Source organism: Flavobacterium sp. (genome assembly GCF_965277525.1).
Lineage (GTDB): Bacteria > Bacteroidota > Bacteroidia > Flavobacteriales > Flavobacteriaceae > Flavobacterium.
This window is the reverse complement of the sequence record NZ_CBDIDC010000009.1, coordinates 634,388-692,058: the sequence shown is the minus strand read 5'-3', so window position 1 is coordinate 692,058 and position 57,671 is coordinate 634,388. Positions and strand designations below refer to the sequence as shown.

Below are 57,671 nucleotides of genomic sequence, written 5' to 3'. Positions count from 1 at the left end.
TTGATTTTCTGTCTTATAAAAGTCTTTTCTGTTTAGTTTTTCTGTATAAATAATCGTTGAGGTTTAATTATTTTACAAATAAAAAAACTAAACAATTGTTAATGAAATACAGTAGTGCTTATCACTATAATCCCTTCTCTCAAATTTAATAAAAAAAGAATCCCGTTTTACAAATGATCTATTTTTTCTTGTTAAATTTTATGTTTATTAGAATGTAACTGTTTAAAAGTCTTATTTACAAGTTTTAAAATGTTATTTATTTCCTTTTAAGACGATATAACTAATTTTATCATGGGCATTGATTTGCAGTATTTAAAGCTTTGTAAATTAATTCTGGAGAGGCGAGATTTCTTTAGTTTTGTTTTTTTGTTTAATAAAAAAAGCGGTAATGTTTAAGTTTGCCGCCTTTGAAATTTATTGTTTTTTACATAGAAAATTTTGAGTTATAAATGAATGTATTATTCTAGTTCATGCCAGAAATGTCCACAACCATTTTTACATTCTGTATTTCGTCTTTCGGTGTCTGTTACTTTAAAAATCCAGAGTAATGAAGTTAAGATTTTTTTATTTTCGTTTTCAGGAAGTTCTGCTAGTTTATAAAAAGCAATTCTTGTAGGGAATCTTTTTAGAAGTACAATTGGAGTATAGGTAGGCCTTAAAGGAATTGTATTTATGGCGTTTTGATACGTTTGAGTATTGTAATGTGTTTTCTCGGGAATAGCGTTGAATATGTAATTTATTAAAGCTGTAAAAATACTTTTAAAATTATATTCAGGATTTTCTAATAAAAGTTGTATGCCAGGATCAAAGTCTATTTTGTCCTGTGCAATCTTGTTGATTATTGCTTCTTGTTGTGACATTATGCACATAAAAAAACTTTGATTTTGCGTAAATTGATGTCTTACACTACTGACCTTTTATTATTGCTAAAATATAAAATATATCTTTGGGTTGTTTGAAAATTACGATTCTTATTGCCCCTTTTTATACTCTTGAATATCCTTTGAGCCTTCACTAAAAGTTTGAATTATAAAAACTTTATTGTTTTTTTCGATAAAACTAATTTTTTCATCATATTGAGAATCTCTCCATCTTCCATCTATATTTGACCAAAGAATTTTAGTGCTATCAAATTTTATTTTATAATCGAATCTCTTTTTATCTGATTTTCTAATATAGGACACATAGTATAAATTTCCTTTTTTGATTGCTGTAATTATTTTAGGTTGTTGCCCCATAATAGATGCCATAGTATACCTGGCAATATCTTCATAAGTAAAAGTCTTTAAGGTAGTTTCTTCGATTTTATTTACTTTTTGAACTTGATCTCCAATAATGATTTCTTTTTCTTCATTTTGTTTGCAACTAAGAATAAGAATTAAAAGTGGAATAATTAATTTCATGTTTTTTGATTTAGTTAATTAAATAGTAGTGTTTTTTAGTTTATCTTCTTCTTGGAGCACTTCGCGCGTGTGGAGCAACATAAGTCCCGTTTTTTCTTGTATAACCTTTTACCTGAACTGTTCCTCCTGAAGAAGTTTTTGTTGAGGATTTGGTATAACTATCTTTAGAAGAATTGTTGCTGTTTGAATGACTGGAAAAGATTGCATTACTATATTTAGGATTTATGACCCAACCTTTGAAATTTCTCCATTTTACTTTTCTTTCTTTTTTATCACTTCTATTAATGTATGCACCAAATCCTTTAGGAATTGTAGTAACTGATTCTTTTCCATTTTTAGAATTAAAAATTGTAGTGTCTTCATCGATATTTACAAAGTAATAATTCGTAGAACAAGAATTAAGAATAAGTAATAAAAGGATAAATAAGAATCTTTTCATGGTTATATGATTTAAAATGAAGATAAGTTAAGCAATAAATGTAAACACATCAAAAAGTATTATTTTATGGAAATCCGTAAACAGAGATTATTATCTAAAATTTCTAATGAAAAACAAGACTTGCGTGAGGGATAGAGGCGGTATCCTTTTGCGAGCGAAGCAATGTAAAAGATATAGCCGAAAGCCCGACCCGAAGGGACACGCCCTTATTATTTCCAGATTTTAAAAATGGAATTTTAGTTTATAAAATTGGCTTTGACTTAGCTCATCCTGAACACTATAAATAAGAATTGGAATTTGAAGTTTCACGATTGGAATTTGAGAAAAAAGTATATCTTTAACCAACCCAAAAACAAAAAACCATGCAGGAAAACGACCAGGAACATTTTAAAAGAGAACTAGGATTATTAGACGGAACCATGCTTGTGGTAGGGTCTATGATAGGATCCGGGATATTTATCGTGAGTGCCGATATCGCCAGACAAGTGGGTTCAGCCGGATGGCTAACCTTAATTTGGCTTATCTCCGGATTGATTACAATAATTGCCGCTGTGAGTTATGGTGAGCTGAGTGCGATGTTCCCAAAAGCAGGGGGGCAATATGTTTACCTTAAAGAAGCTTACAACAAACTGATTGCCTTTTTGTATGGCTGGAGCTTTTTTGCTGTAATCCAGACCGGAACAATTGCTGCCGTTGGTGTAGCTTTCTCTAAGTTTGCAGCTTATTTGTATGAGCCTTTAAGTGACGAAAATATATTATATGAGTTAGGCTCTTTTAAACTCAATGCAGCGCAGATTGTTTCGATTTTTACGATTGTTTTGCTGACATTCATTAACAGCCGTGGTGTCAAAAACGGAAAAATTTTACAAACGGTTCTTACGATCATTAAAATCTTATCCTTACTGGGGTTAATCATTTTCGGATTAACACTGGCTGCAAAAGCGTCTGTTTGGGATGCTAACTGGGCAGATGCCTGGACGACACGTTCTTTTAATAAAGATACGGGATCGTGGTTGCCTATCAGCGGAACGGCTTTGATTTCCGGAATCTCAGCTGCAATGGTGGGATCTTTATTCTCTAGTGATGCGTGGAACGGTGTGACGTTTATTGCAGGAGAAATTAAAAACCCAAAACGTAATGTGGGTTTTAGTTTGTTTCTGGGAACTTTTATAGTAACTATTATTTATGTACTGACCAATTTGATGTATTTGGCAGTAATTCCGCTAGACGAAATTGCTACGGCAAAATCTGATAGAGTAGCAGTGGTAGCTTCTCAATATATTTTTGGTAATATAGGAACGTTGATTATCGCTATCATGATTATGATCTCTACTTTTGCCTGCAACAACGGATTAATCATGGCAGGCGCAAGAGTGTATTATACAATGGCAAAAGATGGTTTATTCTTTAAAAAAGCAGCTGTTTTAAATGAGTTTAGTGTTCCGTCATGGGCTTTATGGGCGCAATGTATTTGGGCTTCGGCTTTGTGTCTGACAGGAAAATATGGTGATTTATTAGATTTCGTAATCATCATTGTTTTGATTTTTTACATCTTAACGATCTACGGAATTTTTATTTTACGCAAAAAAATGCCGGATGTAGAAAGACCTTATAAAGCTTTTGGATATCCTTTTTTGCCTTTGTTATATATCGTAATTGCAAGTGCAATTTGTATTTCGTTGTTAATTACAAAATTTTCGACCTGCGGTTGGGGAGTTTTGATCATGTTAACGGGAATTCCGGTATATTACTTAACAAAACCAAAAGAGTAATGGAAAGTTACAAAGGTTCAGAGGAACAAAGGTTCAAAGTTATATTGCCCACGGGTTTTACGGATGAAACGGGTTTACACTGATTTTTTATTACTCAAATAGAATACAAAAAATGCCTTGCTAAAACAAGGCATTTTTTTATATCTAAAAAGAAGTTACAAAGTTTAAAAAAAAGGAAACCCGTTTCATCCGCCAAATCCGTGGGCTAAAAAAAACACTACAATTTGCAAAAGCAAAAAATGTAGTGTCTTTAAATGTAAATGATCTAATGGAGGATTAATGGGATCTACACCATTTCAGTCTCAAGAGAAGATTTTATAGATGAATTAATAATAGACAAAGTAAGCGGATCTAATTCTCCGGAGAAAAAAGCTTCTAATACTTCCTGAAAGATTGGATTAGTATTTTCTACTAAAGAAAATAATGTCATAGAAGAACGTAATTTTCGTGCATCCAGATCTCCTAAAATTCCATCTGCTGATTTTCTTTTAAATGTCAAAAATAGCTCTGAAATTTCGACAAGATGTTTTCCTAAAATGGGATGTTCCAGGAATTCGGTTGCTTCTTTTAGATCGTTAATGGCATAATAATTTGCAGTATCACTCTTACCCAATCCTTTAATCTGAGGAAAAATGAACCACATCCAGTGAGTCTCTTTTTTTCCTTTTTTGATTTCAGAAAGAGCAGTAAGATAAAGTTTGTTTTGCGCATCTAAAAAACGCAATAAATCATTGTTTGAGTAAGCCATTGTGGTAATATATAGGTAAAAAAAGGTTGCAAAAGTAGTAAAAAAGATAGGTTCTGCCTAATAAAAGGTTCATGTACTGAGTATTTTAACTTTTAGAGGAGGAATTTTCCTCGTCGTTTTGTCATGAAAAAAAACTCATTTTGAGTGGTTTATAATCATTCACTTCGATTGGTCCTTCTAAAGGTTAAATTGATTCTTGGCAATACATTTTTGGCTGTTTTAGGTACATGGTGTTGCCAAAAACTATTAGTTGTTCCTGCCATTAATAAAAAGGATCCGTGATGCAAAGGAATCTCTATTTGCGGAATTTCTTTTCTAAATTTATGACGGAGTTTAAACATTCTGGTTTCGCCAAAAGTCACCGAAGCAATGATCGGGTTCGGTCCTGTATTGTGTTCTTTGTCGCTGTGCCAGCCAACACCATCATTTCCGTCTCGGTATAAATTTAGGAGAAGACTATTAAAATCAAGCTGTGTTTCTTTTTCGACTCTGCCTCTGATAGTCAATAATTCATAAGTCCAGTCAGGTCCGTTCTGATCTGCGCCGGGATTATCCTTGTCTTCATACCAGGAAATCATTCGGGGAACAGTATAGGTTTTATCATAAATTTCCATTTCATATTCTCTCCATTTGGTCTTGTGGAGTATTCTTTCGTAAAAGCGATCAGATTCTTCTTTGGTGAAGAAATTATCGATCAAAATAAGTTCTGCATCAGGCAGGTCAAATACTTTTTTTCCTGCTAAACCTGTGGCAAATAATTCGGTATCGCTAAATAGTGTCATGGTTCGATTATTTTGTATCAATTTGAATCCATACCGGAGCATGGTCGCTTGTTTTTTCCCATCCCCGCACATGGCGGTCGACTCCTCCGGAAATTAGTTTTTTTGCCAGTTGCGGACTTAGTAAAAAATGATCAATTCTAAGGCCGGCATCCCGCTCATAAGCCTTTCTGAAATAATCCCAAAAGGTGTAAATTTTCTCATTAGGATATAAAGCTCGAATTGCATCTGTCCATCCTTGTGCTACAATAGCTGCAAAAGCTTTTCTGACTTCTGGTAAAAAAAGAGCGTCGTTTACCCATTTTTCCGGTTTATAAACATCCAGTTCTGTTGGCATTACATTATAATCGCCAACTAATAGTACAGGAACTTTTAAACTCAGCAGCGTTTGTGCACGATCAGCCAAACGATCAAACCATTTTAGTTTATATTCTAATTTTGGTCCCGGAGCAGGATTTCCGTTTGGTAGATAAAGACAAGCAATTACGATTCCGTTAATCAAAGCTTCGATATAACGGCTTTGAATATCCTCATCGTCTCCCGGAAGAACGCGTGTTACTTCTTCAATCTCCATATTACGCGCCAGAATTGCCACGCCATTCCATTGCTTTTGTCCGTGCCAAATCGCATTGTAACCCGCATCATTAATCGCTTTAAGCGGAAAATTATCTTGTGGCGCTTTCAATTCCTGAAGACACACAATATCCGGAGTGGTTTCTTCAAGCCATTTTAGTAATACATTTAAATGTCCGTTGACTCCGTTTACGTTATAAGTAGCTATTTTCATAGTAGATTTAATTAGTTGTACCATTAAATGTACAGCTTTTTGCGTCTTTATATTTACACAAATTCATGTTCTTATTTCAGAAACTGTTTGTTAAAGAATACTTTACGTGGATTTTTTTCTGCGTAAGCAAAAATCAGCTGCACAATGTATTGATTGCTTTTATACGGTGTAGCATAATTTTTTACTTCTGACGGATCCGTAATCGCAACATCTAAAGGAATATATCCCATACCATAAAAATGACCGTTTTCGATCCAGATACAGCTTCGTTCTTGTGATGTTCTTCCTTTTTCTATAATCGCAAAAGTGGGTCTGTTGCTTAATAAAAAATCAATCGCATTGTCGACTTGGTCATTGTGGAGCGAAACATCCGGCAAATCTGTTATGTCTTTATTTTGAAATATTTCTCCGTCTTCAGGTCTTAGATATTTACAAAATCGATAATCAATTTCAAATTGTTCTGCCAAACCCCGCAATATATTGGTGCCTTCGTGAATACTACTGAAATGCTCAATGCAGGACTGAAATTTATTGAGTTTCCCAATTGCGAGATATTTGTATCCGTTGCGGGCTTCGTATTGATACAATCCAAATTTGGGTTCAAAACGTTTTAAAGCTCTATTGTAAGTTGGCCAAAGGTGCTTGATTTCTGTACATTCTAACAGGAGTGCCATTAACTCGTTGCCACAGACTTCAAAAGAAATAGAATGTATATCCCGTAAGAAATGCTGTCTTTGCGGATTAATCTTATGGCCGCTAAAATGAGAAGCGACACGTTTTTTTAAATTGATTGCTTTTCCCACATAGATTACCTTGTTTACCTCATTATAAAAATAATATACACCCGGTTTTTCCGGTAAGTTATTAAAATCTTCAGGCGGAAGATTAGGTGGTAAACGCTGATCTTGAGACGTATTTTTGATCATTTTTTCGATATGGCCTTCATCATCCCATTCGAGTAATTTCGAAAATAATATAGCGGTAGCATCTGCATCACCACCGGCGCGATGTCTGTTTTCTAAAGATATATCCAATGAATTGCAAAGATTTCCTAAGCTATACGATCCCAAACCCGGTCTGATTTTTCTTGCTGCGCGAACCGTACATAATTTTCTGGCTGTCCATTTAAAACCGGCTTGTTCCAATTGATGACGAACGAATGAATAATCAAAGTTGACATTGTGTGCCACGAAAACACGATCAGTAAGCATTTCTAAAACTTTATCTGAAATATCATCGAAGATTGGTGCATTAGCGACCATTTCATTATTAATTCCTGTTAAGGCAAAAATCGAAATGGGTATTTCTTTTTCCGGATTAACAAGTGTTTCATAACGGTCAATCACGTTTTCTCCGTCATGAATGATAATGGCAATTTCGGTAATACGGCTGCCACTGGCATTACCACCGGTGGTTTCGATATCTACTATGGCATATTCTTGCTTTTTCATCTCTTTAATATAACGTAATTTCTTCTTGTGTTATTTAAATGTCTAACAAATAGAAACATAGGTTTTAATTTTTTAATATAAAATCCTTTTATAAAATCATGATTTTCTCACATAGCTATGTGTATTTAGACAAGTGATACGCCTTTTTTATTTTCTTTCAAGCTATGTTTCTATGCGTTTAAAAAATTATGTTCAACGATTTTTAGTTTTGAAATTTCATTCGGTGTCTGGGTAAATTAATTTCATGTGCCTGCGGATAAGGTTTCCGATGCGTAGGACTCACATCTTCCTTGATCAAACGCTGTGTTTTATATTGATCTTTTGCATCCATATAACGCGGATCAGGGATAAAAGGCATCTTGGCCATTTTGGTTATCGTGACCGTTGGAAAATGATAATCGACTTCGACAGTTCCTAACAGCAAATAACAACCTCCTCCCTGAAAAGGGAATTGTGCCAGACAATCCGGAAAATGTGCTGTATCAAAATAAGTACCTTCATGATCGATCCAGGTCCCGAAATACATATTGCCTTTTTTAGTAGGCACTTGTTTTCTTGATATTAAATACGCCAGCATTCGAACCTGTTTTTTATGATGAGCCACTAAATCTTTAGCCATAACATCACCGCGATGTGTGGTTTGAAGCAAATCAAAAACAGTACACGAAACAGGGAAACTCAGTAATTCAATTTCATCAAAAGCATCTTCATATAAAGAACGTTCCAATGTAGGAAGTTTGTATTCTTTAACGGGCTCCTGTAATAACATCAAACTTCTGTTTTCGGGTTTGAAATTATTTAGAAGTAAACTGGCAACAACCAAAAGCTGATTTTTAGTTTTTCCTGTAAAACGAAAAGCATCTATAAAAATCAAAACTTTCATGCTTTCAATCCCAATCGGAATCCGATTAATAAAATCCTCCAAAGAAAGAAAATCACCATTTTTCTCCCGATCCGATTCGATCAAATGAGCCGTTTTAGATTCTAAACTCTGCAAATGCATAAAGCCTAAATAAATATCAGTGCCATAAACCGTAGTCTGATATTCGCTTTTATTGACACATGGATTAAGAACCGTTCCGCCGGACATTCGGGCTTCGTGTACATAAACCTCAGTTCTGTAAAATCCGCCCTGATTATTGATTACCGCTGTCATAAATTCTACAGGATAATTGATCTTGAGATACAAACTCTGGTAACTTTCTACAGCGTAAGAAGCGGAGTGCGCTTTGCAAAACGAGAATCCGGCAAAGGATTCAATCTGGCGATAAATTTCCTGGCTGAGTCCTTCAGGATGTCCTTTCTCGGCACAACAGGCAAAGAAATTATCTTTTACTTTTTGTAAAGCCTCCATAGATCGCCCTTTTCCGGACATGGCGCGACGCAGGATATCACCATCAGGAGCGGGAAGGCCTCCATAATGCTGAGCAATTTTGATCACATCTTCCTGATACACCATAATCCCGTAAGTTTCCCCTAGATGTTCCTTAAACACCTCATGAAAATATTGAAACTGATCCGGATTATTATGACGAAAAATATACTCCTTCATCATTCCGGATTGTGCTACGCCGGGACGAATAATAGAAGAGGCTGCTACGAGAATTTTATAATTATCACAATTCAATCGGCGTAATAATCCGCGCATGGCTGGACTTTCGATATAAAAACAGCCAATGGTTTTGCCTTGCGCCAGGTGAATATTACATACAGCTTCATCTTTAGATATCGAAGTGTCTCGAATATCAACTTTAATTCCTCTGTTTTTCTCTATTAGTTTTACACTATCATCAATATGACCAATACCACGCTGACTTAAAATATCGAATTTTTCAAAACCAATCTCTTCGGCAATGTGCATATCAAAAAGTACGATTGGAAATCCTTTTGGAGGCATTTCTAAAGGTGTATAATTGGTAATCGGTTCTTCAGAAATAATAATACCACAAGCATGCATACTACGCTGATTCGGGTATTTTTTGTTGATCATCATCTTGCTATATTCCTGAACCAGTTTTACGATAGAATTGGTTTCGTGTAATTCTTCAGGATTTTTGGCGAGCATGTCTAATTCTTCTTTCGGAAGACCAAACACTTTTCCAACTTCCCTAAAAATAGAACGGTGTTTGAATTCTACATTGGTTCCGCAAAAAGCCACATGATCACGGCCATATTTATCGAAGATATATTCTAAAATTGTATTGCGTTCTTTCCAGCTCCAATCGATATCAAAATCGGGTGGACTTTTTCTGTTTAAATTCAAAAAGCGTTCGAAATACAAGTCCAGTTCTATCGGGCAGATATCGGTAATTCCCAAGCAATAGGCAATAATACTATTGGCGCCGCTGCCCCGGCCAATGTGCATGAAACCCAAACTATTGCTATGCCGAACAATATCCCAGCTAATTAAGAAATAACCGCTGAATTCTAATTCATCAATTACTTTGAGTTCTTTTTCAACACGTGCTTGTGCCAATTCATGGTTTTCACCATAACGCCAAAGGAAACCTTTGTAAGCGAGTTTGCGTAATAGTGCTATATCACCTTCTCGATTTTCAGTAAAAAACTTCTTGTTTTTAGGCGTTGTAAAATCATATTCAAAATTACAGGAATCGATTATTTGCTCCGTGTTAGCTATAATTTCAGGATAACTTTCATAATAAGGCAGCAGCGATTCTAAAGGCAGCATTTTTTCAGAAGTGCTGCAATAATCGGCTTCTGTCAATTTTGATAAAATAATATTGGTATCAATCGCCCGTAGAATTTTATGGAGATTAAATTCTCTTTTATTGCTAAAAGTTACTGATTGAAGGACAACCATTTTTGCTATTTTATTTTTGTGTTCCGAAGTAAGAAGCCTTAAAACTTCATCCGGACGAATTCCGATAAATTCATTCTCACGAAGAAATTTCGGAGCATTTTCTAAAGTATAAATCACAAAAACCGAATCAAATTCCGGAGCAATTAAAGGTAAAGGTTCTCCGCTAAAATTATGTTCCGTTAAAAAGCGATTCATTTCAGCCAATCCGCTGGTATTTTTAGCTAAACCAATATATCGGAATTGATGATTGCAGCGAAATTCCATTCCCACAAGAGGTTTAATCCCCACTTTGTCACAAGCTCGTATAAAATCATAAATTCCTGTCACAGTATTAATATCCGTAAGTGCCATAGCTTTTACACCAAAAGAAACGGCCTCCTTGATAAGATTATCAAGAGAAATCGTGCCGTAGCGAAGCGAATGAAAAGAATGACAGTTGAGATACATTTATTTGATACGTTTTAAAATTTCATCTTTATTATTAGGTTTAAAATGGGCTCCGGCACAGCGCATTACGGCATCAAAACCATAACGGCTTTTCATTTTATCCATCGCTGCATACAGTGATAACATTTCCTCGGTGTCTTCAAAGAGATCAATTTGATAAGTGCCGCGAACCAATCCGCTAAAGCGAATACCAATCAAACGCAATCGCATACGACGCTGATACACTTTATCAAACAGCTCCATTACATTTTTGGTCAGAATATGATCTGCTGAAGTATAGGCGATTTTACATTGCTTGGTTTCGGTATCAAAATTGGCATAACGTATTTTAACTGTAATAGTTGACGTTAACCATTGCTCAGAGCGTAATTGAAAAGCCAGTTTTTCGACCATGCCAATCAATATCGATTTTAGCATAATAATATCGATTGTGTCCTGAGAAAAAGTATGTTCAGTAGAAATAGATTTTCTTTCTGTATAAGGTTCTACAGGAGTGTGATCAATTCCGTTGGCTTTTTTCCAGATGTCCAGACCGTTTTTACCAATCATTTGCTGTAAAACTTCCGGAGGCATTTCAGATAAAGTCTGAATTTTACGAACGCCAATTCGGGATAAAAGCTGAAAAGTCACATTACCCACCATCGGTATTTTCTGGATCGATAACGGATTTAAAAAAGCCTGTACATTACCTTCCGGAATTTCTAAATTTCCTGTTGGCTTGCCTTCTCCGGTCGCAATTTTAGAAACGGTTTTGTTGACAGATAATGAAAAACTAATAGGTAATCCGGTTTCTTTAATAACCGATTGTGCGAGTTCATCTGTCCATTTATAACTGCCGTGAAATTTATCCATTCCGGTAATATCAAGATAAAATTCATCGATGCTGGCTTTCTCCATTATCGGTGCTTTTTCCTGAATCACCTGCGTAACATCATGTGACAATCGAGAATACAATTCCATATCACCTTTGATGACCTTCGCGTCAGGACAAAGTTTCATTGCCATCTGAATAGGCATGGCTGAGCGTACTCCAAATTTTCGGGCTTCATACGAACAAGAGGCTACAACACCACGATCACCGCCGCCAATAATCAAAGGAATTCCCTTTAATTCTGAGTTGGTCAGCCTCTCGCAGGATACAAAAAAGGTATCCAAATCCATGTGTACAATTGCCCTTGCCATTTCCTTGTTTTTGTATGAAACAAAATTAGTACAGATGATAACATTTTTTTGTATATTTGTTGTTCCAAATTATAACAAATTAATTATGTCCTTATTTTCAGATAACATCAGAGCATTGAGGGTTAAGCATAAAATATCTCAGGAGAAATTAGCTGAAAACCTAAAGATTACCAGAGGAAGATACGTTAAATACGAAGATGGAACGTCCGAGGCACCATACGATATCTTAAAGCAGATTGCCTTATATTTTCATATGAGTATTGATTTAATATTGTCTGTCGACATCCGTAAAATCAATATAGAAAACCTGATAAAATTAGAGGGCAACCGACTTATTTTGCCCATACAAGTAGATAGTTTTGGGGAGAATTATATCGAAATTGTATCTCAAAAAGCAAAAGCGGGTTACCTAAACGGATATGCAGATCCGGAATATATCGAGAGTCTGCAACAAGTTTCCCTTCCGTTTTTAGGCCCGGGAAAACACCGCGGATTTCCTGTAGAAGGTGATTCGATGCCACCACACGAAGACGGATCGATTATTATTGGCCGTTATGTAGAAAGGCTGGGAGAGGTGATGGATGGCAGGACGTATATCCTGATTACCAAAAATGAAGGAATGGTCTACAAACGTCTCAACAAAAATAAAAAGAATGCTTTGGTTCTGGAATCTGATAATCGTTTTTATCCGAATTACGAAGTAAAAGCTTCAGACATTTTAGAAATCTGGGAGTACGAATGCAGCATTGGACGCAGCGATAAACGCCACGAAATGACAGAATCTCAAAGTATGAAAGATTTACTTCTTGAAGTAAAAAGAGAAGTTATGGAGATTAAGAATAATACTTCGAATACTTAAAAAGTTTTTTGCCACTCCCTATAGCTATTGGGATTAACAGATTTGAAAGATTATTTTTCTGCCACGAATTCACGAATTTTAATTTAAATAATTCGTGAATTCGTGGCAGAAAAACTAGACAAAGCCATTCAAAAAAATCCTTTTAATCTTCTTAATCTGTGGCAGATAAAAAAACTAAAAAACCTTCATAAAACCCAACCCGTATTGTTGGCCATTATAAAAAGGTATTATCATAGAAGTTGATTTACTTTCAGTAGATGTTCCGAATAATTTTTTAGTAATATACGGATTCATCCAATAGGCTAGTTTCGTACTCAAAATCCCAATTCCGGCTCCGGCAGCAACATCTGTTAACCAATGACGGTTGTTGTAAATTCTAAATAATCCCGTTCCGGTGGCTACGGCATAACCGGCGATTCCGTACCAAATCGATTTGTCCTTGTATTCCTGCCATAAAAACTCCGCTCCGGCAAAAGCAGTTGCAGTATGTCCTGAAGGAAAAGAGTTATTTGAGCTTCCGTCCGGGCGCTCTTCTTTTACAAGTGATTTTAAACCTAAAACGGTTGTTGCCATAATAGCGTATGAAGTCACAAATATTACCGAACGATCCCGCATATTGTTTTTGCCTTTTACGCCAAAAGCATTCAAAGCATAAACAGATGCCGCAGGCGCATATTGTGAGAAATCATCTATAGTAATTCTCCTGTCAATATCCTCGGTAACTTCATTTTTGATTTGATGATTGAAACTTAAGAGCTGATCACTTTCAATACCAATAACACCATATCCAATCAATACACCTGGAATAATTAATTGTTTGTAATTGAATTTTAAATGAGTTTTTGAAGTACTGTCAATTTTTGTTATGGAATCATTTTGCTGTGCATTTGCACTTAACAAACCGAATAAAAACACCAGAGAAATCGCTTTGTAAAACATCTTTCGTTATTGTTATAAGTTGCAATAATAACGAATGTCCAATCCAAGTATTTTGGACTTAATCTAACCTTAAGTCAATATTAATTTGTTGGTTTTAAAAGAGATAGTTTGATTAAGATTGGCTAAATATTATTTAGTTTTACCACGTTTCAAAATTTCACAGGAAATAAATCTATGCTGCAGGTTTTTATTTTAAATCAATTTTTAACTGCATCTCATTTTTCATGTGTAGCAATACTTCAGCATTTCCTATGGCGTCATCAACAGGATTATGAGTATGTATAGTTTTCCGAAGATGTTTCCATTGAGCATGAGTATCATTTACTAAGCCGCAGTATAAATCACTTATTCTTCTTGATGAATATCCAAAAGGGTTTCTCTTTAGGAAGTGATGAAAATACCAGCAGATAAACATCCAGTCAAACCCATTATTATCGCTAATAAATATTGGTCTTCCTGTTGAATTCTCTTCTATCCATTTTTCGAAATCAAGCATTACATCTTTTGGATTGTCAAACTCTAACGTAGTTTCTCTGTCAAATCCTGAAATTGCTAAAGCTTCCGGAACAAATTTATCAGAAATAGGTCTTAATTTTCCAGAGAAAGTTTTATCTAATTTTTCATTTACAAGCACTGCACCAAAGCATATCATGGAATAATCTCCAGGAATTGGCCCATCTGATTCTATGTCTACAACTATATAGCTCATTTTAATTTATGTAAAATTTTTCTTAAACAAATATAAGTTATTAAATAGAAAATCAAATTCATGCAGGCATAAAAATGTAAAAACTTTAGGTTTAGATTTACAATAATTTTAGGCCTAAGGCTCTTTTTTTAAACCTTCAATGCAAACCAAAAAGTACTCCCCAATCCTAAATTACTTTCAACACCAATAGTCCCATTCTGCGCTTCTATAAATTCTTTGCTAATTGCCAATCCCAATCCCGTTCCTGATTTTTGACTTCCCGGAATCTGAAAATATTTATCGAAAACCTTGTCTTTATATCTCGCGTCAATTCCTTTTCCGGTATCAATCACCTGAAATACAACCTGATTATTTTCATTTTTTAATTTGATGACAATCGTACTTTTTTCAGATGAATAGGTGATGGCATTTGAGAGATAATTAATCAAAACCCAGCCTGTTTTTTCGCTGTCGGCTTTTACATCTTGTAGATTTTCATCGGCATCAATAATAAGCTTGATTTGTTTTTGATCTGCCTGAACTTTTACGGCTTCGGTAGCATAATTTACAATAGCATACGGATTACTTTTTTCGATATTCAACTGAATATTTCCGGTTTCCAATTGTGATAAATTCAGTAATTCACCTGTAATTTTCAACAAACGCTGACTGTCATCTTTAATACTTTCAACCAATTGCTTCTGGTCATCGTTCATGTCGCCGGTTTTAGTATTTTGAAGTAATTGCAGACTCAGTTTTATAGAAGCAATTGGCGTTTTTAATTCGTGCGAAACGGTGGCAATAAAATTGGTTTTGGCAAAATCAAGTTCTTTAAATAAGGTGATATTTCTCAGAATTATTACATCGCCAATATTGATTTCTTTTTCTTCTCCCGTTGGTGTTATCGTAATATTGATCGTTTCTTTATCAAAATAACTTTCTTTTCCGTGAGCGAAAATTTTCATCGGTTGCTTTTTCTGAGAATCAGTTGCTACTTCTTTCAAAATCAAAGACCGAATCAAATCATTCGATAAAGCTAATGTCGAAGCCGATTTCCCGATAACATCCTCAGATTTCATTCCGATTATTTTCAGCGCTTCATCATTCACAAATAAAATAACACCTTCATTATCCAATCCAATAATAGGATCATGCATATTATTGATCAGGGTTTCCAGTCGTTTTTTCTCAAAGAATAATTTGTATAAATTACTATTATTGTATTCCTGAAGTTTTTGCGCCATCGTATTAAAGGATTTTGCCAGATCACCATATTCGTTGTGATTGGTAAAATGCACGCGTTCCGAATAATTTTTATTTGCAATTTCTTTAATACTTTGCGTTAGTTCTTTAATAGGGTTCGCAATATTATTGGGCAGATTAACCAGTAGATTAAAAGCAATCAAAAAACACAAAGTGCCCACAATGGCAATCCATAAATTGGCAGTTTCGGCAGTATGTTTAGCAATATCACTTTTCTGCTTTATGGCATCCAGATTGAGTTTCATAATCGCAAAAATATCTTGTCTGATTTGTGTTTTCAGAACTTCGTCAGAACTGTTTTTTTCTAAAAGAGCAAAGGTTTTTTCCAGACTTGCCGTTGCTTCTTTTTCTCCGGGTTCAGTAACATTCTGAGTCTGTTTTGCAAGATATTCTTTAAAAGTATGCAGCTTGTTATCATTACTCATTTTAGTTTCATCCAAAGACAAAATCATATTTCTGGAATATTCAAGCGTATTATAATTGGCTTTCAGAATATTCTCCGTGTCTGCTTTTATCAAAAAAACAGAATAACCACTCACTAAGGAAAGTATGATAATCATTAAAAATAATAATCCAACTCCCAGATTCAATTTAGTTTTAATTCTCATGATGTTTGTTTTTTTAGTAAAATGTTGTTTGTGAAATGTAAAAATGCTTTTCAAAAAACATTTCACACTTAAGATAAAATAACAAGATCTACATTCGATAAAGACAGACTATTTAGTAAACGTCTGAAAATCGTTGTAGACAAAATTACTTTAAATAAATTCAAATGTGGTTTCCCGATGCATACAGTTGTAATATGTTTTTCTTCTACTGCAATCAAAATTGCATCTGTAATATTTTTATTCTCTATTTTAATGACTTCTGCACCTAATTGCACCGCCAGTTTAAAATTATTAATCAAATGACGTTGCTTGTCCAGTGCGATTTTGGTACTGCTTTCCTTAGGCGTTTCTACATACAATACATACCAGGATCCGTTGTAATAGCTCGCCAAACGTGCTGCTTTCCTGATCACAATTTTAGCTGTTTTATCATTACTGCTAATACAGGCTAAAAGTTTTTCATGTCTCCAGGCATTCAGTTGAGGCACTTCGTTTTCCACCTTTCGAACCACCTGACTGGCTACTTCTTTCAAAGCCAATTCACGCAATTGTAATATTTGATCCGATTTAAAAAAATTTGTCAAAGCCGTCTGAATTTTATCAGCCGTATAAATTTTTCCTTCCTTCAAACGCGCAATCAAATCTTCAGAAGTCAAATCGATATTCACGACTTCATCTGCCAATCGTAGGACATTATCCGGAATGCGTTCCTGAACATCAATACCCGTAATGCGTTTTACATCTTCATTTAAACTCTCAATATGCTGAATATTCACTGCCGAAATTACATTAATTCCTGCTTCCAGAATTTCAAGGACATCCTGCCAGCGTTTTTCGTTTTTGCTTCCTTCAACATTGGTATGCGCCAATTCATCAACAATTACGACTTCAGGTCTAAGATTGATAATCGTCTGCACGTCGAGTTCTTCGAGCTCTTTCCCTTTATAGAAAATGGTTCGCCGTGGAATCACAGGCAAACCAGATAAAAGCTCATGCGTTTCTTTTCGCATATGCGTTTCGATGTAACCAATTTTCACATCAATTCCGTTCTTCAACAACGAATGTGCTTCTTGCAGCATCCGATACGTTTTTCCCACACCGGCGCTCATCCCAATGTAGACCTTAAACTTTCCTTTTCGTGATTTCTGAATTAAATCGAGAAAGTGTTGTGCGTTATTTTCTTTTTCCATTTTTTATGGTGTAAGATGTTTTTTGTGAAATGTAAAATGCTTTTCGCAAATGGCTAGTTACATTTCACAAAAACCTTTTTACTTAATTAAAAACTAATCGCCAATGAAGTCGTTACAAACGTATTGGTATCCGTTGGAAGATTGTCTTTTGTAAATATTTGATCTTTACTCGAAAGATTTCTGGCCTCGATTCTAAACATTACATTATCAGTAACTAAGTAATCAAAGTTAGCCGAAAATCCGTAAGTTTTAAAACCGTTTGGAGTTTCTGTCGCGATAATAACTCCTTTTTCATCACTATAATATTCGCCACGAGCTGCTAACTGAATTTTATCCGTTGGTTTGTATTGCAGAATCAAAACTGGCGAAAACCAAGTGTCATATTTATTACTGTTTTTAGCCGCTTGTTGCGAACCAATATCAAAACCAGCCGTAACATTCGTTTTATCCGTTACCTTAAATTGTCCGTAAAAGTTATTAAAATAGCGCCATTTTTTGTCGATATCCGGTTGCTCATTTCCCACATAAGTACTCCAGTTCAAAACCACTTTGTCAGATGGTTTATAAGTAACCTGAGTTCCAAAAGCAGGCGTATGATTGCCTTCTACTTTCTCAATACGTTGCCAGCCATTTAAATACATTCCGGCTAGGTACCATTCTCCCGACTCAGAGGTATAACCAATTTTAACTCCCGTTTCATAATAAGGAGAGTTTTCAGCCAGAATACTTCTCGTCAAAGTAGGACAATCTTTTCCAATGGCACTTTCAAAACCAATGTGTGCCGGCATAATTCCCGCATCAATCCATAAATTATGGCTTTGCGAAATTTTCACACCCACATTTGCTTCGTATACATTTTTCAGCAAACCTTGTTCAGCGGCCATGTTGTACTCAGCGTAGGTTCCGGCCATTAAAGCAAAATTTCCACGAACATTATCTTTCGAATAATTCACTTTTGCCATACCCAAATTAATATTCACTTCATTACTTTTATTATAATTGTAAAAAAAGCCTGGACGGGTATGATTATCCGGTTTTCCAAAATCATAACTATAATAGGTTTCTACATATCCTGAAAATGTAAATGGACTTTTTGTTTCTTCTTGTGCATGTAAATTGCTAAAACCAAAAGCGATTAAAGCGGTAAGTATTATTTTTTTCATTTTTGTGGTATTCAATTATTTATTAAGTAGATTTTTTAGGAGCTAATCCCGCTATCCGTTTCAATCTTTTACTTTTTAAAGAAAAAAGCAAAAGGATTTCCACTACTATCGGGGCTAGGCCTGTTGGGGTAAAAAAGGGCGTTCATTATCCTAACAGGTTTTAAAAACCTGTTAGGTATTTATTGTAAGATTTGGTCCTTTATTCTAATTTTTCGTCATAGTTTGTCATTTCGACGAAGGAGAAATCTTCGCAAGAAACTCCGCAAAGAATATCAATTGTGTCGATCTGGCAACGGAGATCTTCTTCATCTGTTCGCTATCGCTCGAGTCTCCTTACGTCGAAATGATACAAAATTGACGACAATCTTTGTCATATCTAACAGGTTTTAGAAACCTGTTAGGATAAAAAGTTTAGAACCTTAGCGACTCAGAACCTAAGAACCTTTCTTAGAAAGCTCATCCAGAGCCACATTCAATTCCAACACATTTACCGTTGGCGTTCCCATAACTTTAGGCGTATTGATGTTCGCTTCAACCAAAGCTTTTACTTTGTCTTCAGCTAATTTTCGTTCTTTGGCAACACGTTTTATTTGAACCAAAGCACCTTGTGGAGAAATATTCGGATCTAAACCACTCCCGGAAGCAGTAACCATATCAGCAGGGATTTCTGATTTTCTTAAATAAGGATGAACAATCAGGAAAGTATCAATTCTCTTTTGAACCACAGCCAGATATTCAGCATTACCAGGTCCTTTGTTACTACCACCACTTCCGGCAGCATTATAATCAACAGCCGAAGGTCTTCCCCAGAAATAATTCGACTTATCGAATTTCTGACCTATTTTTTGGTATCCAACCACTTTTCCGTTAACCAAAATAGTTTCTCCTTTCCCATGATTAGGAGCAAATTGAGCAATTCCGTAAATCGCAAGGGGATAAATAACTGCAAACAGAATTACGGTAAGCAGTGTCAATTTTAATAGTGAAAATATTGTTTTCATTGTTTCTAATGTAAAATGTTAGATGTAAAAAGTGATTTGTAAATTGTTATATGTGAGTTTTGATTTAGTCATTTCACATTTTACAAATCACATTTCACTAAATAAAGAAAGTAACCAGTAAATCAATTAATTTAATACCTATAAAAGGAATAATCAATCCGCCTAAACCATAAATCAGCAAGTTTCTTTTTAAGATGGCACTCGCTCCAATAGGTTTATAATCAACACCTCTCAACGCTAGCGGAATCAATATTGGAATGATAATCGCATTAAAAATTACAGCCGATAAAATGGCACTTTCCGGACTGTGCAAATGCATGATATTCAAACCTTGAAGAGCAGGGATTGCCGTAATGAAAAGCGCAGGAACAATCGCAAAATATTTCGCTACGTCATTCGCAATCGAGAAAGTCGTAAGCGTTCCACGAGTCATTAATAACTGTTTTCCAATTTCGATGATCTCAATTAGTTTCGTTGGGTCATTGTCAAGATCGACCATGTTTCCCGCTTCTTTTGCAGCCTGAGTTCCGCTGTTCATGGCAACACCTACATTCGCTTGCGCAAGGGCAGGAGCATCATTGGTTCCGTCACCCATCATGGCAACAAGTTTACCCAGATTCTGTTCGTTTTTGATGTAGTTCATTTTGTCCTCAGGTTTTGCCTCGGCAATAAAATCATCAACACCGGCGGCCTCGGCAATAAACTTAGCTGTAAGAGGATTATCTCCGGTCACCATTACCGTTTTTACACCCATTTTTCTCAAACGGTCAAAACGTTCTTTCATTCCGGTTTTGATGATGTCTTGTAATTCGATAACACCTTGCACCTGATTGTTTTTAACCACCACTAATGGAGTTCCTCCTTTAGACGAAATATCAATTACTTTTTGGGCAGTATCTTCAGGGAAAGTATTTCCAGCCTGAAGTGAAATGTTTTTTGCAGCATCCTGAGCCCCTTTTCTAATATTGGTTCCGTCTTTTAAAATAACTCCGGAAGTTCTCGTTTCAGCGGTAAATTTGATTAAAGTAGCACCTTCAATGGATAATTTATTGGCAGTTTCGGCTCCTGCCAGTTCCACGATACTTTTCCCTTCCGGAGTATCATCTGCTAGTGAACTTAAAACAGCAGATTTTATAAAATCTTCTTCAGAAACGCCTTTTGCAGGATAAAAATTCGTTGCTTTTCTGTTACCAATGGTAATTGTTCCGGTTTTATCCAAAAGCAATACATCAATGTCTCCGGCAGTTTCAACCGCTTTTCCGGATTTTGTAATTACGTTGGCACGCAACGCTCTGTCCATACCTGCAATCCCAATTGCTGATAATAAACCACCAATTGTTGTTGGAATTAAGCATACAAACAAAGCAATAAAAGCCGCAATCGTGATGGGGGCATTTGCATAGTCGGCAAACGGTTTTAGCGTAACGCACACAATCACGAAAATCAGTGTAAATGCGGCTAATAAAATGGTTAAGGCAATTTCGTTTGGTGTTTTCTGGCGGCTTGCACCTTCAACCAGAGCAATCATTTTATCCAGGAAGCTCTCGCCGGGCTCAGAGGTTACAATTACTTTAATTTTGTCTGATAGTACTTTTGTACCTCCCGTTACAGATGATTTATCACCACCGGCTTCCCGAATTACAGGAGCACTTTCTCCCGTAATAGCACTTTCGTCGATAGTCGCTAAACCTTCGATAATTTCACCATCGGTTGCAATTAAATCTCCGGCTTCACAAACGAAAACATCTCCTTTTTTCAATTCAGATGAACTGATGTTTTTGATTTCTCCATTCGGCAAAATTTGTCTGGCAGGAGTTTCTTCCCGCGTTTTTCTTAAACTGTCAGCTTGTGCTTTTCCTCTGGCTTCAGCAATAGCTTCAGCGAAATTGGCAAACAAAAGTGTTGCCAGTAAAATTAAAAACACAATTAAATTATAAGCAAAACTACCCTGATCCTGAGCTCCCATTAAAATGGAAACACAAACAGCAAACATGATAGCAGTTCCTATTTCTACGGTAAACATTACCGGATTTTTAATCATCAATTTTGGATTAAGCTTCACAAAAGATTGCACTAGAGCTTCTTTTACCTGTTTGCTTTCAAACAATGATGTGGATTTATTAGTTGTCATTTTTCTTTGTGTAAAATGTTAGATGTGAAATGTGAAATTTCCTACTTTTGTAAATAATTATTTTAAATATGAAACCACATAAAAAATTGAATTCATGGATTAAAAGTTTTGAATTCGTTAAAGAAATTTATTTAGCTACGAAGCAATTTCCTTCTGAGGAGAAATTTGGAGTTACTTCCCAAATTCGTAGAGCTTCAGTTTCTGTACCTGTCAATATTGCTGAAGGAGCAGCAAGAAAAGGAACAAAAGAGTTTATCCATTTTTTATATATTTCATTAGGTTCTTTATCAGAACTCGATACTTTAATTTTATTAAGCAAGGAATTAGATTTTTTCAATGAAAAAGAATGTGAACAATTGATTGAAAAATTAGATACCATTGGAAAACTTATTTATGGTTTAATTAAAAATCTTGAAAATCGTTTATAGGTTTTAATGAATTGTGAAAAGCGAGATGTAAAATGTAAAAACTGTATTAGTAGATCTTATGTTCTTCTCTCACTTTTCACATCTCACTTTTTACATTTTTCACATTGTAAAATATTCCGCTAAAGGTCCAAGTGCCAACGCAGGGAAGAATGATAAAGCGGCAATAATTGCGATTACAGCAAAAACCATAATTCCAAAAATAGAAGTGTCAGTTTTTAAAGTTCCGGCACTTTCAGGAATATATTTTTTATTCGCCAACAGTCCTGCAATAGCCAATGGCCCGATTATCGGAATAAAACGACTTAATAGTAATACAATTCCTGTAGTGATATTCCAGAACGGATTGTTATCTCCTAAACCTTCAAACCCCGAACCGTTATTGGCGGCACTAGAAGTATATTCGTATAACATTTCTGAAAACCCATGATGTCCGGGATTGTTCAGCCAGCCAGTTGCATTCCCGTTAAACCAATACCCCATTGCAGTGTCATGTGCAGTAAAATAAGAAGCTAAAGCTGTCCCGGATAAAATTAATAAAGGATGTAGAATCGCAATAAAAGCAGCAATTTTAACTTCCCGCGCTTCGATTTTCTTTCCTAAAAATTCAGGTGTTCGACCTACCATTAATCCGGAAATAAATACAGCCAGAATGATAAAGATGTAGAAGTTCAGAATCCCGACACCGCAACCGCCATAAAAAGCATTGACCATCATGGCAAGCAACTCCATAGCACCGGAAACGGGCATTGAACTATCGTGCATACTATTTACAGAACCTGTAGAAATTACCGTTGTAGCAATACTCCAGAAACCTGAAATAGCGGGACCAAACCGAACTTCTTTTCCTTCCATAGCTCCGTTTGTCTGTGCAATACCCATTCTTTCGATAGCAGGATTCCCATTAATTTCACTCATAACGGTTGGAACAACCAGTAATAAGAATCCAAGGGTCATCACTCCGAAAATTACGTAGGATAATTTCTTTTTCTTTAGATAAAAACCTAAGGCAAAAATCATCGCAAACGGGATAATTAATTGTGCCCATAATTCAACTGCATTCGTAAAATAAGTAGGGTTTTCTAATGGATGTGCCGAATTGGCGCCAAAGAAACCACCACCATTTGTACCTATATGTTTAATGGCAATAAATGCAGCAGCTGGTCCACGGGAAACTTCTACATGATCACCTTGTAAAGTAGTAATAGCGTCTTTACCCTCAAAAGTCATTGGCGAACCACTAAATACCAAAGCAGTAGCGACAATAGCCGAAAGTGGTAATAAAACACGGGTACAACTTTTGATAAAATAATTATAAAAGTTACCCAATTTATCGGTGGTTCTTTCTTTCATTGCAGTAAAAACCATTGCTGCAGCAGCCATTCCGACACCCGCAGAAACAAATTGCAGGAACATCAGGAATATTTGAGATAAATAAGAGACACCGCTTTCGCCTGAATAGTGCTGTAAATTACAGTTTACTATAAAAGAGATGGCTGTATTAAAGGCCAAATCCGGGCTCATCGATGGGTTGTTATCAGGATTTAAGAATAATGATCCCTGAAACAATAAGATAAAAAAGCAAAGAAAGAACCAAACCATATTGATGCTTAAAAGTGCTTTTAAGTGTTGTTTCCAGTTCATTTCTTCAGAGGAATTGATACCGCTGATTTTAAAAATAAGTTTTTCAATTGGATTGAAAATCGGGTCAAGAAATGTTTTATCACCCAAATAAACTTTAGCAATATATTTTCCTATCGGAATGGCTAAAACTATCGAAATGATAAAGATACTGATGACGCCAAGTAATTCTGTGTTCATAATTTTTTAAATTTTAGTGAAATGTCAGATGTGATTTGTAAAAGGGAGACCGACGTATAACATCTAACATCTCACTTATAACTTTTAACATCATTAAAATTTTTCGGGTTTGATTAATACATAAACCAAATAGCCAAAAACGGCAAGGGCAATAATAAATAGTGCAGTCATGATTAGATTTTTTCAAAAAATTCAACTGATTTAAAACAAATCGCAAACAGCAAAACGGCCAATGCGAGTAAAAGAAAAGTGATTAACATATTTAGATGATTTTAGAGTTCAGATTTTAGATTTAGGGCTTTTGCGATTAACCAATTAAATAGTTAACCAATTAAACATTTTACACGCCTGAAGTATTAACTTGTTTGATATATTCAGCTTTTAGTGTTTGAGGAAAAAGGTGTGAAATATTGCAGTGACGTACTTCCATAAAAGAAGAAACTGAGAAAACATACACATTAGAAATGGCATTTTTAGTTTCGATACTTCCGGTAATAAAGAGACGTTCAGCAAGGGCTAAGCACTTTTTTGCACGAACGATATTACCGGAAATAATAGATTTTTTAGTGATGTCGGCAAAACGTTCCGCTTGTTTGTAGATTGAGGTGACTTGATTTTTCATGAGAATGAATTTTTGTGTTCTCTCCTCTTATGCCAAAAGTCAGACCGAAAAAGTGCAGTAATAGGTAAGGTGTTGCCAATAAAGACGTTGAGGTTTCAGGCCAAAAAATAGGTATAAAAAAAGCCTATCAAAATGATAAGCTTTTATTGAAATGATAAGTATTAGGATTTTTTTTTTTTGAATTTTAAAAATCCTGGCGGGACTTCATATTTATAGAGAATGACCAATCGATGTTTATCAGAACCCCAGCGGGGTGACATATTTTTGGATTGTCTAGGTGTCGCTCCGCTGGAGCTTTTTATCATTAGGAATAAATGATTTATAAATATGACGCTTCTCTGAAGCTTTAAAAATTGAATTTGAAATTTACCTTTGATATTGGAATTTGCTATTGTATATTATATTCCTCCAATTTTCGATATAATGTAGCAATCCCAATTTCTAATAATCGGGCCGTTTCAGCTTTATTGCCCTTAGTATAATTTAAAACCTTCTGTATATGCAGTTTTTCAACACTTTGCATAGAGAAAGCCGACATTGATTTCGTAGCTTTTTCAGGCTGATGTTGCATTTCGTACGGCAAAACATCTGAAGTTAAAATGTTGCCGCTGCTTAATATGACCGATCTTTCGATCACATTTTTAAGTTCACGAATATTTCCCGGCCAGGAATAATTTTCTAATTTCTGAAGAAAATCATTAGCAACGTCTAAGTTTTTTTTATTGGTTTTCTCAGAAAATTGTTTAACAAATGAGTGGGTTAGTGGTGCAATATCTTTTATTCTTTCACGCAAAGGTGGAAGTGTAATTTCAAAAATATTCAAACGAAAATACAAGTCAGAACGAAAACGGTGTTCTTCGCTTTCTGTTTTTAAATCCCTGTTAGTAGCTGCAATTAATCTAAAATTTGATTTTTTGGGAGTGGTATCACCAATTGGGATATATTCGCTGGTTTCTAAAACACGTAATAGTTTAGCTTGTAGTTCAATTGGCATTTCTCCAATTTCGTCTAAGAATAAAGTTCCTCCATTAGCTTCTTCAATAAAACCTTTTTTATCTTTCAAAGCTCCGGTAAAAGCACCTTGTTTGTGACCAAACAATTCGCTTTCCAGAATTTCTTTGCTAAAAGTACTGCAATTTAAGGCAACAAAAGATTTACCAACACGATTACTGTTTTCGTGAATTGCTTGTGCAAAAACTTCTTTTCCGGTTCCGGTTTCGCCGGTAAGCAAAACGGTCGAGTCAGTTTTGGCCACTTTTTTAGCAAGATCAATAACCTGCTCAATTCCTTTAGATTTCCCAATGATAGTATTGAAAGAATATTTATCTCCAATACGTTTTTCGAGTTGTTCTACCTTTTTTTGCAAATGGGCTTTTTCAACGGCTTTGTACAAAAGCGGAATAATTTTATCGTTATCATCCCCTTTTACGATATAATCAAAAGCGCCGTTTTTCATCGCCTGAACACCATCTGGGATATTCCCGAAAGCCGTCAACAAAATAACTTCAATCAAAGGAAAGCTTCCTTTGATGTTTTGCAGAAAATCAACCCCATTTCCGTCAGGTAATTTTACATCACATAAAACGACATCAATATCAGTTTGCTCAAGCTTCTTAAAGCCCGATTTTAAATCTTTAGCTTCAATAACTTCAAAACCTTCTGATTTTATAATGCGTGCCAACAGACTTCTGAGTTTTTCTTCGTCGTCTATAATTAAAATTTTATGTGTCATCTGAGGAAAATTCTAGGATCGAAATTTATTTTTGAGATACAAATTTAGGTTTTAAATTATTCAACTTTTTTGATTCAATAGAAATTCTTGTGAAAAAATAATTTTATGATCATAAAGTTGTTACTTCTACGTATGAAACTAATTTTCAAGCTATCTAATGATGATATTTCCAATTTAATATAACATCATTAAAGTATTTAACACTGATAAATTTTATCATTCTATTAACATGAAAAAATTTAAGCTTTGTAGTAAATGAATTAATTTTGCATAAAAGCTACATTATATATGAAAGACTCAATTTCAATCTCAATATTAGAATTAGCTATCATTACACAAGATAGCAATGCAAGCGAAACATTTCAAAAAACAAAAGAAATAGCACAACTGGCAGATAATTTAGGTTACAAACGTTTTTGGCTGGCAGAACATCACAATATGGCGCACGTTGCTAGTTCGGCGACCGTAGTCTTAATTGGTTATATCGCCAGTCAGACCCAAAGCATCCGTGTTGGTTCAGGCGGAATCATGTTACCTAATCACTCTCCTTTAGTGGTAGCCGAGCAATTCGGAACATTAGAAACCCTTTACCCAAACCGAATCGATTTAGGATTAGGAAGAGCACCGGGAACAGATCAGCCAACTGCTGAAGCTATTCGAAAAGACTTTTTTGAGCAGGCACAACGTTTTCCTCAAAACGTAACCAAACTTCAGGATTACTTTTCTGCTGAAAATGCCACAGCAAAAGTGAGAGCTTTTCCGGCTGAAGGCACAAATGTTCCCATCTGGATTTTAGGTTCAAGTACAGAAAGTGCTGCACTTGCCGCTGCTTATGGATTACCGTATGCTTTCGCCGGACATTTTGCGCCACGCCAAATGATTCAGGCGTTTGAGTTTTACCGCGAAAACTTCCAGCCTTCAGATGTTTTAGATAAACCCAAAACAATGGCCTGCGTGAATATCATTGCAGCCGATACAAATGAAGAAGCCGAAAGATTATCTACAAGTTTGTACCAAATGTTTCTGAACTTGATTCGAGGCGATCGTAAAGGTTTGCAGCCTCCTGTAGATTCTCTGGATGACATCATGAGTGAAGAAGAGCGTTTCCATGTCAATCAAATGACTGCATGTACATTTACAGGAAACAAAGAGCAACTGATAACAGATCTTAAAAAATTCATCAACTACGCCAAAGTAGATGAGCTAATGGCGACAGGCCCAATTTTCGATCATCAGGCTAAACTCAAAAGCATCCATATCACAAAAGAAGTAATCGATAGTATAAACCAAGTACTATAATATTAAATATAGTTTTCCATTCCTATATATAAGGTATGATTTATATTCACAACCCGACAGGTTTCTAAAACCTGTCGGGTTTATTTTTACTACTTATATATAAGAAGGGTTTTTATTTAACGGAGAGAAAGAAGAGCTTATGAAATTAGGAATTTGAAGTTTTATGAGGAGCTATTTCCCGCTATCCACTCCAATCTTTTGTGCCGAACCCCGGCACAAAAGGATTTCCGTTTCTATCGGGGCTAGGGGAGCAGTTTGCGGAAGAGTTGTAGATGTATATAAGGTAAAAAGGCAAAGTTAGGATCTGTTCAAAGCTAGTAAACCCGGTAAACTCCACTTTTACGTTCTTTTCGAAGCAGATCCGGAGAAGCAAAACCTGGCGTCTTTGAGATAAAATCAGCCTAAGGCACTTAATGCTGAGAGAACTCAAAAAAAAACTGGCTTGTAAAAAACACCTAACCAGTAACTTATGAAAAATATCGAAAATAGTGGAGAAAAAGTATTGTTTAAGCCTGTAAAGAGTGTACTTTTGCACCCGCAACAACGATAGACGTTCACTGAAATACTGGCAGGCACAACGAATCAAAACTGAGAATTTATTTTCAAAAAAGATTTCAAAAAGCTTGCGAGATTTGAAAACAGATGTTACCTTTGCACCCCGCAAAATACGGAAAGTTCATTGATAGGCTGGTTGGGAGATGAGAAGAAAAGGAAAAGAAATTTTCTAAAAAAAAAACTTCAAAATTTACTTGCCGGTTAAAATAAATTTTCTACTTTTGCACCCGCTTTGAGAAACAAGCGAAATTGAAAAAGAAGACACGTTCGTAGACATATTGAATTGACAGCCGCTTTAACAGAGATGTTAGGGCAAAAGAATAAAGAGTAAGATAATCGAGAGATTAGAAAAGAACCGATAGAGACTGATTCGAATAACAATACGATCTGATGCAAATCAGATCAACAATATACGATGAAGAGTTTGATCCTGGCTCAGGATGAACGCTAGCGGCAGGCTTAACACATGCAAGTCGAGGGGTATAAGTCTTCGGATTTAGAGACCGGCGCACGGGTGCGTAACGCGTATGCAATCTACCTTTTACAGAGGGATAGCCCAGAGAAATTTGGATTAATACCTCATAGTATAGCAGTTTCGCATGAAACCACTATTAAAGTCACAACGGTAAAAGATGAGCATGCGTCCCATTAGCTAGTTGGTAAGGTAACGGCTTACCAAGGCTACGATGGGTAGGGGTCCTGAGAGGGAGATCCCCCACACTGGTACTGAGACACGGACCAGACTCCTACGGGAGGCAGCAGTGAGGAATATTGGACAATGGGCGCAAGCCTGATCCAGCCATGCCGCGTGCAGGATGACGGTCCTATGGATTGTAAACTGCTTTTATACGAGAAGAAACACTACTTCGTGAAGTAGCTTGACGGTATCGTAAGAATAAGGATCGGCTAACTCCGTGCCAGCAGCCGCGGTAATACGGAGGATCCAAGCGTTATCCGGAATCATTGGGTTTAAAGGGTCCGTAGGCGGTTTAATAAGTCAGTGGTGAAAGCCCATCGCTCAACGGTGGAACGGCCATTGATACTGTTAGACTTGAATTATTAGGAAGTAACTAGAATATGTAGTGTAGCGGTGAAATGCTTAGAGATTACATGGAATACCAATTGCGAAGGCAGGTTACTACTAATTGATTGACGCTGATGGACGAAAGCGTGGGTAGCGAACAGGATTAGATACCCTGGTAGTCCACGCCGTAAACGATGGATACTAGCTGTTGGAAGCAATTTCAGTGGCTAAGCGAAAGTGATAAGTATCCCACCTGGGGAGTACGTTCGCAAGAATGAAACTCAAAGGAATTGACGGGGGCCCGCACAAGCGGTGGAGCATGTGGTTTAATTCGATGATACGCGAGGAACCTTACCAAGGCTTAAATGTAGATTGACCGGTTTGGAAACAGATCTTTCGCAAGACAATTTACAAGGTGCTGCATGGTTGTCGTCAGCTCGTGCCGTGAGGTGTCAGGTTAAGTCCTATAACGAGCGCAACCCCTGTTGTTAGTTGCCAGCGAGTCAAGTCGGGAACTCTAACAAGACTGCCAGTGCAAACTGTGAGGAAGGTGGGGATGACGTCAAATCATCACGGCCCTTACGCCTTGGGCTACACACGTGCTACAATGGCCGGTACAGAGAGCAGCCACTGGGCGACCAGGAGCGAATCTATAAAACCGGTCACAGTTCGGATCGGAGTCTGCAACTCGACTCCGTGAAGCTGGAATCGCTAGTAATCGGATATCAGCCATGATCCGGTGAATACGTTCCCGGGCCTTGTACACACCGCCCGTCAAGCCATGGAAGCTGGGGGTGCCTGAAGTCGGTGACCGCAAGGAGCTGCCTAGGGTAAAACTGGTAACTAGGGCTAAGTCGTAACAAGGTAGCCGTACCGGAAGGTGCGGCTGGAACACCTCCTTTCTAGAGCCTCGAGTGTTAGCAGTAATGCACGCTGAGGAAAAAAGAAGAAGCTTTAAAGGTTTTGATTTTAAGACTATTTTACTCTTGCTGTTAGTTCAAATAATAAATTTTAAGAATAAGAGTGTCTCGTAGCTCAGCTGGTTAGAGTACTACACTGATAATGTAGGGGTCGACAGTTCGAGTCTGTCCGAGACAACTATTTTGCTCTTAAAAAAAGGAAATTCTGGAAGTTGGAATTCACCAAAAGAGATTAGAGAAGAATTCAAGAATCTAAAATCTGAATTCTACAATCTAAGATTGAAAAATGGGGGATTAGCTCAGCTGGCTAGAGCGCCTGCCTTGCACGCAGGAGGTCAACGGTTCGACTCCGTTATTCTCCACAAATTTAGTCGAAAGACTAAAGTCTGAAAGTCAAAAGTATGACTTTATGACCTTAGGCTTTACAACTTTCGACATAAATAAAGTTCATTGACATATTGAGATAAGAAAATAATAAAAAGTAGAAAGCGTTTTTTGTTATAAGTAGCAATACGAATAATAAAAGACAAAAAAAAACGGTCATATTAATTTATGATTGGTACAATAAGCAAAATAAGGGCGTATGGGGGATGCCTTGGCTCTCAGAGGCGATGAAAGGCGTGATAAGCTGCGAAAAGCTGCGGGGACGGGCACACACCGATTGATCCGCAGATACCTGAATGGGGCAACCCACTATGTTGAAGACATAGTACACCGATAGGTGGGCAAACCCGCTGAACTGAAACATCTAAGTAGGCGGAGGAGAAGAAAACAAAAGTGATTCCGTAAGTAGTGGCGAGCGAACGCGGATTAGCCCAAACCAATGATGTTACGGCATTGTTGGGGTTGTAGGACCACGATATTTTATGCATGCAGAACCGGAAGTTACTGGAAAGTGACACCATAGAGGGTGATAGTCCCGTACGGGTAATAAATGTAATAGATAGTGGTATCCTGAGTAGGGCGGGGCACGTGAAACCCTGTCTGAATTTGGCGGGACCATCCGCTAAGGCTAAATACTCCTGAGAGACCGATAGTGAACCAGTACCGTGAGGGAAAGGTGAAAAGAACCGTGAATAACGGAGTGAAATAGATCCTGAAACCATACGCTTACAAGCGGTCGGAGCCCTTTCGTGGGGTGACGGCGTGCCTTTTGCATAATGAGCCTACGAGTTAACGTTGCTGGCAAGGTTAAGTGGTTCAGCCACGGATCCGTAGCGAAAGCGAGTCTGAATAGGGCGCTTTAGTCAGTAGTGTTAGACGCGAAACCGTGTGATCTACCCATGGGCAGGATGAAGCTGTGGTAACACATAGTGGAGGTCCGAACCGGTTGACGTTGAAAAGTCTTCGGATGACCTGTGGGTAGGGGTGAAAGGCCAATCAAACTCGGAAATAGCTCGTACTCCCCGAAATGCATTTAGGTGCAGCGTTAGTTATAAAGTTATATAGAGGTAGAGCTACTGATTGGATGCGGGGGCTTCACCGCCTACCAATTCCTGACAAACTCCGAATGCTATATAATGTTCACTAACAGTGAGGGCTTGGGTGCTAAGGTCCAAGTCCGAGAGGGAAAGAACCCAGACCATCAGCTAAGGTCCCCAAATATATACTAAGTTGAAAGAACGAGGTTTGTCTGCCCAGACAGCTAGGATGTTGGCTTGGAAGCAGCCATTCATTTAAAGAGTGCGTAACAGCTCACTAGTCGAGCGGACGAGCATGGATAATAATCGGGCATAAGTATATTACCGAAGCTATGGATTTAGAGTTTACTCTAAGTGGTAGGGGAGCATTCTAACAGGGTTGAAGGTGTGTCGTAAGGCATGCTGGACTGGTTAGAAAAGAAAATGTAGGCATAAGTAACGATAATGCGGGCGAGAAACCCGCACACCGAAAAACTAAGGTTTCCACAGCTATGCTAATCAGCTGTGGGTTAGTCTGGTCCTAAGGCGAACCCGAAAGGGACAGTCGATGGCTAACGGGTTAATATTCCCGTACTACTAATTACTGTGATGGGGTGACGGAGTGATGAAAGCGCCGCGAACTGACGGAATAGTTCGTTGAAGTACCTACCTATAAGATGCGCAGGCAAATCCACGCGTCTTGGGGAAATACGATAGTACTCGGAGTCTTCGGACAAAGAGATAGTGCGCCTAAGGGCTTCCAAGAAAAACCTCTAAACTTCAGGTAATTAGTACCAGTACCGTAAACCGACACAGGTAGTTGAGGAGAGAATCCTAAGGTGCTCGAGAGATTCATGGCTAAGGAATTAGGCAAAATAGACCTGTAACTTCGGGAGAAAGGTCGCCAGCGCAAGCTGGCCGCAGTGAAGAGGTCCAGGCGACTGTTTATCAAAAACACAGGGCTCTGCAAAATCGTAAGATGAAGTATAGGGCCTGACACCTGCCCGGTGCTGGAAGGTTAAGAGGAGATGTTATCTTCGGAGAAGCATTGAATTGAAGCCCCAGTAAACGGCGGCCGTAACTATAACGGTCCTAAGGTAGCGAAATTCCTTGTCGGGTAAGTTCCGACCTGCACGAATGGTGTAACGATCTGGACACTGTCTCAGCCATGAGCTCGGTGAAATTGTAGTAACGGTGAAGATGCCGTTTACCCGCAGTGGGACGAAAAGACCCTGTGCACCTTTACTATAGCTTAGTATTGACCTTGGATAAATGATGTGTAGGATAGGTTGGAGACTGTGAAGTGGCGTCGCCAGGCGTTGTGGAGTCATTGTTGAAATACAACCCTTTGTTTATCTGAGGCCTAACCCCGTTTTGCGGGGGACATTGCTTGGTGGGTAGTTTGACTGGGGTGGTCGCCTCCAAAAGAGTAACGGAGGCTTCTAAAGGTTCCCTCAGTACGCTTGGTAACCGTGCGTAGAGTGCAATGGCATAAGGGAGCTTGACTGAGAGACATACAGGTCGATCAGGTACGAAAGTAGAGCATAGTGATCCGGTGGTTCCGCATGGAAGGGCCATCGCTCAAAGGATAAAAGGTACGCCGGGGATAACAGGCTGATCTCCCCCAAGAGCTCATATCGACGGGGGGGTTTGGCACCTCGATGTCGGCTCGTCACATCCTGGGGCTGGAGAAGGTCCCAAGGGTTGGGCTGTTCGCCCATTAAAGTGGCACGCGAGCTGGGTTCAGAACGTCGTGAGACAGTTCGGTCTCTATCTACTGTGGGCGTTAGAAATTTGAGTGGATCTGATTCTAGTACGAGAGGACCGAATTGGACAAACCTCTAGTGTATCTGTTGTTCCGCCAGGAGCATCGCAGAGTAGCTACGTTTGGAAGGGATAAGCGCTGAAAGCATATAAGCGCGAAACCCACCACAAGATGAGATTTCTTTTAAGGATCGTGGAAGATGACCACGTTGATAGGCTATAGATGTAAAGGCAGTAATGTCATAGTCGAGTAGTACTAATAATCCGTAAGCTTATGTACACCCTTTTCCCCACACTACGGTGTGGGGAAGAAACTTTCTAAAAATAGTAAATAAAAGTACTTTTCTTTATCTCAGTATGTTAAGATATTGTGTAATGTTGATTAGTTAAAGCTAGTTACCCATTGCAAAACGGCCTTAAGGTGGTTATTGCGGCGGGGCTCACCTCTTCCCATCCCGAACAGAGTAGTTAAGCCCGCCTGCGCAGATGGTACTGCAGTTATGTGGGAGAGTATGTCGTCGCCTTTCTTTTGAAAACCCTGTTCTAACGAACAGGGTTTTTTATTCTTTTTTTTACTTATCCTGTTATAAGTAAATTTATGGTACCTTAGCTCAGATGGTAGAGCAATGGACTGAAAATCCATGTGTCCCTGGTTCGATCCCTGGAGGTACCACATAATGCTCGGATGGTGAAATTGGTAGACACGCTGGACTTAAAATCCAGTGAACAGCAATGTTCGTGCGGGTTCAAGTCCCGCTCTGAGTACTAAAACTTCAATTGGCTTTGCTAATTGAAGTTTTTTTTTTGCTCAAAAATGAGAATTTTGTAATTGCTTAAATTCGGATCAATGCGATATTTCTATTTATCTCTGCTTGCGTTAGGGATGGGAGTGATATCCTTTTGCGAGACATTAGATTCTCTATTTACATTAAATGTCTTCTCGCAAAAGATTTAGCGGACAGCCCGACCCGGAGGGAAACGCCCATATTCTTTTATTAGTTGGATTTATTTGATGTGTCTTGTCTAAAATCTTAAATTTTTTCTTTATTGACATCATTTATAAACTCAATTACACCATTCATAAAGATTTTTTGATCGTCCCACATGGCGAGATGACTTCCATTTGGGCAGTATAAATAGCGTCCTTTTTTGACTAATTTACTTTGTTCTTCCATTGCTTTTGTATCCATTGTGTCATATTTGGCACCGATCATTAAGGTTGGCACTGTAATTTCGTGCAGGCGATTTTTGATATCCCATTTGGCTAAGCGGCCACTAATCCCAAATTCGCTTGGTCCCTGCATTATGGTGTAAATTTCACTATTAATATGTTTGCTGGCACGATTTAATCCGTCTGGCCAGTCTTTTAAGCGACATAAATGCTGTTGGTAATAATTTGGAATGAGTAATTCCATGTAACGTGGATTATTAAAGTCTTTTTTTGCTTCCAGTACCCTGATTTCAGCTAATACTTCCGGTTTCATCTGTTTGGCTAGTACTTCGTCAGCATATTTTCCGTAATCCGGTGCGCTTGCCATCATGTTTGCCACCAATAACCCTTTCATGTTTTGTTGGTATTTTAAGGCATATTCCATAGCGAGTATTCCACCCCACGAGTTTCCTAGTACATAAAAATTGTTTTTATCTGCTCCAATCGCTTTGCGTACTTGTTCAACTTCTTCTACAAAACGTTCTGTGGTCCACAAACTGCTATCTTTTGGCTGATCGCTGTAATACGATCCTAATTGGTCGTATTCATAAAATTCAAATCCTTCGCGTTGAAAGAAAGTTTCAAAACACTCCATATATTCATGTGTCATTGCAGGACCTCCATGTAATAGCAGGACCTTAATTTTAGCATTATTGCCGAAACGTTTGGTCCATACTTTAAATTCTCCTACGGGAGTTTTTATCGGAATCATTTTTACTCCTGCCGATTCTACTTCACTATTTTCCTGATAAGTGAAATAGTTGGAAAGTGTTGTAGATTTGATTTCATTTTTACAGGAAACAGTTAGAATAGTAATAATCAAAATGGCGAGATAACGCATGTGTTTTTATTTAAGGTTATTTATAAAGTTTGGTTTTCAGATTTAAACGGTTTATTATTTTTCTGAACAGGAGATAAATAAGTGTAAACATCGAAATCAGCATTATTGAAATTGAAACTGCTTACTTTATGCATTCCCATTTTTTGATGTGCTTTTAGGGATGGGAGATTATCACTTTTAATAAACAAAATTCCTTCCCGATTAGGTTCTAATTTTAAGAGTTCCTGAAACATAAGTTGCGCCAATCCTTTTCCACGCTGATGCTCACTCACGCAAATGGGGCCATAAATATAGGAGTCCGGAGAGCCGGCATAAGATGCTGACATGGCATCGACAATGGGAACCTGGCGTTTATTGTTTACAGTTTGTGATGTTGTCAATAAAAAACCAACGATTTCATGGTTAATAGTGGCTATAATTTGTGGCATATCGGACATCATTTCCTGAATTTGATGCGCTGTTAACCCACCGGATAATGTCCCGCCCTGGGAAGTTTGATTGGCCGTTTGCAGTTTTATTATTGCATCTACATCATTAATACTGGCTACTTTTATAGTAATAGATTTTGTCATAACTTTTTTAATTGTAATGAGTTACAATATAAGAAAACTTATTTTTAATATAATAAAGCTTTCTTAAATTGATTTGAATGTATTTTACTTGTTGTAAATTAGTGAAAGAAAATTACTAATTTTAAATAATAACATCATGAAAAAAATAATGATAATTGCTGTATTATTGCTTGGTTTTGCAATATCGGCTAATGCACAGAAAAAAATTGAAATTACTGAATTGCCAAAACCGGCCCAGGATTTTTTGAAAAAACACTTTGGCAATAGCGCAATAGATGTGGTAAAAAAAGATGCTGAACATGGTGAAAAAGGATATGAAGTGAAGTTAAAAGACGGAACAGAAATAGAGTTCTGGAAAGACGGTTCGTATCGTGAGGTAGATGGAGGTAAAAAAGCGATTCCTACTGCTTTTATTCCCGCATCTGTAAAAGAATATGTAGCAAAAAATCATCCCAATGAAAAAATAACGCACATCGACTACGGACACAAGGATCTTGATGTCGATTTAACAAACAATATTGATTTGGAATTTACCAAAGAAGGTAAAATCTTAAAGGATAAAATGGATAAATAAAAGATTAATTACCCTGTAAAAAATGGCTCTGTCTTATTTATGCTTTAGATATGAAGGAGTACAGAGGCTTTTTTTTTATTTAAAAACTGCTTTTTGGGGAAAGATTATCTTGTCTTAAAATAGTTTATATTTACATCTCATATTATTGATTTCATGGAAGAAAATAAACATGTAACGATTTACGATATTGCGGAGCGATTAAATCTTGCTACATCGACTATTTCGCGGGCTTTGAAGGATCATCACACTATAAGTGATAAAACGATCAAGAAAGTAAAAAAAACGGCAGAGGAAATGGGTTTTGTGCCCAATACTTTGGCTGCAGGTCTGCGCGGTAATAAAACCAAAACGATCGGTGTTTTAATCCCAACCGTTACTCAACCGTTTTTGTCTTCTTTGATTAGCGGTATCGAAATTACAGCTCAAAAATCAGATTATACGGTCATTATTATGCAATCGCACGATTCGTATTTCGAAGAGGTGAATATGGCCAAGTCATTGTATAGCAACAGAGTGAGTGGTGTTATTTGTTCTTTGGCTATGGAAACCAGAGATACCGCGCATTTTCAGCAATTTACCAATAATAATATTCCACTTGTATTTGTAGACAGGGTTCCTAAGGATTACCATACTTTCAGGGTCGTTATCGATAATTATTCTGCAGGGTATAAAGCAACCAAACATCTTATCGAACAAGGTTGTATTCGTATTGCACATTTGACAGCCGGATCAGAATTTGGAAATCTTTACAACGAGAGAAAAAGAGGTTACATAGAAGCTTTAAAAGATCATAATTTGCCTATAGATGAAGAATTAATTATTAATTTGAAATCAGTTACTTATGAAGAAGGAGTAAGGGCGAGCAATCAATTGTTTGATCTCGATCCAATTCCCGATGGGCTTTTTGCACCTGGAGATATTATTGCGGTTAGTGCTGTACAAACGGCAAAAAAGAGAGGGATCAAAGTACCGGATGAAATCGCTATTATTGGTTTTAATAATGACCCAATTTCTCAAATAATCGACCCTAATATTTCGACGATTACCCATCCTGCTGAAAAAATGGGAAAAGCTGCGGCTGAAATTATCATCAAAAATTTAAAATCTCAAAAAAGTGATGATGCGAAGGAAATCACTTTCTTAAATACAGAAGTCCTCGCTCGTGAATCTTCGGATAAAAAGAAATCTTTAGAGACAGCAACGAAATAATAATATGCATACCATTGTACTTCCGGACGAATTGAGTTTTGAAAATTCTCAGCTTGTTCAGGTTTTTGATTATAAAAGTTCGAAAGAAATTGCTAAACAGCAAATCATTTTAAATCAAAACATTTTTAGTTTTTTAATTGAAGGTGCTAAAGAAGTTATTTTTGATGATTCAGCGCTATCAATAGATAATTCCAGATTTCTTGTGATGAAATCAGGGAATTGTCTGATGACTGAAAAACTTTCTGATGGCTCGAATTACAGAAGCGTGGTTTTGTTTTTTGCAAATGAGGCTGTGTCCAGATTTATTCGGAAAATTGAATGGAATAAAACAGAATCAAGCGTATCTAAATCAGTTTATGCTTTTAAGTATGATGAATTTATAAAGCGTTTTGTAGATAGTTTACTGGACATTTCAAAACTTTCAAGACAGATCCAAAAGAAAATGTTGGAAGTTAAGTTTGAGGAAATAATGTTCTACCTGACAGAAAAGTACGGAACTGAGTTGCTCTATTCTTTAACTATAAACAGCGACAATGCTACACAAAAGTTTATTCAGATTATTGAAAATAGTCACCTGAATAAATTGACTTTAAAAGAGTTGGCTTTTTTATGCAATATGAGTGTGTCAACATTTAAAAGAGAATTTGAAAAACATTATTCAGAATCACCAATAAAGTGGTTTCAAAATAAAAGACTCGAATTTGCACATTATTTACTGCAACAGGAACAAAAAAATCCATCTGAAGTTTATTTTGAAGCAGGTTACGAAAATTTGTCAAGCTTTACACAGGCGTACAAATCAAAATATGGCGTAACGCCAAAACACCACCAGAAGATTTGAGCTTCCGGCCATAGTTTTTGAACTTTCCCCTACAGTTTCTTTTGCCTTAGTGCATCTAAATTTGCTTAAAATTTTAATTCAAAGTAAAATGAAAAGAGTAAATTTAATTTTGGTGTTGTCCTTAATTTTTACCACCACAATTTTTGGACAAAAAACTTTTACGTTAGCCAGTAAAGATTTAGGAGGCGAAGCTTCTAAAATTCAGGAATTCAACGGATTTGGTTGTTCGGGAGAAAATCAATCGCCGCAATTGTCATGGAAAAATGCTCCCGAAGGAACAAAAAGTTTTGCCATAACGATGTATGATCCTGATGCACCAACCGGAAGCGGATTTTGGCATTGGGTGGTATTTGACATTCCTGCAAACGTAAATGAATTGGTCACCAATGCGGGAGCGAAGAGTAATTTAATTCCTAAAGGAGCTGTTCAGAGTATTACAGATTACGGTATTAAAGGATTTGGGGGACCTTGCCCGCCTGTAGGTCACGGATTTCATGGGTACATCATAACGGTTTATGCACTTAAAACAGATAAACTGGGAACGGATGAAAATACAAATCCTGCTGTTGTAGGTTTTAATCTTTGGAACCAGACATTAGCAAAAGCCAGTATTGTAGTGTATTACAAGCGATAAAAGTCAAATTGATATTGTCATTGTTTCAGGATTCTCAATCTTGAATTTCACCATGCTAAAGCAGGATAGTTTTTTAAATTATCCTGCTTTTATTTGTTATAAAATTTTTTTTTTGAAAAAAAGACAAATAAAATTTTTTTCTTAAATAACAATCCTATATTTTTACGCAACCGATTGCAATTATTGTTTTATTTATAATAATGTATTTTTTAGATTAAAATTTTATCAAATACTTTTATTAAGATATAAAAACATTGATTCTTCCGAATGAGTTTTTAAAGAATTAAATTTATAGTAAATGACTTCATTACGATTTGTTTTCTGGTTTCTTATAATTTCCTTTTCAGCTTTTGCTCAAAAGGATTATAAATTATGGCTTCAATACGATAAGATGCAAAATGCGGTAATTGCCTCAGAATATAAAAAGAATCTTCAGGGAATTGTTTCGTTGGGAAGTTCTGAAACTTCTAAAATCGCTTTAGCTGAATTAGAAACGGGAATATCGAATATGTTGGGAAATAAACCTGAAATTCGATCAGTAATAAATGGAGAGAATAATTTAATTGTGGGTTCTCAAGCAGCTTTAAATTCAGATTTGAAAAAAGTACTTGTATCTGATTTCGACAAAATAAACAATGAAGGTTTTATTATTAAATCTATTTCATTAAAAAATAAAAACCAAATTGTCATTACCGGAAAAAATGATGTTGGGGTTTTGTATGGAGTTTATAGTTTTCTGCGATTGATTGAGACGAATAAATCACTCAGAAATTTAAACATTGCTGATTCTCCTAAAATAAACCTTAGGGTCTTAAATCATTGGGATAATTTAGACCGGACTGTCGAGCGTGGTTATGCTGGCTTCTCTTTATGGAATTGGCAAAAATTACCTGATTTTATAGACCAGCGTTATATTGATTATGCCAGAGCAAATGCCTCCATCGGGATTAACGGAACAGTTCTGACGAATGTAAACGCCAATGCTTTGATTTTGACGCCGCAATATTTAGAGAAAGTAGAAGCGTTGGCCAATGTGTTTCGACCATACGGAATCAAAGTGTATTTGACCGCTCGTTTTTCGGCGCCAATTGAAATTGGAGGTTTAAAAACAGCAGATCCAAAAGAGGTTGCAGTTGCCAATTGGTGGAAAGAGAAAGCAAAAGAAATCTATAAAAGAATTCCTGATTTTGGAGGGTTTCTGGTAAAAGCAAATTCTGAAGGACAGCCCGGACCTCAAAATTACGGAAGAGATCATGTCGATGGTGCCAATATGCTGGCGGATGCTGTTGCGCCTTTTGGCGGCGTAATTATGTGGAGGGCTTTTGTATATTCTGAACATGATGCAAATGACAGAGCGAAACAGGCCTACTCCGAATTTCAGCCTTATGACGGAAAATTTAAAGAGAATGTAATTGTTCAGGTAAAAAATGGAGCGATAGATTTTCAGCCCAGAGAGCCTTTTCATCCGTTGTTTGGGGCGATGAAAAAAACACCAATGATGATGGAATTTCAGATTACACAGGAATATTTGGGTTTTAGCACACATTTGGTTTATTTACCAAAATTATTTCAGGAAGTTTTAGAAGCAGATACTTACCAAAAGGGTAAAGGGGCTACGGTTGCCAAAGTGATTGATGGCTCTTTAAGTTCGCAGAAGCTTACCGGAATTGCGGGAGTTTCGAATATAGGTAATGATCTCAACTGGACCGGTCATCCTTTTGCGCAGGCAAATTGGTACGGCTTTGGGAGATTGGCCTGGGATCCGTATTTAGATTCAGAAATGATTGCTGACGAATGGTTGAGATCTACTTTTTCGAATAATGAAAATTTCGTTAAGCCTGTTAAGGAAATGATGATCACATCAAGAGAAGCAGTTGTAAATTATATGACACCTCTTGGTTTACATCATATTATGGATACGGGACATCATTATGGTCCGGGACCCTGGGTTTCTGATTTATCGAGACCGGAATGGAATCCAACGTATTATCACAAAGCGGATAAAAACGGAATTGGTTTTGACCGGTCAAAAACAGGAACTAATGCTACCGCACAATATGCTACAGAAGTAGCGGATATTTTTGATAATACTGAAACTTGCCCTGAAATAGATTTATTATGGTTTCATCATCTTTCCTGGGATTATAAGCTGAAAAATGGTCAGACGCTTTGGAACGGTATGGCTTTAAAATATCAGGAAGGCGTCAATCAGGTTCAGCAAATGCAAAATATCTGGAATAAAACTGAAAAATATATTGATAACGAACGTTTCAAAGAAGTACAAATGCTACTGAAAATTCAGTATAAGGAAGCAAAATGGTGGCGCGATGCCTGTTTGTTGTATTTTCAGCAATATTCGGGTAAAGAATTGCCGGCAGGAGTAGAGCAGCCAACACAAACATTAGAGTATTTTAAATCATTAAAATTTCCGTTTGCACCTGGAAATTAATTTATATAATAGAAAATAAAATGAGTACAAAAACAGCCATTGTAACAGGAGGAAATTCAGGTTTAGGTTTTGCAACCGCGAAGAAATTATGTGATAACGGAATCAAAACGTATATCATTGGAAGATCAAAAGAAAAAACAGAAGAAGCTTGTGCGGAAATTGGAGAAAATGCCATTCCGGTTTTATTTGATTTGAATGATATTGCGGGAATTGCTGCAATGATTGCAGGCATAACAAAAAAAGACAGCATTGATATTTTGGTAAACAATGCGGGAATCAATCTTAAAAAAGAATTTTCGGATGTTACGGATGAAGATTTTCTATCCGTAATTCATACCAATCTTTTGAGTGTTTTTGCAGTAAGCAGAGAAGTTGTAAAAAACATGAAAGAAAATGGGGGCGGAAGTATCGTCAACATTAGTTCAATGGCATCACAATACGGAATTCCGAAAGTAATTGCGTATTCGGCAAGCAAAGGGGCAATCGAATCTATGACAAGGGCAATGGCAGTAGAATTGGCGCCCTTTGGTGTTCGTATAAACTGTATTGCACCTGGTTTTATCAAAACAAAAATGTCTTCTACAGCACTTGACAATGATCCTGAAAGAAAAAACAAAGTACTTTCAAGAACGCCAATGGGATTTTTAGGTGAACCTTCTGATATTGCAGATGCCGTGTATTATTTCGCGCTGAACGAATCAAAATATACCACCGGAACTGTTTTGCCTGTTGATGGCGGAAACAGCATCGGATTCTAATCTTAAATCGTAAGTATTATGATCAAAATGCAGCAAACAATGCGCTGGTTCGGTCCTCAGGATTCCGTAAAATTATTAGACATTAAACAAGCCGGAGCAACCGGAATCGTAACGGCTTTGCATCAAATTCCGGTTGGTGAAATTTGGACGGTTTCAGCTATCAAAGAAAGACAGCAAATAATAAAAGACGCAGGATTAGAATGGGTAGTCGTAGAAAGTTTACCGGTTCATGAAGAAATAAAAAGAGCCACCGGGAACTATTTGCAGTACATTGAAAATTATAAAGCGAGCATAAAAAACCTTTCAAATTGCGGTATTACAATCATCACCTATAATTTTATGCCTATTTTAGACTGGGTTCGCACCAATCATAATTATAGTAATGCTGACGGAAGTAAAGCTCTTTTATACGATCAGTATGCTTTTGCTTATTTTGATCTCTATTTATTAAAAAGGCCAAATGCAGAAAATGATTATTCTGAAACAGAAAAAGAAAATGCGCTGCAATTTGGCAGTCAACTTTCTGAAGAAGAGAAAGCATTACTTTTTAAAAATGTATTATTAGGATTACCGGGAAGCAAAATCAATTTTACGGCAGAACAGATTCTGTCATTATTAAAGGATTATGCTGATATAGATAATACGAAACTAAGAGAAAACCTGATTTATTTTTTAACGCAAATCGCTCCAATTGCTTCAGAATATGGTGCGAAATTGGCGATTCATCCTGATGATCCGCCGTTTTCGGTTTTGGGCTTACCAAGAATAGTTTCTACCGAAGATGATCTCAAGGCTATTTTTGAAGCAGTTCCGTTCAATCTAAACGGTTTGTGCTATTGTACGGGTTCTTTAGGAGCAAATCCGGATAATAATCTCGAGAAAATTATAGACAATTATGGAGACCGGATTCACTTTTTGCATCTTCGAAATACATTCCGCGAAAGCGAAACTATTTTCAGGGAATCAGAACATTTAAAAGGGGATACCAAGATGGAAGTTATTGTAGAAAAACTTCTTTTGTTAATGAATAAAACAAAAGTGAGTCTGCCTATGCGCCCGGATCATGGTTTCCTGCATGCGGTGGATGAAATAAAAGAAACGTATCCCGGATATTCTCTTGTGGGAAGATTGAAGGGGCTTGCTGAATTAAGAGGTTTAGAGGTAGGAATTGCTTACAAGCTAAATCAATAATTTCTAAACACATAGAAACACAGGTTAATAAATTATACTTAGAAAGGAATTTTTATAAAATCATGATTTTTTCACATTAGCTATGTGTATTTAAACAAGTGAAACGCCTCTGTAGACAAAGAAAAGCTATGTCTCTATGTATTTAAAAAAACATAAAAAGATGAACGATCTAAAAACTCAATTTATATTTAAAATGTTGGTGCTTTTTCTTTTCGGAATCAGTTTGCAAGCTTACGCCATCAATGGAGAGAAATATGTAGTAAATACAGCTTCTTCTGAAAATTTTCCTTTGGTTGCAAAAGGAAAAATAGCTTCCATTCTGGTAAGTAAAAATGATTTTCAGGGTGTTTTACGTGTTACGGGGCATTTAGAAAAGGACCTTTTTAAGGTCACAGATTTACATCCAAAACAAATCAATACAATTTCAGAAGCAACAGATTATGTAGTGATTATTGGAACTTTAGGTAAAAGCGAAATGATAGATCAATTGGTCAAAGAAGGTAAAATTGATGCCAATCAACTGAAAGGGAAATGGGAAAAATTCACGACTCAGATTGTAGATAATCCGGTAAAAGGAATTAAAAAAGCACTGGTAATTGCGGGTTCTGATAAACGGGGAACGATTTACGGTATTTATGATTTATCGGGTCAGATAGGCATTTCTCCGTGGTATTTCTGGGCAGATGTTCCCGTTAAAAAACAATCGGAATTGCATGTTTTACCGGGAATTCATTCTCAGGGTGAACCCAAAGTAAAATACCGGGGAATCTTTATCAATGACGAAGCTCCGGCTTTATCAGGCTGGGCGTTTGAAAAATATGGCGGATTTAATGCGAAATTCTATGATACTGTTTTTGAACTGATCCTGAGAATGAAAGGCAATTATTTGTGGCCATCGATGTGGGGAAGAATGTTCTATGTAGATGATCCTCAGAACGCGGTTTTGGCGGATGAATACGGAATTGTAATGGGCACTTCGCACCACGAACCTTTAACGAGAGCGCATGCTGAATGGTCGGCTTTAGGAAAAGGAAAATGGGATTTTAATACCAATTCAGATAACTTGATTTCGTTCTGGAAAGACGGAATGAAAAGAATGGGAACTAAAGAAAGTATTGTAACGGTTGGGATGCGTGGCGATGGCGACGAACCTATGACACAGGGAACTGCAATAGATTTATTAGAAAATATCGTAAAAACGCAGAGAGATATTATTGCAGAAGTAACCCAAAAGCCAATTGAAGAAACGCCGCAAATGTGGGCACTTTATAAAGAAGTTCAGGATTATTACGACAAAGGAATGCGCGTTCCGGACGATATTACACTTTTGTTATGCGATGACAATTGGGGAAATATCAGAAAGTTGCCTGAACTCGATGCAAAACCAAGAAAAGGCGGTTATGGTATTTATTATCATTATGATTACGTAGGAGGTCCAAGAAATTACAAATGGATCAATACCAATCAAATCGAGCGTACATGGGAACAAATGGATTTGGCGTATCAATACGGTGTCGATAAAATCTGGATCGTAAATGTCGGTGACATTAAACCAATGGAATTTCCAATTGCATTTTTTCTGGATATGGCCTGGAATCCTGAGGGATTTAATGCCAGTAATTTAGATCAATATTATGTGCAATGGGCAAAGGAAACCTTTGGGAATCAGTATCCGGAAGAAATTGCTCAGATCATAAAATTATATACGAAGTACAATGCCCGAAGAAAACCTGAATTACTAAACGCTAAAACGTATAGTATCACGAATTATAATGAAGCGGAAAATGTTTTGGCTGATTATAAAAAGCTGGTGGATAAAGCCGGTCAGATTAATGATCAATTGCAACCGGAGTATAAGGACGCTTTTTATCAATTGGTTGTATTTCCCGTTCTGGCAAGTTCTAATCTTAATGAATTGTATGTAGCGACAGCAAAGAATCAGTTGTATGCGAGTCAGGGAAGAGTTTCGGCAAATGATTATGCAAAACAAGTAAAACTACTTTTTGAAAAAGACAGTTTATTGACGAATTATTATCACACAAAATTAGCCGGTGGAAAATGGAATCATATGATGGCGCAAACGCATATAGGATACACGAATTGGCAAGAACCTAAAACGAATATCATTCCGGAAACAAAGATTATAACATTGTCTAATAAAGCAGAGCCCGGAATCGCCATTGAAGGTTCTGAAAACTACTGGATCAACAACAAACAGGAAATAGTTTTGCCTGTCTTAAGTGTATTCGGAAATAAAACCACTTATATCGACTTATTTAATCGCGGAACCCAACCTTTTGACTTTAAGATAACGTCCAAAAATGATTGGATTGCGTTCTCGAAATCAAACGGAACCATTAGTGAAGAAGAAAGAATTATAGTAAGCATCGATTGGATAAAAGCCCCGAAAGGAAACTTAAAAAGTAAATTGGTTATTACAGCAAACAAACAAAAGTTTGATGTTGTTGTAAATATTAAAAATGAAGAATTAAATGACGTTCAGGGTTTTATTGAAAATAACGGATATGTTGCCATAGAGGCTCAAAATTATTCAAGAGCTATAAATGGAAATAACATTCAATGGACAACGATTTCGAATATCGGTAAAACAGGATCCGGAATCACGTTAAAACCTTCGAATATTTTGCCTGTTGCAATTTCTGAACAATCGCCAAGAGTAGAATATGATGTTCATTTTTTCAGCAAGGGAGATGTAGAAGTTCATGCTTATTTTTCTCCAACAATTAATTTTACCGTTCGTGACGGATTAAAATATGGCGTTTCTTTTGATGCCGAAATTCCTCAAATAATGAACCTGAATGCCGATAATTCTGAGAAGAACTGGAACGAATCGGTTGCTGATAATATCAAGATAATAACCTCTTTGCATAAAATTGAGACTACTGGAAACCGTGTGTTGAAAATTTATGGAATAGATCCTGCTTTGGTGCTTCAGAAGATTGTGATTGAAAATGAAACAGGTCAAGTACTGAAAACGTATTTGGGACCACCGGAAAGTTTTAGAATAAAATGATAAAACAGACGGAGTTGTACGTCGATTAGACCTAACAGGTTTTAAAACCTGTTAGGTATTCGCAAAGAAGACTAAGTGTATTGAAACTATGTGTTAAAAAATAACTATTAACTATAAACCAAAAACATGAAATTTATTAACCCTTATTTGCTGGCAATTACCACAATACTGTTGGTGAATTGTTCTCCTAAAAAAGAAGTTGCTTCGTTAAAAAACAGTTATAAAGACGATTTTTATATCGGAACAGCTTTAAGTACCGATCAAATTGAAGAAAAAGATGCCAAAGTCGATTCGTTGATTTGTAAAGAATTCAATGCTATTACAGCCGAAAATATAATGAAATCGATGTTTGTACATCCGCAAAAAGACCAATACGATTTTACTTTGGCAGATAAATTTGTGGCGTATGGCGAAAAGAATAAAATGTTCATTCACGGACATACGCTGATTTGGCACAGTCAACTCGCACCCTGGATGGAGAAAATCAAAGACAGTACTGAGATGAAGGCGTTTATGAAAGATCATATCACGACAATCGTTTCTAAATACAAAGGAAGAATCAATTCCTGGGATGTTGTCAATGAAGCCTTAAACGAGGATGGAACTTTGCGAAAATCGATTTTTCTGAATACACTTGGAGAAAGTTATCTGGTGGATGCTTTTAAATTGGCAGCAGCTGCAGATCCAAAAGTAGATTTGTATTACAACGATTATAATCTTGAAGATCCCGCCAAAAGAGAAGGTGTCATCCGATTGGTGAAAAAGATCAAAGCTGCAGGTGGGAAAATCGATGGAGTAGGAAGCCAGGGACACTGGAAACTGGATAGTCCATCATTAGAAGAAATTGAAAAAAGTATTTTGGCATATTCAGCACTTGGAGTTAAAGTCGCTTTTACCGAATTAGATATTACCGTTTTGCCTAATCCGTGGGATTTAAAAGGCGCAGATGTGAATCAGAATTTCGAAGGAAACCCAAAAATGAATCCGTATCCTGAAACACTTCCGGATGCTGTTCAGACGAAACTGGCGCAACGCTACGCCGATATTTTTAAATTATTCCTGAAGCATAAAGACAAAATTAGCAGGGTCACTTTTTGGGGCGTTTATGACGGACAATCCTGGCTGAACGACTGGCCTATAAAAGGCCGAACAAACTATCCGTTATTGTTTGATAAAGAGTTGCAACCTAAAAAAGCGTACACAAGTGTTATGCAGTTAAAAGGAGGGAAAGAATAATTTTTGAGCACGAACAGACCTTCTTTTTGAAAATCACTTTACAATCGGTTGTTTATTAAATTATTATTGAAATAAAGCAAACTAAATTTGCATAATATGTTTTTTTATCTAATTTTACACAACCGATTGTTTGAATCAAATAACGCTTATTTTTAAAGCATTACGGCAACGAAAAGCGAATCAGAAAATGATAAAATAAATTCTTATTATTATAAAGTCAAAAGCAGTTTTTGATTTTAAACTAACCAAAATAACCACAAACCAATAATGAATTACATTTCTCAAAAATTATCCATTAAAGAAAAAATCGGGTACAGTTTAGGTGACTTGGCAGCCAATTTAGTTTTCCAGACTTTGATGACGTATCTGGCTTATTTTTATACGGATATCTACGGATTGTCGCCTACGGATTCTTCTATCATTATGTTGGTTGTAGGTCTGATTGCTGCTTTTATCTTTAATCCAATTATAGGTGTTCTGGCAGACAGAACGAGTACCAAATGGGGAAAGTTCAGACCCTGGATTTTAATTACGGCAATACCATTGGGCGTGATTGCCTTGCTGGCTTTTTCGACACCTGATTTTTCGTATCACGGAAAAGTAATTTATGCCGTTGTAACCTATACTTTGTTATTGCTTTTTTATGCGAGTAACAATTTGCCGTATTCTGCGCTAAGCGGTGTCATTACAGGTGATATGAGAGAAAGAAACAGTTTGTCATCGTATCGCTTTGTGGCGGTAATGTTTGCACAATTTTTTGTTCAGGTTTTCATGCTCGGAATTATCAAAAGTGCCGGAAACGGAGATAAAGCCATTGGTATCGAAAAAGTAATGACGGCATTAGCCATTATTGGAACCATCATGTTGCTGATCACCTTTTTGACGACAAAAGAGCGCATCATTCCAAAACCGGAACAAAAGTCAAGTATTAGGGAAGATCTGAGCGATTTAATGAAAAATAAGCCGTGGGTGATCATGCTGACTTTGACAACCTTAGTTTTTATAACCCTCGCGATGAAAGGTGGTGCATACGTATATTATTTTGAGAATTATGTCAACAAAGAACAATTGGCCATTTTTATCCGGCCCATTCTGGATGTATTGTCCAACATAGGATTAAACCATTTTGGGAATGATCCTGTTTCAGCAGGATTTGGATTGTTTAATGCCGGCGGAATCATCTTTATGATCGTGGGAATTACATTGTCTAAAGGTCTTGCTGATAAATACGGGAAACGAAACATTTTCGGATTGTTTTTATTCATTTCGACTTTGTTTATCATTGCGTTTTATTTCTTTCTGCCAACTTCTATAGGTTTGATATTTTTCTCACAAATCTTTCATGGATTTTTCTACGGAATTACGATTCCAATTCTTTGGGCGATGATTGCAGATGTTGCAGATTACTCAGAATGGCTGAACAATCGCCGCGCCACAGCTATTATATTTTCGGCTATGATGGTGGGATTGAAAGCAGGTTTAAGTATTGGAGGATCTCTGACCACTTTATTTTTAGGATATTTTCATTATGTCCCAAATTCATTAACGCAAACATATACGGCAATAAACGGAATAAAATTACTCGTGAGTATTTTTCCTTCCATTCCATTTTTGGTTGGGGTTGCCTTATTATTTTTCTATAAAATCAATAAAAAAATGGAAGTAGAAATAGAAACCGATTTAAAAGAAAGAAGAACTTAATTATTTAAAATAAAAACCTAAAAACGAGTATGCCTGAAGATAGTATTGAACAAATTAATTTTGAACAAATTAATAAATTAGCCATTTCGAAACCTTTAGTATCGCATATGTACACGGCTGATCCATCGGCACATGTATTCAACGGTAAGATTTATATTTATCCTTCGCATGATATCGATGCCGGGATTCCGTTTAATGATAACGGAGATCATTTTGGTATGGAGGATTATCATGTGTTTTCGATGGAAAACATTCAATCAGAAGTAGTCGATAATGGTGTTGCTTTGCATGTAAGTGAAGTAGCATGGGCCGAAAAACAAATGTGGGCACCAGACGCCGCGCACAAAAATGGAAAATATTATTTGTATTTCCCCGCCAAACGGGCGAACGGAATTTTCCAGATTGGAGTTGCCATAAGTGATTCTCCAGTAGGGCCGTTTTTGCCTGAACCGGATGCCATAAAAGGAAGTTACAGTATTGATCCTGCCGTTTTTGAGGACGAAGACGGGAAACATTATATTTATTTTGGCGGCATTTGGGGAGGACAGCTTCAAAAATACCGAAAGAATCAATACGATACAGATCACGAAGAGCCCATTGGTAAAGAACCGGCTTTAGGACCTATCGTTGCTATGCTGAGAGACGATATGTTAGAATTTGCCGAAGCCCCGAAAGAAATCAAAATTCTGGATGAAAACGGAGAAATTTTGTCGGCAGGAGATAATGCCCGTCGTTTTTTTGAAGCTTCCTGGGTACACAAATACAATGATAAATATTACTTCTCCTATTCTACCGGAGATACTCATTTTATTTGTTATGCGATAGGCGATAATCCGTACGGGCCATTTACGTACCAGGGACGAATCCTGAATCCTGTTGTAGGATGGACTTCGCACCATTCGATTTGTAAAGTCGAAAACGAATGGTATTTGTTTTACCACGATTCGAGTTTATCAAAAGGAGTAACGCATTTAAGAAGTATGAAAGTGACCAAAATCGATTACCTCGAAGACGGCACAATTGTAACCATAGATCCCTACGGAATTCGAAGATTAGCAGACTAAAATTTCTGTTTATTGAAAATAGTAATAATAGGTTAAATTTTATTTTCTATGGAAAAAGGAGATGAAAAAGGAAAAAATCCCGCCACTCAATATAGTACCAATAGAATAGAAATCGATTGTGTCATATTTAATTTTGAAGGCGAAAGTCTCAAAGTTTTATTGGTAAAGCAAAAAGATAAAGAAGAAAGCTGGGGATTGGCCAATGACTGGATAAAAGAAGGTGAAACCCTATCGGGTACAGCTCATAACATTCTGCGAAAATACATTGGCGTCGATAATTTTTTTCTGGAACAATTGAAAGCATTTGGTTATCCGTCATCCTCTTCCTCTCAGGAAGATATTGCAATAGGATATTATGCAATGGTAAAAAGAGACATCGGCGATATAGATAATGATATTTTTAACCCGAATGTTGCCTGGATGGGCATTAATGAAATTTCAGGTTTAAACAATAAACACAAAGTAATATTAGATTACAGTCTGAAAGAATTACGAAAGAATATTTGCAAAAGCGCGATTGGATTTAATTTATTACCGGAGAAATTTACTTTGCTGCAAGTCATGCATCTTTATGAAGAAATCCTCGGGATCGAAATCAATAAATCTAATTTTAGGAGAAAGATATTGCAAATGGATTTGATACAGGATTCAAACGAAAAAGAGAAAGCTGTTTCGCACAGAGCGGCAAAATTTTACAGCATCAATCTGCAACAACACGAAATGTTAGCCAACAGAGAATTGAATTTTAATTTTTAACGAACGGTTTGAGATAAAGATATGTTTAAAATAAAAAATAGGAATATTAAAATACTAAGTGTAATCATTGTGATGATTGCTGTTTCTTCGTGTAAAAAAATTTACCAGAAGTCACAACCGATTGTGTATTGGGACTACGCTGCTTTTGACTGGTTTGATTATAAAGGAAAAGACGATGTTTATGCGAATATAGCTGAATCTGACAGTGAGTATTTCAATCCAATTTTGGCTGGATTTTATCCGGATCCAACGATTTGCAGGGTGGGTGATAAATTTTATTTGGTAAATTCTTCGTTTTGTTATTTTCCGGGATTGCCCATTTTTGAAAGTACCGATTTGGTTCACTGGAAACAAATAGGAAATATTATTGATCGTCCGGAACAGGCGGATTTTGGTAACTCCAGATTATCGGGCGGAATGTATGCGCCAACAATTCGTTATCATGACGGAACATTTTATGTGATTTGTACCAATGTAAGCGGAGTAGGTAATTTTATTGTCACGGCTAAAAATCCGGCTGGCCCATGGTCGAACCCAATGGTAATTCCGGGTGTTGACGGCATTGATCCGGACATCTTTTTTGATGATGACGGAAAAGTGTATATCACGCATAATGGACCTCCGCCAAATAATATTTCGGTTCATGACGGACATCGTGCGATTTATATGTTCGAATATGATTTAGCAAAGCAAAAGATGACCAGTGAACCAAAACTGGTGATTAACGGAGGAACAGATATGGCTATAAAACCAGTCTGGATCGAAGGTCCTCATGTGATTAAAAAGAATGGATTTTATTATATGATTTGTGCGCAGGGAGGAACAGGTTATAATCATTCGGAAGTCGTTTTTAGAAGCAAAAACATTTACGGACCTTATGAAAGTTATGCCAATAACCCAATAATGACGCAATCGCATTTAGACCCGAATCGTAAAAATGAAGTTTCGACAACCGGACATGCTGATTTTGTAGAACTGCCAAACGGAGATTGGTGGGCGGTATTTTTAGGCTGCAGACCATACGGAATGGATTTGTACAATACCGGAAGAGAAACATTTATGATGTCGGTAGAATGGAAAAATGACTGGCCGACCATTGTAGACGGAAATAAAGCAATCCCGATGGTTAATAAAAGACCTAATCTGCCACTTTCTAAAGAAAAAATTGAACCGATGAATGGCAACTTTGTTGCTCACGATGATTTTGAAAAAAGCAGATTAGATTTAAAGTGGAATTTTGTTCGAACGCCTTCTGAAAAATGGTACGATTTGAAAGATGGAAAATTACTCATAAAACCCCGAAAGGAATCCATTCATACCGAAACCAATTTTTCTTTTATAGGAAGAAGACAGCAGCATTTAAAATTTGAAGCTTCGACAAAATTAGAATTTACACCAAAAGATACTTTAGCCACTGCCGGTTTGGTCGCCTTTCAAAATGAAAAGAACTATTTGTTAATCGGTAAACGACTAAATGCTGATGGGAAAACAGAAGTTTTTTTAGAGAGAACAGCCAGTAAAATTCAGAATGGTAAATCTGAAATCGTTGCGAAGAAAGAGCTTGCGGAAAATGTAGAAGGGCTTTCCGTAAAAATAGAAGGCAAAGGCAGATATTATGATTTTTATTTTAAAACAGCTGGAAAAGGCGAATGGATTTTATTAGTAAAAAATATTGATGGGATTATATTGAGTACAAAAGAGGCAGGAGGATTTGTGGGTACTTATTTGGCAATGTATACGTCTAGCAATCACTTTTAAGAAAACGTTTTTATGTTCAGTGTGTCATTTTGATAGAGGAGAAATCTCAGCGAGAAGCGCGACAAAGACTGGCTATTAAAAATCGCGAAAAGTCGCCAGGTTTACATGCATTTTCTTTGCGACTCTGTGCAAGATTTATTAGGCCAAAGCATTGTATATATTGCCTTAACTTAATGATATTGAGATAGCAGTGAATACCTCGATTCGCCGCGGCAAACACGCTCAAATTATATTTGTTGTAAAAGGTTAGGAGTGAATTAAAAATGTAAAAGGGATATTTTGAGAAGTCCCAGCGGGACGGCATATTTATAGATTTTTATAGATTCATATTTGTAGAACCTCATCGTGGTGACATATTATGGGGAGCTTATGATGTAAGCTTTATAATTTTATAAATAAGATTAAAAAGCTAACATTTTTATTATAAATAGTATTTTTTTATAAAAGACGAATAGTTATATTAGCCTACCAGAACAGAACAGTATGATAAGCGAAAATATAGAAAAATTTGTCTTTACAATAAATCACGATAGTGATATTCCGAAGTACCAGCAATTGGTCAACGGAATCAATAATGCGATTGCGGAGAATATTTTAAAAAAAGGAGATTTGCTTCCTTCTGTAAATGCAATTTGCAAGACGAATCAGTTGTCGAGGGATACGGTTTTTAAGGCGTATTCTATTTTAAAGGATCAAAACAGTATTGAGTCGGTGCCCAATAAGGGCTATTATGTATCGGGCGAAACGAGAAAAGTACTTTTGGTATTGGATACATTTAAAGCGTATAAAGAGGTTTTGTACCATTCGTTTGTGAATAATTTGCCGGATAACGTGATTATCGACGTGCAGTTTCACCATTATAATATGGATGTTTTTAAAACGATCATTAATAATAGTGTAGGGAAATATTATAAATATGTGGTGATGAATTTTGATCACAAAGAGGTGTCGCCAACCTTAGATGTAATTGCCGATGAAAAGCTGTTACTGATTGATTGGAACATTCATACGAAGAAGCAGAATAATTATGTTTTTCAGGATTTTGGCAAAGCATTTTATAAGGCCCTGGAAGAGGCAGTTGATTTGTTTAGAAAGTATAAAAACATACAGTTTGTTTATCCCAATTATACGAATCATCCGAAAGAGACATTGGAGTTTTTTAAGAGGTTTTGTGCTGATTTTAATTTTGAATATAAAGTTATTACAGATCCAAAAAAGTTTAATATCGAAAAAGGAATTGTTTATATCAGTGTGAGCGATCGGATTTTAGGGCATTTTTTAGAACAATGCAAAGAGAAAGATTTAGAGCCTGGAACAGATGTTGGTTTTTTATCGTACAACGAAACGCCAATGAAGAAATTTATATACAAAGGGATTTCGGTTATTTCGACTGATTTCAAGGAATTGGGAACAAAAGCGGCAGGATTTATCACAAACGATGAGGTAGTTCAGTGTTATGTGCCAACAAGTTTAATAGTAAGAGAATCATTATAAGTTATGTATTATATAGGATATGATATTGGAAGTTCTTCGGTCAAGGTTGCCCTGACAGAAGCTGAAACAGGAAAAAAAGTAATTGTTTTGCATGAACCGCAAAACGAAATGGAAATTGTGTCATTGCACCCCGATTGGGCAGAACAAGACCCTGAAATTTGGTGGCAGCACATTTGTGTAGCAACCAAAAGAGCCATTGGGGAAGCTAATATAGAAGCGTCTAAAATTCTGGGAATTGGGATTTCTTATCAAATGCACGGACTCGTTATTGTAAATAAAGAGGGTGATGCGCTTCGAAATTCTATTATTTGGTGTGACAGTCGTGCGGTTGAAATTGGGAATGGGGCTTTTGCCGAAATCGGACAGGAAAAATGTATGGAACATTTGCTGAATTCTCCGGGAAATTTTACCGCTTCAAAACTAAAATGGGTCAAGGAAAACGAACCCGAAATTTACAATCAGGTTTACAAATACATGTTGCCGGGTGATTATATCGCCTATAAATTGACAGGAGATATTAGAACCACAAAAAATGGTCTGTCTGAAGGAATGCTTTGGGATTATAAAGAAAACAAAGTCGCTAATTGGTTGCTGGATTATTACGGAATCGATCCATCATTGACACCTGATATTGTAGAGAATTTTACGAATCAGGGCGTTTTAAACGAAAAAGGCGCAAAAGAATCAGGACTTCCTATAGGTATTCCGGTGGTGTACAGAGCGGGAGATCAGCCTAATAATGCTTTGTCATTAAATGTATTGAATCCGGGTGAAGTGGCGGCAACAGGCGGGACTTCAGGAGTTTTTTATGCAGTTGGAGAAATGACTTCGGGAAAAAGCACCAGAGTCAACAATTTTGTGCATGTAAACTACGAATTAGAAACGCCAAGAATTGGAAAACTATTAAACATCAACGGAGCAGGAATTCAGTACCGGTGGCTGCGAAACAATATGGGCGATGAAACCTATGAATCGATGAACCGAAAAGCATCTAAAATCAACATTGGTTCAGAGGGAGTAGTGGTGATTCCGTTTGGGAATGGTGCCGAGCGTATGTTCAACAATAAAAATATCGGAACACACTTTTTGAATCTGAATTTGAATATTCACAATAATGCACATTTGTTCAGAGCGGCCTTAGAAGGAATTGCTTTTTCGTTTGTGTATGGAATGGAATGTTTAAAAGAGGATAATGCCACGATAAATGTAATTAGAGCCGGGAATGATAATTTATTCCGTTCAGAGATTTTTTCGAATACGGTTGCAACGCTTATTGGGCACGAAATCGAAATATACAATACAACCGGAGCAGTAGGAGCAGCAAGAGCAGTAGGTTTAAAAGATGGTGATTACAACAAATTTGGTTCAAACATCACCACCAACGATCATGTCATGACCTTTTTACCGCTAAAAAATGCAGCACCTTATGAGAAGGCGTATCAAAAATGGAAACAAGAATTAGAATTTATATTAACACATAAAAAATAAAAAAATGATAGTTTTAGGTAATAAAGAATACTACAAAGGTATTGGTCAAATTAAATTTGAAGGAAAAGAGTCAGATAATCCGTTGGCATTTAAATATTACAATCCGGATCAGGTGGTAGCGGGAAAAACAATGCGCGAACATTTTAGATTTGCGATTGCGTACTGGCATACGTTCTGTGGACAAGGAAGTGATCCGTTTGGCCCGGGAACACAAAATTTTGCATGGGACCAATCCTCAGATCCTATTCAGGCAGCGAAAGATAAAGCCGATGCAGCGTTTGAATTTATCAGTAAAATGGGCTTTGATTATTTCTGTTTTCACGATTATGATTTAGTCGCTGAAGGACCCACTTTTGCAGAATCAGAAAGACGTCTGGCAACAATTACGGAATACTTAAAACAGAAAAAAGCCGAATCCGGAATTAAATTGCTTTGGGGAACTTCAAACTGTTTCTCGAACCCAAGATTCATGAACGGAGCCGCTACAAATCCTGATTTTAACGTAGTAGCAAGAGCGGGAGGACAAGTAAAACTGGCCTTGGATGCAACAATTGCTTTAGATGGAGAAAACTATGTATTCTGGGGCGGTCGTGAAGGCTATATGTCATTATTAAATACTGATATGGGCAGAGAACTGGATCACATGGCACAATTCCTGGCAATGTCGAGAGATTATGCAAGAGCACAAGGTTTTAAAGGAACTTTCTTTATCGAGCCAAAACCTATGGAACCATCAAAACACCAATACGATTTTGACTCGGCAACCGCTATTGGATTCCTGAAAGAGTATGGTTTAGATAAAGATTTCAAAATCAATATCGAAGTCAACCATGCAACATTGGCACAACATACTTTTCAGCATGAACTTGAAGTAGCTGCAAAAGCGGGAATGTTAGGAAGTATTGATGCGAATAGAGGAGATTACCAAAACGGATGGGATACAGACCAGTTCCCGAACAACATTCAGGAAACGACAGAAGCGATGTTAGTATTCCTAAAAGCAGGAGGATTACAAGGCGGAGGGGTGAACTTCGATGCTAAAATCAGAAGAAATTCAACAGATCCTGAAGATGTTTTTCTGGCGCATATTGGCGGAGCTGATACTTTTGCAAGAGCATTATTGACGGCTGATAAAATTATTACTTCTTCTCCTTACGAAAAACTGAGAAAAGAAAGATACAGCTCATTTGATTCCGGAAAAGGAAAAGATTTTGCTGATGGAAAATTAAATTTGAAAGATTTGTACGCAATCGCACATGATAATGGAGAATTGAATTTGCAAAGCGGAAAACAGGAATTGTTTGAAAATATTATCAATCAATATATCTAGTACAAGAAGACCTAACAGGTTTTTAAAACCTGTTAGGTCTTAATTAAAATTTAGTAGCGGGAAAATTAGAAAAGAACAGCAAAATTAAAATATTATAGCCGTAGAAAGTAATAATCGCTTTGATACTTATATCAGTCTTTTTTTTATCTTTTCAGATGAATTACGGGAATTTGTATTACGATTATGAAGAGTTTTTTTTAGCGTTTGAATTCAGGAAATAGATTGAAGGTTTAGTTACTATTTTCTAATTCGGAAGTTTAAAAGTCATCTCACGAAAAGACACAATCTATTCCTCCTG

At 36.7% G+C, this 57,671-nt stretch carries 42 protein-coding genes, 4 tRNA genes and 3 rRNA genes; 27 read left to right on the top strand and 22 right to left on the bottom strand.

Annotated elements, in window-relative coordinates; genetic code table 11:
• Nucleotides 1-458: 458 nt before the first annotated feature.
• The 3 genes from ACQY44_RS19945 to ACQY44_RS19935 all read right to left on the bottom strand — a co-directional run bounded on the left by ACQY44_RS19945 (nt 459) and on the right by ACQY44_RS19935 (nt 1,842).
• Nucleotides 459-860 (bottom strand): DUF5958 family protein, encoded by a 402-nt coding sequence (locus ACQY44_RS19945; RefSeq protein WP_428232040.1) that lies wholly within the window; start codon nt 858-860, stop codon nt 459-461.
• Nucleotides 861-971: 111 nt separating this feature from the next.
• The gene (locus tag ACQY44_RS19940; protein ID WP_428232039.1) at nt 972-1,403 is read right to left on the bottom strand and encodes a hypothetical protein; all 432 of its coding nucleotides are present in this window, start codon (nt 1,401-1,403) and stop codon (nt 972-974) included.
• A gap of 40 nt (nt 1,404-1,443) precedes the next feature.
• Entirely contained in the window at nt 1,444-1,842 is a 399-nt protein-coding gene (locus tag ACQY44_RS19935) for a hypothetical protein (protein WP_428232038.1), read from the bottom strand.
• A 362-nt stretch (nt 1,843-2,204) separates the two neighbouring features.
• Between ACQY44_RS19935 and ACQY44_RS19930 the strand changes: the two genes are divergently transcribed.
• On the top strand, nt 2,205-3,614 hold the full coding sequence (locus ACQY44_RS19930; RefSeq protein ID WP_428232037.1) for an APC family permease: 1,410 nt from the start codon (nt 2,205-2,207) through the stop codon (nt 3,612-3,614).
• Nucleotides 3,615-3,900: 286 nt separating this feature from the next.
• Here ACQY44_RS19930 and ACQY44_RS19925 read toward each other — a convergent pair whose 3' ends face one another.
• The 6 genes from ACQY44_RS19925 to dinB form a co-directional block, all read right to left on the bottom strand.
• Nucleotides 3,901-4,362 (bottom strand): DUF1810 domain-containing protein, encoded by a 462-nt coding sequence (locus tag ACQY44_RS19925; RefSeq protein WP_428232036.1) that lies wholly within the window; start codon nt 4,360-4,362, stop codon nt 3,901-3,903.
• A gap of 155 nt (nt 4,363-4,517) precedes the next feature.
• Nucleotides 4,518-5,144, bottom strand: a complete 627-nt coding sequence (locus tag ACQY44_RS19920) for an alpha-ketoglutarate-dependent dioxygenase AlkB family protein (protein WP_428232035.1) — start codon at nt 5,142-5,144, stop codon at nt 4,518-4,520.
• Nucleotides 5,145-5,151: 7 nt separating this feature from the next.
• On the bottom strand, nt 5,152-5,952 hold the full coding sequence (xth, locus tag ACQY44_RS19915; protein WP_428232034.1) for an exodeoxyribonuclease III: 801 nt from the start codon (nt 5,950-5,952) through the stop codon (nt 5,152-5,154).
• 47 nt (nt 5,953-5,999) lie between these two features.
• Nucleotides 6,000-7,379: an exonuclease domain-containing protein gene (locus ACQY44_RS19910; RefSeq protein WP_428232033.1), complete on the bottom strand. Its 1,380-nt coding sequence runs from the start codon at nt 7,377-7,379 to the stop codon at nt 6,000-6,002.
• A 202-nt stretch (nt 7,380-7,581) separates the two neighbouring features.
• Entirely contained in the window at nt 7,582-10,647 is a 3,066-nt protein-coding gene (locus ACQY44_RS19905) for a DNA polymerase III subunit alpha (RefSeq protein WP_428232032.1), read from the bottom strand.
• Nucleotides 10,648-11,829, bottom strand: coding sequence for a DNA polymerase IV (gene dinB / locus ACQY44_RS19900; RefSeq protein WP_428232031.1), 1,182 nt, complete (start codon nt 11,827-11,829; stop codon nt 10,648-10,650).
• 85 nt (nt 11,830-11,914) lie between these two features.
• Between dinB and ACQY44_RS19895 the strand changes: the two genes are divergently transcribed.
• On the top strand, nt 11,915-12,688 hold the full coding sequence (locus ACQY44_RS19895) for an XRE family transcriptional regulator (protein ID WP_428232030.1): 774 nt from the start codon (nt 11,915-11,917) through the stop codon (nt 12,686-12,688).
• 174 nt (nt 12,689-12,862) lie between these two features.
• Here ACQY44_RS19895 and ACQY44_RS19890 read toward each other — a convergent pair whose 3' ends face one another.
• The 7 genes from ACQY44_RS19890 to kdpB all read right to left on the bottom strand — a co-directional run bounded on the left by ACQY44_RS19890 (nt 12,863) and on the right by kdpB (nt 21,671).
• Complete coding sequence (locus tag ACQY44_RS19890; RefSeq protein WP_428232029.1) at nt 12,863-13,627, bottom strand: phosphatase PAP2 family protein; 765 nt, start codon at nt 13,625-13,627, stop codon at nt 12,863-12,865.
• Nucleotides 13,628-13,814: 187 nt separating this feature from the next.
• On the bottom strand, nt 13,815-14,336 hold the full coding sequence (locus ACQY44_RS19885) for an exonuclease (protein WP_428232028.1): 522 nt from the start codon (nt 14,334-14,336) through the stop codon (nt 13,815-13,817).
• Between the two features lie 128 nt (nt 14,337-14,464).
• Nucleotides 14,465-16,186, bottom strand: coding sequence for an ATP-binding protein (locus ACQY44_RS19880; RefSeq protein ID WP_428232027.1), 1,722 nt, complete (start codon nt 16,184-16,186; stop codon nt 14,465-14,467).
• Between the two features lie 68 nt (nt 16,187-16,254).
• Complete coding sequence (locus ACQY44_RS19875) at nt 16,255-17,376, bottom strand: sensor protein KdpD (RefSeq protein ID WP_428232026.1); 1,122 nt, start codon at nt 17,374-17,376, stop codon at nt 16,255-16,257.
• Nucleotides 17,377-17,462: 86 nt separating this feature from the next.
• Nucleotides 17,463-18,539 carry a porin gene (locus tag ACQY44_RS19870; protein ID WP_428232025.1) on the bottom strand — a complete coding sequence of 359 codons (1,077 nt, stop codon included), beginning with the start codon at nt 18,537-18,539 and terminating at the stop codon, nt 17,463-17,465.
• 434 nt (nt 18,540-18,973) lie between these two features.
• On the bottom strand, nt 18,974-19,540 hold the full coding sequence (locus ACQY44_RS19865) for a K(+)-transporting ATPase subunit C (protein ID WP_428232024.1): 567 nt from the start codon (nt 19,538-19,540) through the stop codon (nt 18,974-18,976).
• Between the two features lie 97 nt (nt 19,541-19,637).
• Complete coding sequence (gene kdpB, locus ACQY44_RS19860) at nt 19,638-21,671, bottom strand: potassium-transporting ATPase subunit KdpB (protein WP_428232023.1); 2,034 nt, start codon at nt 21,669-21,671, stop codon at nt 19,638-19,640.
• 68 nt (nt 21,672-21,739) lie between these two features.
• On the opposite strand from kdpB, the gene ACQY44_RS19855 reads away from it, so the two are divergent.
• Nucleotides 21,740-22,099 carry a four helix bundle protein gene (locus ACQY44_RS19855; protein ID WP_428232022.1) on the top strand — a complete coding sequence of 120 codons (360 nt, stop codon included), beginning with the start codon at nt 21,740-21,742 and terminating at the stop codon, nt 22,097-22,099.
• Nucleotides 22,100-22,198: 99 nt separating this feature from the next.
• On the opposite strand, the gene kdpA is transcribed toward ACQY44_RS19855, so the two are convergent.
• From kdpA to ACQY44_RS19835, 4 genes are all read right to left on the bottom strand, one after another.
• Complete coding sequence (gene kdpA / locus ACQY44_RS19850) at nt 22,199-23,917, bottom strand: potassium-transporting ATPase subunit KdpA (protein WP_428232021.1); 1,719 nt, start codon at nt 23,915-23,917, stop codon at nt 22,199-22,201.
• 93 nt (nt 23,918-24,010) lie between these two features.
• The gene (gene kdpF, locus ACQY44_RS19845; protein ID WP_016362011.1) at nt 24,011-24,088 is read right to left on the bottom strand and encodes a K(+)-transporting ATPase subunit F; all 78 of its coding nucleotides are present in this window, start codon (nt 24,086-24,088) and stop codon (nt 24,011-24,013) included.
• A gap of 169 nt (nt 24,089-24,257) precedes the next feature.
• Nucleotides 24,258-24,539: a DUF7674 family protein gene (locus ACQY44_RS19840; protein ID WP_230035759.1), complete on the bottom strand. Its 282-nt coding sequence runs from the start codon at nt 24,537-24,539 to the stop codon at nt 24,258-24,260.
• 388 nt (nt 24,540-24,927) lie between these two features.
• On the bottom strand, nt 24,928-26,271 hold the full coding sequence (locus tag ACQY44_RS19835; protein ID WP_428232020.1) for a sigma-54-dependent transcriptional regulator: 1,344 nt from the start codon (nt 26,269-26,271) through the stop codon (nt 24,928-24,930).
• A gap of 288 nt (nt 26,272-26,559) precedes the next feature.
• Between ACQY44_RS19835 and ACQY44_RS19830 the strand changes: the two genes are divergently transcribed.
• The 8 genes from ACQY44_RS19830 (at nt 26,560) to ACQY44_RS19795 (ending at nt 33,998) form a co-directional block, all read left to right on the top strand.
• Entirely contained in the window at nt 26,560-27,570 is a 1,011-nt protein-coding gene (locus ACQY44_RS19830; protein WP_428232019.1) for an LLM class flavin-dependent oxidoreductase, read from the top strand.
• Between the two features lie 967 nt (nt 27,571-28,537).
• A 16S ribosomal RNA gene (locus ACQY44_RS19825) occupies nt 28,538-30,051 on the top strand.
• Between the two features lie 122 nt (nt 30,052-30,173).
• Nucleotides 30,174-30,247: transfer RNA gene (locus tag ACQY44_RS19820), tRNA-Ile, on the top strand.
• 110 nt (nt 30,248-30,357) lie between these two features.
• A tRNA-Ala gene (locus ACQY44_RS19815) sits at nt 30,358-30,431 on the top strand.
• A 200-nt stretch (nt 30,432-30,631) separates the two neighbouring features.
• Nucleotides 30,632-33,513: ribosomal RNA gene (locus tag ACQY44_RS19810) — 23S ribosomal RNA — on the top strand.
• 137 nt (nt 33,514-33,650) lie between these two features.
• Nucleotides 33,651-33,760, top strand: a 5S ribosomal RNA gene (gene rrf, locus ACQY44_RS19805).
• Together the 16S, 23S and 5S rRNA genes with 4 tRNA genes alongside form the textbook arrangement of a ribosomal RNA operon.
• 73 nt (nt 33,761-33,833) lie before the next feature.
• Nucleotides 33,834-33,906: transfer RNA gene (locus ACQY44_RS19800), tRNA-Phe, on the top strand.
• Between the two features lie 6 nt (nt 33,907-33,912).
• A tRNA-Leu gene (locus ACQY44_RS19795) sits at nt 33,913-33,998 on the top strand.
• Between the two features lie 266 nt (nt 33,999-34,264).
• Here the strand turns inward: ACQY44_RS19795 and ACQY44_RS19790 are convergent.
• The gene (locus ACQY44_RS19790) at nt 34,265-35,284 is read right to left on the bottom strand and encodes a proline-specific peptidase family protein (protein WP_428232018.1); all 1,020 of its coding nucleotides are present in this window, start codon (nt 35,282-35,284) and stop codon (nt 34,265-34,267) included.
• A gap of 20 nt (nt 35,285-35,304) precedes the next feature.
• The gene (locus tag ACQY44_RS19785; RefSeq protein WP_428232017.1) at nt 35,305-35,856 is read right to left on the bottom strand and encodes an N-acetyltransferase family protein; all 552 of its coding nucleotides are present in this window, start codon (nt 35,854-35,856) and stop codon (nt 35,305-35,307) included.
• A 136-nt stretch (nt 35,857-35,992) separates the two neighbouring features.
• Here ACQY44_RS19785 and ACQY44_RS19780 point away from each other — a divergent pair, with 136 nt between their 5' ends.
• The 16 genes from ACQY44_RS19780 to xylA all read left to right on the top strand — a co-directional run bounded on the left by ACQY44_RS19780 (nt 35,993) and on the right by xylA (nt 57,373).
• Nucleotides 35,993-36,430 carry a PepSY-like domain-containing protein gene (locus ACQY44_RS19780; protein ID WP_428232016.1) on the top strand — a complete coding sequence of 146 codons (438 nt, stop codon included), beginning with the start codon at nt 35,993-35,995 and terminating at the stop codon, nt 36,428-36,430.
• A 153-nt stretch (nt 36,431-36,583) separates the two neighbouring features.
• Nucleotides 36,584-37,639, top strand: coding sequence for a LacI family DNA-binding transcriptional regulator (locus ACQY44_RS19775; protein ID WP_428232015.1), 1,056 nt, complete (start codon nt 36,584-36,586; stop codon nt 37,637-37,639).
• A gap of 4 nt (nt 37,640-37,643) precedes the next feature.
• Nucleotides 37,644-38,480, top strand: coding sequence for a helix-turn-helix domain-containing protein (locus ACQY44_RS19770; RefSeq protein WP_428232014.1), 837 nt, complete (start codon nt 37,644-37,646; stop codon nt 38,478-38,480).
• An 88-nt stretch (nt 38,481-38,568) separates the two neighbouring features.
• The gene (locus ACQY44_RS19765; protein ID WP_428232013.1) at nt 38,569-39,114 is read left to right on the top strand and encodes a YbhB/YbcL family Raf kinase inhibitor-like protein; all 546 of its coding nucleotides are present in this window, start codon (nt 38,569-38,571) and stop codon (nt 39,112-39,114) included.
• Nucleotides 39,115-39,412: 298 nt separating this feature from the next.
• Nucleotides 39,413-41,563 (top strand): alpha-glucuronidase family glycosyl hydrolase, encoded by a 2,151-nt coding sequence (locus ACQY44_RS19760; RefSeq protein WP_428232012.1) that lies wholly within the window; start codon nt 39,413-39,415, stop codon nt 41,561-41,563.
• A 20-nt stretch (nt 41,564-41,583) separates the two neighbouring features.
• On the top strand, nt 41,584-42,321 hold the full coding sequence (locus tag ACQY44_RS19755) for an SDR family NAD(P)-dependent oxidoreductase (protein WP_428232011.1): 738 nt from the start codon (nt 41,584-41,586) through the stop codon (nt 42,319-42,321).
• A gap of 27 nt (nt 42,322-42,348) precedes the next feature.
• On the top strand, nt 42,349-43,512 hold the full coding sequence (gene uxuA, locus ACQY44_RS19750; RefSeq protein WP_428232150.1) for a mannonate dehydratase: 1,164 nt from the start codon (nt 42,349-42,351) through the stop codon (nt 43,510-43,512).
• 160 nt (nt 43,513-43,672) lie between these two features.
• The gene (locus tag ACQY44_RS19745; RefSeq protein ID WP_428232010.1) at nt 43,673-46,546 is read left to right on the top strand and encodes a glycosyl hydrolase 115 family protein; all 2,874 of its coding nucleotides are present in this window, start codon (nt 43,673-43,675) and stop codon (nt 46,544-46,546) included.
• 126 nt (nt 46,547-46,672) lie between these two features.
• Nucleotides 46,673-47,782, top strand: a complete 1,110-nt coding sequence (locus ACQY44_RS19740; protein WP_428232009.1) for an endo-1,4-beta-xylanase — start codon at nt 46,673-46,675, stop codon at nt 47,780-47,782.
• Between the two features lie 267 nt (nt 47,783-48,049).
• Nucleotides 48,050-49,483, top strand: coding sequence for an MFS transporter (locus ACQY44_RS19735; protein ID WP_428232008.1), 1,434 nt, complete (start codon nt 48,050-48,052; stop codon nt 49,481-49,483).
• A gap of 29 nt (nt 49,484-49,512) precedes the next feature.
• Nucleotides 49,513-50,547: a glycoside hydrolase family 43 protein gene (locus tag ACQY44_RS19730; protein ID WP_428232007.1), complete on the top strand. Its 1,035-nt coding sequence runs from the start codon at nt 49,513-49,515 to the stop codon at nt 50,545-50,547.
• A gap of 48 nt (nt 50,548-50,595) precedes the next feature.
• Complete coding sequence (locus tag ACQY44_RS19725) at nt 50,596-51,303, top strand: NUDIX hydrolase (RefSeq protein WP_428232006.1); 708 nt, start codon at nt 50,596-50,598, stop codon at nt 51,301-51,303.
• Nucleotides 51,304-51,324: 21 nt separating this feature from the next.
• Nucleotides 51,325-53,061 carry a glycoside hydrolase family 43 protein gene (locus tag ACQY44_RS19720; RefSeq protein WP_428232005.1) on the top strand — a complete coding sequence of 579 codons (1,737 nt, stop codon included), beginning with the start codon at nt 51,325-51,327 and terminating at the stop codon, nt 53,059-53,061.
• 483 nt (nt 53,062-53,544) lie between these two features.
• Nucleotides 53,545-54,555 (top strand): GntR family transcriptional regulator, encoded by a 1,011-nt coding sequence (locus ACQY44_RS19715; protein WP_428232004.1) that lies wholly within the window; start codon nt 53,545-53,547, stop codon nt 54,553-54,555.
• Nucleotides 54,556-54,558: 3 nt separating this feature from the next.
• A complete protein-coding gene (locus ACQY44_RS19710) occupies nt 54,559-56,043 on the top strand; it encodes a xylulokinase (RefSeq protein WP_428232003.1) in 1,485 nt (494 codons plus the stop codon).
• Nucleotides 56,044-56,047: 4 nt separating this feature from the next.
• A complete protein-coding gene (gene xylA / locus ACQY44_RS19705; RefSeq protein WP_428232002.1) occupies nt 56,048-57,373 on the top strand; it encodes a xylose isomerase in 1,326 nt (441 codons plus the stop codon).
• The last annotated feature ends 298 nt before the right edge of the window (nt 57,374-57,671 follow it).

What these genes read in the sequence shown, in the direction of transcription:
- ACQY44_RS19945 (WP_428232040.1), bottom strand. Translation starts at nt 860, where the DNA reads ATGTCACAACAAGAAGCAATAATCAACAAGATTGCACAGGACAAAATA.
- ACQY44_RS19940 (WP_428232039.1), bottom strand. Translation starts at nt 1,403, where the DNA reads ATGAAATTAATTATTCCACTTTTAATTCTTATTCTTAGTTGCAAACAA.
- ACQY44_RS19935 (WP_428232038.1), bottom strand. Translation starts at nt 1,842, where the DNA reads ATGAAAAGATTCTTATTTATCCTTTTATTACTTATTCTTAATTCTTGT.
- ACQY44_RS19930 (WP_428232037.1), top strand. Translation starts at nt 2,205, where the DNA reads ATGCAGGAAAACGACCAGGAACATTTTAAAAGAGAACTAGGATTATTA.
- ACQY44_RS19925 (WP_428232036.1), bottom strand. Translation starts at nt 4,362, where the DNA reads ATGGCTTACTCAAACAATGATTTATTGCGTTTTTTAGATGCGCAAAAC.
- ACQY44_RS19920 (WP_428232035.1), bottom strand. Translation starts at nt 5,144, where the DNA reads ATGACACTATTTAGCGATACCGAATTATTTGCCACAGGTTTAGCAGGA.
- xth (WP_428232034.1), bottom strand. Translation starts at nt 5,952, where the DNA reads ATGGTACAACTAATTAAATCTACTATGAAAATAGCTACTTATAACGTA.
- ACQY44_RS19910 (WP_428232033.1), bottom strand. Translation starts at nt 7,379, where the DNA reads ATGAAAAAGCAAGAATATGCCATAGTAGATATCGAAACCACCGGTGGT.
- ACQY44_RS19905 (WP_428232032.1), bottom strand. Translation starts at nt 10,647, where the DNA reads ATGTATCTCAACTGTCATTCTTTTCATTCGCTTCGCTACGGCACGATT.
- dinB (WP_428232031.1), bottom strand. Translation starts at nt 11,829, where the DNA reads ATGGCAAGGGCAATTGTACACATGGATTTGGATACCTTTTTTGTATCC.
- ACQY44_RS19895 (WP_428232030.1), top strand. Translation starts at nt 11,915, where the DNA reads ATGTCCTTATTTTCAGATAACATCAGAGCATTGAGGGTTAAGCATAAA.
- ACQY44_RS19890 (WP_428232029.1), bottom strand. Translation starts at nt 13,627, where the DNA reads ATGTTTTACAAAGCGATTTCTCTGGTGTTTTTATTCGGTTTGTTAAGT.
- ACQY44_RS19885 (WP_428232028.1), bottom strand. Translation starts at nt 14,336, where the DNA reads ATGAGCTATATAGTTGTAGACATAGAATCAGATGGGCCAATTCCTGGA.
- ACQY44_RS19880 (WP_428232027.1), bottom strand. Translation starts at nt 16,186, where the DNA reads ATGAGAATTAAAACTAAATTGAATCTGGGAGTTGGATTATTATTTTTA.
- ACQY44_RS19875 (WP_428232026.1), bottom strand. Translation starts at nt 17,376, where the DNA reads ATGGAAAAAGAAAATAACGCACAACACTTTCTCGATTTAATTCAGAAA.
- ACQY44_RS19870 (WP_428232025.1), bottom strand. Translation starts at nt 18,539, where the DNA reads ATGAAAAAAATAATACTTACCGCTTTAATCGCTTTTGGTTTTAGCAAT.
- ACQY44_RS19865 (WP_428232024.1), bottom strand. Translation starts at nt 19,540, where the DNA reads ATGAAAACAATATTTTCACTATTAAAATTGACACTGCTTACCGTAATT.
- kdpB (WP_428232023.1), bottom strand. Translation starts at nt 21,671, where the DNA reads ATGACAACTAATAAATCCACATCATTGTTTGAAAGCAAACAGGTAAAA.
- ACQY44_RS19855 (WP_428232022.1), top strand. Translation starts at nt 21,740, where the DNA reads ATGAAACCACATAAAAAATTGAATTCATGGATTAAAAGTTTTGAATTC.
- kdpA (WP_428232021.1), bottom strand. Translation starts at nt 23,917, where the DNA reads ATGAACACAGAATTACTTGGCGTCATCAGTATCTTTATCATTTCGATA.
- kdpF (WP_016362011.1), bottom strand. Translation starts at nt 24,088, where the DNA reads ATGACTGCACTATTTATTATTGCCCTTGCCGTTTTTGGCTATTTGGTT.
- ACQY44_RS19840 (WP_230035759.1), bottom strand. Translation starts at nt 24,539, where the DNA reads ATGAAAAATCAAGTCACCTCAATCTACAAACAAGCGGAACGTTTTGCC.
- ACQY44_RS19835 (WP_428232020.1), bottom strand. Translation starts at nt 26,271, where the DNA reads ATGACACATAAAATTTTAATTATAGACGACGAAGAAAAACTCAGAAGT.
- ACQY44_RS19830 (WP_428232019.1), top strand. Translation starts at nt 26,560, where the DNA reads ATGAAAGACTCAATTTCAATCTCAATATTAGAATTAGCTATCATTACA.
- ACQY44_RS19790 (WP_428232018.1), bottom strand. Translation starts at nt 35,284, where the DNA reads ATGCGTTATCTCGCCATTTTGATTATTACTATTCTAACTGTTTCCTGT.
- ACQY44_RS19785 (WP_428232017.1), bottom strand. Translation starts at nt 35,856, where the DNA reads ATGACAAAATCTATTACTATAAAAGTAGCCAGTATTAATGATGTAGAT.
- ACQY44_RS19780 (WP_428232016.1), top strand. Translation starts at nt 35,993, where the DNA reads ATGAAAAAAATAATGATAATTGCTGTATTATTGCTTGGTTTTGCAATA.
- ACQY44_RS19775 (WP_428232015.1), top strand. Translation starts at nt 36,584, where the DNA reads ATGGAAGAAAATAAACATGTAACGATTTACGATATTGCGGAGCGATTA.
- ACQY44_RS19770 (WP_428232014.1), top strand. Translation starts at nt 37,644, where the DNA reads ATGCATACCATTGTACTTCCGGACGAATTGAGTTTTGAAAATTCTCAG.
- ACQY44_RS19765 (WP_428232013.1), top strand. Translation starts at nt 38,569, where the DNA reads ATGAAAAGAGTAAATTTAATTTTGGTGTTGTCCTTAATTTTTACCACC.
- ACQY44_RS19760 (WP_428232012.1), top strand. Translation starts at nt 39,413, where the DNA reads ATGACTTCATTACGATTTGTTTTCTGGTTTCTTATAATTTCCTTTTCA.
- ACQY44_RS19755 (WP_428232011.1), top strand. Translation starts at nt 41,584, where the DNA reads ATGAGTACAAAAACAGCCATTGTAACAGGAGGAAATTCAGGTTTAGGT.
- uxuA (WP_428232150.1), top strand. Translation starts at nt 42,349, where the DNA reads ATGCAGCAAACAATGCGCTGGTTCGGTCCTCAGGATTCCGTAAAATTA.
- ACQY44_RS19745 (WP_428232010.1), top strand. Translation starts at nt 43,673, where the DNA reads ATGAACGATCTAAAAACTCAATTTATATTTAAAATGTTGGTGCTTTTT.
- ACQY44_RS19740 (WP_428232009.1), top strand. Translation starts at nt 46,673, where the DNA reads ATGAAATTTATTAACCCTTATTTGCTGGCAATTACCACAATACTGTTG.
- ACQY44_RS19735 (WP_428232008.1), top strand. Translation starts at nt 48,050, where the DNA reads ATGAATTACATTTCTCAAAAATTATCCATTAAAGAAAAAATCGGGTAC.
- ACQY44_RS19730 (WP_428232007.1), top strand. Translation starts at nt 49,513, where the DNA reads ATGCCTGAAGATAGTATTGAACAAATTAATTTTGAACAAATTAATAAA.
- ACQY44_RS19725 (WP_428232006.1), top strand. Translation starts at nt 50,596, where the DNA reads ATGGAAAAAGGAGATGAAAAAGGAAAAAATCCCGCCACTCAATATAGT.
- ACQY44_RS19720 (WP_428232005.1), top strand. Translation starts at nt 51,325, where the DNA reads ATGTTTAAAATAAAAAATAGGAATATTAAAATACTAAGTGTAATCATT.
- ACQY44_RS19715 (WP_428232004.1), top strand. Translation starts at nt 53,545, where the DNA reads ATGATAAGCGAAAATATAGAAAAATTTGTCTTTACAATAAATCACGAT.
- ACQY44_RS19710 (WP_428232003.1), top strand. Translation starts at nt 54,559, where the DNA reads ATGTATTATATAGGATATGATATTGGAAGTTCTTCGGTCAAGGTTGCC.
- xylA (WP_428232002.1), top strand. Translation starts at nt 56,048, where the DNA reads ATGATAGTTTTAGGTAATAAAGAATACTACAAAGGTATTGGTCAAATT.